The 57,671-nt window shown below is 66.0% G+C and carries 42 protein-coding genes (1 of these 42 running past the window's edge); 12 read left to right on the forward strand and 30 right to left on the reverse strand.

What is annotated here, in order from left to right; all coding sequences use genetic code 11:
* Positions 1 to 621 (forward strand): LGFP repeat-containing protein (locus AC1DZV_RS13435; RefSeq protein ID WP_476953891.1); only part of this gene is annotated, 621 nt, incomplete at its 5' end.
* Positions 622 to 1,092: 471 nt separating this feature from the next.
* A complete protein-coding gene (locus tag AC1DZV_RS13440) occupies positions 1,093 to 4,227 on the forward strand; it encodes a GH25 family lysozyme (RefSeq protein WP_476953892.1) in 3,135 nt (1,044 codons plus the stop codon).
* A gap of 37 nt (positions 4,228 to 4,264) precedes the next feature.
* Here AC1DZV_RS13440 and AC1DZV_RS13445 read toward each other — a convergent pair whose 3' ends face one another.
* From AC1DZV_RS13445 to AC1DZV_RS13465, 5 genes are all read right to left on the reverse strand, one after another.
* Positions 4,265 to 5,713, reverse strand: coding sequence for a hypothetical protein (locus tag AC1DZV_RS13445; protein WP_476951058.1), 1,449 nt, complete (start codon positions 5,711 to 5,713; stop codon positions 4,265 to 4,267).
* Between the two features lie 173 nt (positions 5,714 to 5,886).
* Positions 5,887 to 7,032, reverse strand: a complete 1,146-nt coding sequence (locus tag AC1DZV_RS13450; RefSeq protein ID WP_476951059.1) for a glycosyltransferase family protein — start codon at positions 7,030 to 7,032, stop codon at positions 5,887 to 5,889.
* Between the two features lie 80 nt (positions 7,033 to 7,112).
* Positions 7,113 to 8,204, reverse strand: coding sequence for an acyltransferase (locus AC1DZV_RS13455; RefSeq protein WP_476951060.1), 1,092 nt, complete (start codon positions 8,202 to 8,204; stop codon positions 7,113 to 7,115).
* Entirely contained in the window at positions 8,201 to 8,599 is a 399-nt protein-coding gene (locus AC1DZV_RS13460) for a DUF2304 family protein (protein WP_476951061.1), read from the reverse strand. The genes AC1DZV_RS13455 and AC1DZV_RS13460 overlap by 4 nt, the downstream gene beginning before the upstream one ends.
* A 4-nt stretch (positions 8,600 to 8,603) precedes the next feature.
* Positions 8,604 to 9,242, reverse strand: coding sequence for a glycosyltransferase family 2 protein (locus AC1DZV_RS13465; RefSeq protein ID WP_476951062.1), 639 nt, complete (start codon positions 9,240 to 9,242; stop codon positions 8,604 to 8,606).
* A gap of 161 nt (positions 9,243 to 9,403) precedes the next feature.
* Here AC1DZV_RS13465 and AC1DZV_RS13470 point away from each other — a divergent pair, with 161 nt between their 5' ends.
* Complete coding sequence (locus AC1DZV_RS13470) at positions 9,404 to 11,242, forward strand: ABC transporter ATP-binding protein (RefSeq protein WP_476951063.1); 1,839 nt, start codon at positions 9,404 to 9,406, stop codon at positions 11,240 to 11,242.
* 37 nt (positions 11,243 to 11,279) lie between these two features.
* On the opposite strand, the gene AC1DZV_RS13475 is transcribed toward AC1DZV_RS13470, so the two are convergent.
* The gene (locus AC1DZV_RS13475) at positions 11,280 to 12,278 is read right to left on the reverse strand and encodes a glycosyltransferase (RefSeq protein WP_476953893.1); all 999 of its coding nucleotides are present in this window, start codon (positions 12,276 to 12,278) and stop codon (positions 11,280 to 11,282) included.
* Between the two features lie 142 nt (positions 12,279 to 12,420).
* On the opposite strand from AC1DZV_RS13475, the gene AC1DZV_RS13480 reads away from it, so the two are divergent.
* The 3 genes from AC1DZV_RS13480 (at position 12,421) to wecB (ending at position 16,835) form a co-directional block, all read left to right on the forward strand.
* Positions 12,421 to 13,566 (forward strand): glycosyltransferase, encoded by a 1,146-nt coding sequence (locus AC1DZV_RS13480; RefSeq protein WP_476953894.1) that lies wholly within the window; start codon positions 12,421 to 12,423, stop codon positions 13,564 to 13,566.
* Between the two features lie 106 nt (positions 13,567 to 13,672).
* On the forward strand, positions 13,673 to 15,679 hold the full coding sequence (locus AC1DZV_RS13485) for a DUF6541 family protein (protein ID WP_476953895.1): 2,007 nt from the start codon (positions 13,673 to 13,675) through the stop codon (positions 15,677 to 15,679).
* Between the two features lie 79 nt (positions 15,680 to 15,758).
* Complete coding sequence (gene wecB / locus AC1DZV_RS13490; protein ID WP_476951067.1) at positions 15,759 to 16,835, forward strand: non-hydrolyzing UDP-N-acetylglucosamine 2-epimerase; 1,077 nt, start codon at positions 15,759 to 15,761, stop codon at positions 16,833 to 16,835.
* Between the two features lie 64 nt (positions 16,836 to 16,899).
* Here wecB and AC1DZV_RS13495 read toward each other — a convergent pair whose 3' ends face one another.
* The 11 genes from AC1DZV_RS13495 to glf all read right to left on the reverse strand — a co-directional run bounded on the left by AC1DZV_RS13495 (position 16,900) and on the right by glf (position 29,172).
* Complete coding sequence (locus AC1DZV_RS13495) at positions 16,900 to 18,000, reverse strand: glycosyltransferase family protein (protein WP_476951068.1); 1,101 nt, start codon at positions 17,998 to 18,000, stop codon at positions 16,900 to 16,902.
* A complete protein-coding gene (locus AC1DZV_RS13500) occupies positions 17,993 to 19,114 on the reverse strand; it encodes a glycosyltransferase family 4 protein (RefSeq protein WP_476953896.1) in 1,122 nt (373 codons plus the stop codon). Before AC1DZV_RS13500 ends, AC1DZV_RS13495 begins: the two co-directional genes overlap by 8 nt.
* The gene (locus AC1DZV_RS13505; RefSeq protein WP_476953897.1) at positions 19,111 to 20,274 is read right to left on the reverse strand and encodes a glycosyltransferase family 4 protein; all 1,164 of its coding nucleotides are present in this window, start codon (positions 20,272 to 20,274) and stop codon (positions 19,111 to 19,113) included. The genes AC1DZV_RS13500 and AC1DZV_RS13505 overlap by 4 nt, the downstream gene beginning before the upstream one ends.
* Positions 20,271 to 21,266, reverse strand: a complete 996-nt coding sequence (locus AC1DZV_RS13510) for a Gfo/Idh/MocA family oxidoreductase (protein ID WP_476953898.1) — start codon at positions 21,264 to 21,266, stop codon at positions 20,271 to 20,273. Before AC1DZV_RS13510 ends, AC1DZV_RS13505 begins: the two co-directional genes overlap by 4 nt.
* Before the next feature lies 1 nt (position 21,267).
* Entirely contained in the window at positions 21,268 to 22,359 is a 1,092-nt protein-coding gene (locus tag AC1DZV_RS13515; protein WP_476951072.1) for a DegT/DnrJ/EryC1/StrS family aminotransferase, read from the reverse strand.
* A complete protein-coding gene (locus AC1DZV_RS13520; RefSeq protein ID WP_476951073.1) occupies positions 22,356 to 22,952 on the reverse strand; it encodes an acyltransferase in 597 nt (198 codons plus the stop codon). Before AC1DZV_RS13520 ends, AC1DZV_RS13515 begins: the two co-directional genes overlap by 4 nt.
* 48 nt (positions 22,953 to 23,000) lie before the next feature.
* Entirely contained in the window at positions 23,001 to 24,290 is a 1,290-nt protein-coding gene (locus tag AC1DZV_RS13525; protein ID WP_476951074.1) for a nucleotide sugar dehydrogenase, read from the reverse strand.
* Between the two features lie 91 nt (positions 24,291 to 24,381).
* On the reverse strand, positions 24,382 to 25,107 hold the full coding sequence (locus tag AC1DZV_RS13530) for an ABC transporter ATP-binding protein (RefSeq protein WP_476951075.1): 726 nt from the start codon (positions 25,105 to 25,107) through the stop codon (positions 24,382 to 24,384).
* The gene (locus tag AC1DZV_RS13535; RefSeq protein ID WP_476951076.1) at positions 25,108 to 25,989 is read right to left on the reverse strand and encodes an ABC transporter permease; all 882 of its coding nucleotides are present in this window, start codon (positions 25,987 to 25,989) and stop codon (positions 25,108 to 25,110) included.
* 1 nt (position 25,990) lies between these two features.
* A complete protein-coding gene (locus AC1DZV_RS13540) occupies positions 25,991 to 27,988 on the reverse strand; it encodes a glycosyltransferase (RefSeq protein WP_476951077.1) in 1,998 nt (665 codons plus the stop codon).
* Complete coding sequence (gene glf, locus AC1DZV_RS13545; RefSeq protein WP_476951078.1) at positions 27,985 to 29,172, reverse strand: UDP-galactopyranose mutase; 1,188 nt, start codon at positions 29,170 to 29,172, stop codon at positions 27,985 to 27,987. The genes AC1DZV_RS13540 and glf overlap by 4 nt, the downstream gene beginning before the upstream one ends.
* 289 nt (positions 29,173 to 29,461) lie before the next feature.
* On the opposite strand from glf, the gene AC1DZV_RS13550 reads away from it, so the two are divergent.
* Positions 29,462 to 33,856 (forward strand): FtsK/SpoIIIE domain-containing protein, encoded by a 4,395-nt coding sequence (locus AC1DZV_RS13550; protein ID WP_476953899.1) that lies wholly within the window; start codon positions 29,462 to 29,464, stop codon positions 33,854 to 33,856.
* Here AC1DZV_RS13550 and AC1DZV_RS13555 read toward each other — a convergent pair.
* Positions 33,824 to 34,219 (reverse strand): hypothetical protein, encoded by a 396-nt coding sequence (locus AC1DZV_RS13555; protein WP_028276013.1) that lies wholly within the window; start codon positions 34,217 to 34,219, stop codon positions 33,824 to 33,826. The two genes, AC1DZV_RS13550 and AC1DZV_RS13555, sit on opposite strands and share 33 nt — an antisense overlap.
* Positions 34,220 to 34,623: 404 nt before the next feature.
* On the opposite strand from AC1DZV_RS13555, the gene AC1DZV_RS13560 reads away from it, so the two are divergent.
* Positions 34,624 to 34,872 (forward strand): WhiB family transcriptional regulator, encoded by a 249-nt coding sequence (locus AC1DZV_RS13560; protein ID WP_003804966.1) that lies wholly within the window; start codon positions 34,624 to 34,626, stop codon positions 34,870 to 34,872.
* Between the two features lie 153 nt (positions 34,873 to 35,025).
* On the opposite strand, the gene AC1DZV_RS13565 is transcribed toward AC1DZV_RS13560, so the two are convergent.
* From AC1DZV_RS13565 to AC1DZV_RS13580, 4 genes are read right to left on the reverse strand one after another with little or no spacing between them, the layout of a single operon-like run.
* The gene (locus AC1DZV_RS13565) at positions 35,026 to 36,495 is read right to left on the reverse strand and encodes a sensor histidine kinase (protein ID WP_079552959.1); all 1,470 of its coding nucleotides are present in this window, start codon (positions 36,493 to 36,495) and stop codon (positions 35,026 to 35,028) included.
* 36 nt (positions 36,496 to 36,531) lie between these two features.
* Positions 36,532 to 41,397, reverse strand: a complete 4,866-nt coding sequence (locus AC1DZV_RS13570; RefSeq protein WP_476951080.1) for an NAD-glutamate dehydrogenase — start codon at positions 41,395 to 41,397, stop codon at positions 36,532 to 36,534.
* Positions 41,398 to 41,454: 57 nt separating this feature from the next.
* Positions 41,455 to 42,774, reverse strand: coding sequence for a CpaE/TadZ family protein (locus AC1DZV_RS13575; protein ID WP_476953900.1), 1,320 nt, complete (start codon positions 42,772 to 42,774; stop codon positions 41,455 to 41,457).
* Positions 42,771 to 43,415, reverse strand: coding sequence for a CpaB family protein (locus tag AC1DZV_RS13580; protein WP_476953901.1), 645 nt, complete (start codon positions 43,413 to 43,415; stop codon positions 42,771 to 42,773). Before AC1DZV_RS13580 ends, AC1DZV_RS13575 begins: the two co-directional genes overlap by 4 nt.
* Before the next feature lie 151 nt (positions 43,416 to 43,566).
* On the opposite strand from AC1DZV_RS13580, the gene AC1DZV_RS13585 reads away from it, so the two are divergent.
* Positions 43,567 to 43,788 carry a helix-turn-helix domain-containing protein gene (locus AC1DZV_RS13585; protein WP_018775212.1) on the forward strand — a complete coding sequence of 74 codons (222 nt, stop codon included), beginning with the start codon at positions 43,567 to 43,569 and terminating at the stop codon, positions 43,786 to 43,788.
* A 14-nt stretch (positions 43,789 to 43,802) separates the two neighbouring features.
* Here the strand turns inward: AC1DZV_RS13585 and AC1DZV_RS13590 are convergent, their stop codons facing one another.
* Positions 43,803 to 44,372 (reverse strand): hypothetical protein, encoded by a 570-nt coding sequence (locus AC1DZV_RS13590; protein ID WP_476951083.1) that lies wholly within the window; start codon positions 44,370 to 44,372, stop codon positions 43,803 to 43,805.
* A gap of 178 nt (positions 44,373 to 44,550) precedes the next feature.
* On the opposite strand from AC1DZV_RS13590, the gene AC1DZV_RS13595 reads away from it, so the two are divergent.
* Together AC1DZV_RS13595 and AC1DZV_RS13600 are read left to right on the forward strand one after the other, a co-directional pair.
* Complete coding sequence (locus AC1DZV_RS13595; protein WP_476953902.1) at positions 44,551 to 45,360, forward strand: LysM peptidoglycan-binding domain-containing protein; 810 nt, start codon at positions 44,551 to 44,553, stop codon at positions 45,358 to 45,360.
* 168 nt (positions 45,361 to 45,528) lie between these two features.
* Entirely contained in the window at positions 45,529 to 46,014 is a 486-nt protein-coding gene (locus AC1DZV_RS13600) for an Rv3235 family protein (protein ID WP_476951085.1), read from the forward strand.
* A 246-nt stretch (positions 46,015 to 46,260) separates the two neighbouring features.
* On the opposite strand, the gene secA is transcribed toward AC1DZV_RS13600, so the two are convergent.
* The 7 genes from secA to mtrA form a co-directional block, all read right to left on the reverse strand.
* Complete coding sequence (secA, locus tag AC1DZV_RS13605; protein WP_476951086.1) at positions 46,261 to 48,999, reverse strand: preprotein translocase subunit SecA; 2,739 nt, start codon at positions 48,997 to 48,999, stop codon at positions 46,261 to 46,263.
* 103 nt (positions 49,000 to 49,102) lie between these two features.
* Complete coding sequence (locus tag AC1DZV_RS13610) at positions 49,103 to 50,320, reverse strand: winged helix-turn-helix domain-containing protein (RefSeq protein WP_476953903.1); 1,218 nt, start codon at positions 50,318 to 50,320, stop codon at positions 49,103 to 49,105.
* Between the two features lie 33 nt (positions 50,321 to 50,353).
* Positions 50,354 to 51,079, reverse strand: a complete 726-nt coding sequence (gene hpf / locus AC1DZV_RS13615) for a ribosome hibernation-promoting factor, HPF/YfiA family (RefSeq protein WP_476951088.1) — start codon at positions 51,077 to 51,079, stop codon at positions 50,354 to 50,356.
* 171 nt (positions 51,080 to 51,250) lie between these two features.
* Positions 51,251 to 52,201, reverse strand: coding sequence for a ComF family protein (locus tag AC1DZV_RS13620; RefSeq protein WP_476953904.1), 951 nt, complete (start codon positions 52,199 to 52,201; stop codon positions 51,251 to 51,253).
* 245 nt (positions 52,202 to 52,446) lie between these two features.
* Entirely contained in the window at positions 52,447 to 54,165 is a 1,719-nt protein-coding gene (locus AC1DZV_RS13625; protein WP_476953905.1) for an LpqB family beta-propeller domain-containing protein, read from the reverse strand.
* Positions 54,162 to 56,084, reverse strand: coding sequence for an MtrAB system histidine kinase MtrB (gene mtrB / locus AC1DZV_RS13630; RefSeq protein ID WP_476951091.1), 1,923 nt, complete (start codon positions 56,082 to 56,084; stop codon positions 54,162 to 54,164). The genes AC1DZV_RS13625 and mtrB overlap by 4 nt, the downstream gene beginning before the upstream one ends.
* Positions 56,085 to 56,172: 88 nt before the next feature.
* A complete protein-coding gene (gene mtrA, locus AC1DZV_RS13635) occupies positions 56,173 to 56,847 on the reverse strand; it encodes an MtrAB system response regulator MtrA (protein ID WP_026538469.1) in 675 nt (224 codons plus the stop codon).
* 191 nt (positions 56,848 to 57,038) lie between these two features.
* Here mtrA and AC1DZV_RS13640 point away from each other — a divergent pair, with 191 nt between their 5' ends.
* A protein-coding gene (locus AC1DZV_RS13640; protein WP_476951092.1) for a DUF4166 domain-containing protein crosses the window boundary here: on the forward strand, positions 57,039 to 57,671 show its 5' portion. Its footprint extends 90 nt past the window's final position; the window shows 633 of its 723 coding nt (coding positions 1–633); it begins with the start codon at positions 57,039 to 57,041; its stop codon lies beyond the right edge, outside the window.

The following is a 57,671-nucleotide window of genomic DNA, read 5'->3' on the forward strand; positions in this document are numbered from 1 at the left end:
TACGAAAACGGCAAACTCGGCTACCCAACCAGCAACGAGATCTGCGGCCTGGCCGGCGGCGGCTGCTACCAGCGCTTCAAGGGCGGAACCATCCACTGGTCGCCCGGCACCGGCGCCCACGCCACCTGGGGCGCTATCCGCACAACCTGGGGCACCCTGGGCTACGAAAAAGGCAAACTCGGCTACCCCGTCACGAACGAGATCTGCGGCGTGGCCGGCGGCGGCTGCTACCAGAGCTTCCAGGGCGGCACCATCCACTACACCTCCGGCACCGGCGCCCACGCCACCTGGGGCGCCATCCGCACAACCTGGGGCACCCTGGGCTACGAAAACGGCAAACTCGGCTACCCAACCAGCAACGAGATCTGCGGCCTGGCCGGCGGCGGCTGCTACCAGCGCTTCAAGGGCGGAACCATCCACTGGTCGCCCGGCACCGGCGCCCACGCCACCTGGGGCGCGATCCGCACAACCTGGGGCACCCTGGGCTACGAAAAAGGCAAACTCGGCTACCCCGTCACGAACGAGATCTGCGGCGTGGCCGCCGGCGGCTGCTACCAGCGCTTCCAGGGCGGGACCATTAGCTGGACAGCTGCGCTGGGCACAAAAGTTTCCTTCAAGTGAATCTGCTCCAGTACCAGGCGATCCGCACCGGGCAATGCCGAGCCGCCCACAGAAATCTACATCCCACATGTCACTCTCACAGCAGAGACACCATCGGTCACTCTGGTATCACAGCCGATCCGGTGCTATCGTTTCGGCGTCAAGACCAACGAATTGACGTATCGGCTTCCGATTCGCGGATGACCGGTCATGATGAACTAGGTAGCGTGTTTTGCGGAGCACGTTAGGGCTCCGGAGAGACACATGAAGCCGAACACGACCTTGTCAATACGACCCACTTCGCGGCTCAAGACGGTGGCAGTCGTGGTCGTCACCGCGATATCGGCGCTCGGCCTTCCAGCGCAGGCTTGGCCTCTCGCACCGGAGCCGTCAGCTTCACCAACTGCCCCGGCCCCCGCAACTGCAAGCCCAAAACCCGCAGCCCGCAGTGTGTCGACGACTGAATCCACGCCGCCACCCAGCCCCGTCCCGATGGCAACGACGACGCAGGCAGTAACGGATACCGCTCCGGGAGCCATCGATATGAAGGCGCTCAACGCTGCCATCGGAGCAAACGGCGCGTACATGGGCCAAGGCCTGAAAACGCGGCTGGCCGGCTCCCCCCGGTCCGGCGGTTCTTCAGCCGTTGCGGAGTCCCTGCAGATCGAAAGCACCTGGCAGGCCCCCGGCGTTCAAGGCCTGGACGTGAGCGGCTACCAGCCTACGGTGAATTGGCCGGCGCAGTACTCCATGGGCGCCCGCTTCGCATACGTGAAAGCCTCCGAGGGCCTCAGCTACCGCAGCCCCACTTTTGCAGCCCAGTACTCCGGTTCCCTAAACGCGGGCCTCATGCGCGGCGCCTATCACTTCGCGCTTCCGTCCGTCTCCACCGGCGCCGCGCAGGCGGACTACTTCATCACCAGCGGCGGCGGCTGGAGTCCCGACGGAAAAACCATGCCGCCGCTGCTGGACATCGAATACAACCCGTACAGCACTCTCGGCAACACCTGCTACAACATGAGTGCCGCCGCCATGGTCAGCTGGATTAGGGACTTCTCCAACCGCATACTGGCCCGAACCGGCCGCTTGCCCATGATCTACACCACTGCGGGCTGGTGGTCCCAGTGCACCGGCAACTCGGGGGCCTTCGGGAGCCAACCGCTTCACCTGGCGTCCTACTCGACGTACGTCGGCAACGTGCCGAACGGCTGGGGAACCTACAGCGTCTGGCAGTACAGCAGCACGGGCCCCTTCGCCGGTGACTCGAACGCTTGGAACGGCACTTACGCCAACTTGCAAAAATTCGCCTCCACTGCTGACGGGGTCGTCCTGAAGCCTTCGATCATGTCTACCGGCGACGTCGTGGCCGCTGATGCTGGCGGCGCCCTGTGGGACTACCCGGCCACCGGCACCGGCAGTCTTGGTGCGCGGAAGCAGATCGGCCAAGGGTGGACGGGACTCCGGTCGATCAACGTGATCGACTGGAACGCCGACGGGGTCCTAGACGTGGTAGCTCAATGGACCTCCGGCCGGGTCAATGTCTACCTCGGCGTCGCTAGCGGCGGCTTCTCGGCGGGGCCCGTGCTGGCGGCCTCCGGGTGGGGCGGCTACCAGCTCACCATCGGGTACTGGCTGAGCAGCAGTTACTTCCCTCAGGTCCTGACCCGGGACGACGCCGGCAACCTCGCCATCTGGCGCAACAGTTCCGGAGGAGTCGTGAGCGCCGGCAGCAAGATCGGCGGCGGCTGGAGCAACCTGAATCTGACCATGGTCGACTTTGACGGCGACGGCAACCAGGACATCCTCGCCCAAGACTCTGCCGGGACCATGCGCGAGTATCGTTCCAACGGCTCGGGCTCCTTTGTCGCTGAAACGCGCCCGACTGTCGGAACCTCATGGAACCAGATGACCAGTGTGACAGTGACTTTCTCGTTCAAGGGCTACGCGGCTACCGGCATCATGGCCCGCACCCGTGACGGTTATCTTCGGTACTACCCCGTTCCGGGGAACTCCAGCTGGGGCGCCTCCACGGTCATTGGATCGTCGTGGGGCGGTTTCCTGATCGCCGGCGGCGAAAACATCAACGCTCAGGCCCCCACTCCTCCAAGCTCGCCACCAGCGGGGACCCCTTCCATTAAGGCCGCGTCCGACGTCGTAAGTGCTTACGCCGACGGCAGTCTCTACCGACGCCCGACCGGCGCCGGAGTCCTTGGCAGTCCCATCAAGATTGGAGCAGGCTTCACGGGAATAGCCTCCGTGCATGTTGTCGACTGGAATGCGGACGGCATCCAGGACCTGGCGGTCCAAACCAGCGCGGGTGCGCTCACCCTCCGCACCGGCCTGTCCAGCGGCGGCTTCTCCGGCCCCGCTGTTCTGCTCTCGGGACTGGTCGGTTCTGACGTCACCTTTGGACCATGGCTGAAGAGCTCCAGGTATCCCGGATTGATTGTCCGCCGACCGGACGGCGCCGTGGCGTTTTACAGCCATGCCAGCGGCAGCGCCCTGGGAGCCCCGGTAACCCTCGGTACGACTTTTGCCCGCACGGACGTCACCATGCTGGACGCCGACGGGGACGGCAGCCAGGACCTCCTCGCCGTGGACAACGTCGGTGCGATGACGCTATTGCGCTCCAACGGCTCCGGAACATTCATTAACGAGTCCCGACCTCAGCTCGGCGTCGGGTGGTCCGCTATGAACAGCATCAGTCCGGCCCGTGGCTTCACGGGCACTGGGTCCACGGGCCTGCTGGTCCGTGACGTAACTGGTGCCCTCAGCTATTACCCGCTGGCCAAGGGCGTCCTGGGACCCAAGAAGGGCCTGGCGACGGGATGGAACACGATTTTCATAGCAGGCAGCCCCACCATCATCCGCCAGCAGCCCCTTTCCTCACCGTCCGACATCGTGCGGGTCGACTCCGCGGGCAAGTTGTGGGCACACCCGGCCAGCGGAACCGGCGGCTTCAACACGCCGTACCCAATCGGCACCGGCTGGTCCACCGCTAAGACCCTCAACGTTCTCGACTGGAACAAGGACGGTGTTCCCGATGTGCTGGCCCAGTGGTCCTCGGGTGCCCTGAGCGTATACTTCGGTGCCAAGACCGGCGGATTCACCGGCCCGGTCGTCCTCGCCAGCAGTGGCTTCGCCCAGACGGCTTTCGTCACCGGACGGTGGGTGAAGTCGAGCAGCTATCCGGGGCTCGTCGGCTACGGAACGGACGGCGCCCTGTATTACTGGGCCAATATTTCCGGTCGGGCCCTCAGCGCCCCGGTGAAAATCGGCGTGAGCTGGGGTGGCCTGAAGATCGCCATGACCGACTTCGACGGCGACGGCAACCAGGATCTGCTTGCCGTCAATTCTCTCGGCGCCATGCGGCTCTACCGCTCCAATGGCCAGAGCGGCTTTATCTCCGAGACGCGAACAACCATTGGCTCATCGTGGCAGTACTTCAGGCAGTTCTCCAGCACCTCAGGCTTTGCCGGTGCCGGTTCCAGGGGGATCATGGCACTCCTTGAGAACGGACAGCTCAGCTACTACCCCATAGTCGCGGGGAGCAAGTGGGCCACGCGCACCACAGCAGGAACCGTGCCGTCGTCGACCGTGGTCTCCACTGCGACCTCGGCCTACTGACAGTCGTCCCTGTCGGTCCGGGGCCGCCGGACCACGATCAGCGGCGTACCCATACCTCCATGTTGCTGCTCCGTGTGGTTAGCCTGAATTTTGAACGCAGGACATCATCCATGCGCTTAGTTATCAGGTATCGGGAGTGAGGGGCGCCAATGACGGCAGCGTCCGCCGCCGCCAGCTTCGTCACTTCCCCATTATCAGTCGCGCGAAGAACATCGAGCGCATTGCCCTCCTTTAGCCCGCCCATGATCATTTTTACTCCCGAATAGTCAACTAAAGGAGCGCATCCCCTGGCGACTGAGCGGCTCAGGGAATCAGAAACAATGGACATGTACGCGAAGGGAGCCCAGACGCACTGGTGTTTGGCCACCGCCGCAGCAATCGCAGTCTCGCTGACATCCTGCAGCGGAGCAGGATTTAGCGAAAATCCCGCGATGCCTGCCGGCACCAGAGCGGCCATTCCGAGAACTGCGACTATCCCCGGCCCGGACTGCCCCACCCAGCGGCCGGCACGACGAGCCAGCAAGCCAACGAAGGCTCCCAACGTCAGCGCGACCGCTGGTGCCACAAAATTCGAATAATGGTCAAAGAAGCTGCCGGACGTCAGGAGCGCGGTTGATTGCGCCACGACGAGAAGGGACCAGCACCAGGCATCGTCGCTGGCGAAATACGGCCTGCGATCAACGGCACCCGCCACCCAGGGCGCCAGGACGGCGATGAGTAGCAGCGCTGCCAAAATCCACAGCACAAACGGCGGCACAGGCGAACCCACAAGATATTCAAGCCGTAGCTCAATCCCCTTGCGCACATCCGTGCGTCCTATCTGTGCCAAGACGACGTCCTGGAACATCGCCTGCGGCGCCGCAAGGAGGAACGGGCCGACCACCACCACGGCTACGGAAGCCGTCCCGCCCAAGAACGTCAGCAATTCACGACGGCCGAAGCGCACCGCAACGAAGACTGCCACGACAAGTATCGAAATGACGGCCCAGAGCTTGAAGGTCAGCGCCAGCCCCAGCATGGCCCCGGCCAGAAGGGGCCAGCGCGCCCTGCGGTCACCGTTGTATTTGCGCAGGAACAGTAGGCCAAGGAGGAGACACACGTTCAACAGCGCCGAAAGCATTATCGATCGCTCGGCAATGTTGGCCGCCACCCACACCGCGTAAAGGCCGCCACCGATAAGGCTTGCGGAGGCTCCGCGGGATCTCAGCAGTGATGCGACAATCATCGCGCTGGACGTCCCGATGACTACAAAAAGAATCCGCGCGAGCCCAATCCCCCAGCGATCAGAGGTCATGTCGCCAATCCAGGCAAAAGGCGCCATGAGCACGCTTATGCCCGGGGGATGTACCAGCACAAAATCGCGATACGGGAGCGCCCCGGAAATCAGATACGCGCCGGACGCGTAGTGGACTCCGTCGTCATACCCGCGAAATCCCCCCAAAGTGTTGGAGTTCGTCAGCGGCAGGAGCCGAAACAGAAAAGCCACGAGGCCTACGACGGCCACCGTCCACCAACGTGCGACGACGGACCGCACTGCGTTGCCAGAGTCCAATGAAGGGCACTTCCTCTTGTTCCTGCTGCCGATCAGCAAAGCGCCTCAAGCCTACCGGAGCGCCGCGATCGAGAGCCCCGCCGCGGTCAGTTCTCCTGGAGCAACACTCAGGACACCGCAGAATCGGAGGCAGGCAGCAGGGCGCGGATCGCTGCTTCCCAGATCCCTAGCTGGGTTTCCGCTGCCAGCGGCTTGGCGGCGCGGTCCGCCGCCCGCTTCCACTCCATGATCTGCTCGGGGGTCAACGACCGGATCGTGGTTGCCAGTGCCGTCGGAGAGAAGTCCGGGGTGACGGTGCCAAAACCGTACTGGTTGACGATTTCCACCATCGACGGTGAGGGTCCCACCACCACTCCCAGGCGCGCCTGGACCGCCTCGAAGAACTTATTGGGCAACGCGTTCTCCATATTGAAATTCGTCGGGGGAAGGAACACCAGCGAGACGTCATATTCGCTCAAGGTCTGAACCAGCTCCGCATAAGGCACTGGAGCGCGGAACTTCACCGCGGGCACGTCAGCCGCTACCTGCTTCAGTTCGGCGACGTAATCCGGTTCGTTGGGCATCACGATCATGTCCAACTCAACCCCGGACGGCGCGCTGCGCATTGCCTCAATGAGGTTCTCCAGCTTCCGGTAGCGCTGCCCCGCCGCACTGTGGATCAGCCTAATTGTCCCGCCGACAGGCCGCGGCGTTCCTTCCGCAAAGGGCGCCGCGTTGGTGACCACATCCGCCGCGACCCCGAAGTCCCGGGTGTACTGCGCCGCGATGCCAGGGGCGACCGTAGTGAGGGAGCGGGCCCGGGACAGGTACGTGCGGCAGAGCCACCGCATGTACGGTGCGACGAACAGACGCCACTTGAGGTCGTCGTCCTTTTCCTTGGGCGCAAACTCATGGAGATCGGAATGGACACCGTATTTCGGTTCCAGTTCCAAGGCCAACGGCAGCGTGTTCAGGTCATTGGCAAGGATGACATCAACGCGAACGCCGGCCAGCAGCTTCCGCGCCTGCTGGACCGCCGACATTTGGTCGTAGGCGCGCCGGTAGCGGCGGCCCAGCAGCCCGATCCTGTCCGAAGGCCAGCCAATAGCGTCGGCCGACAAGGCGAGGTGTTCATCCACGCCATCCGGCGCGGCCCCGTAGCCGCACGTGATGAGGTGATACTTGCCGCTGAAGAGACCCACCTGTTTGAGCACGCGCGGGTCAGACCGGATCGGCGAGAAGGAAATGATGAGAAGTCGGGGCAAGGCAGTCATGCCTCCATCATTCCAGACCGCGAGGCCAACCTTCACGCCAGGATGGGTCCCGCCGGCGCCGCGGGCGTGAATGTCTGCCGCTAAAAAATGTTCCGCAGGAACGGAGTCCGCCCTGCAAGGACAGAGACGGAAAAGCTTACGGTGAGGGTAGCCGCGAAGCTTGCGATGGCCGCCGCGATGGACTTGCCGTCGAAGACCGCCGGGACGTTGAGCCTGATGACCTCGAAGACCAGCAGGTGGATGAGGAATACGCCGAAGGAAGCTCCGGAGAGGGTGACCAGCATCCGGCCGGTCGCGGGTGCAGGGGTGACGCGGCTGAAAATGGACTTGGCCGAGAGGAATACCGCAATGGCCAACATCATGACGGTCAGCGAGAGGTAGCTGACCGGCGAGACCACGCTCAGCAACCCTGCCTGCCCCGGGTGTCCGTACTGCCACAGAACCAGTCCCGCCAAACCAAGTGCGGCCGCGACGGCGGCGACAAGGGACAGTCCGCTGAGCTTGACGTCCCTCAGCGCGCGGCCAGCCACGAAATAGCCGACGTATGGCAGCCAGTGAGTGAAGATGTTCAGGCTGATCGGTCTGGCGAAGCCCAGCGCCGCTGCGATTCCAGGAGCCATATAGGCCAGCGCGGTGGCGGCCAACAGCACGACCGCAAGGGTCTGGGCCCGCCGAGGGCCGCCGTCCTGCAGGAACACCGTGATGAGCGGAGCAACCATGTAAAGGCCCAGAATCAGCCAAAGGAAATACAGCTGGGTGAAGACGGAGCCGTCAAAGAGCAGCTGGACCACCCTGGCCGGCGCCAGCTCTTCCCCGCGCATCAGCCAGCGGACTCCAACCAGATAGATCAAGTGCCACACGATAAGTGCCGGCAGCAGCCGCACCGCCCGCTTGCGGTAAAAGGATCGTGGCGCCAGGACCCTGTTTTGGGGCGCCAGCAGGAGTGCGCCCGAGATCATCACGAAAACCGGAACCACCCAGATGAAGGGGATATCCAAGGTTGCCCCCAGCCACCAGTTGCGTGACCCGCGCTCGGAGTGCCCAACAACGTACCCGAAGAGGTGGATCGCGACGACGCCGCAAATACTGAGAATTCGCAGGATGTCCAGTGAATAGTCGCGAAGCGAAGCGACGTCGGTGCTACCTTCCGGGCGTGACCTGAGAACCGTCACTCGGTCTCCCGCATCCGTTCCGAGAACAAGGTCGAAGTGGTCTGCGGCGCATCCTTAAGCCAGGGGCGGGGGGTTTCGTCAATGGCGATCCGCCGGGAAAGTTGGGTGAGCGTTGTCTCCATGTGCCGGAAGCGCTGGTAGGTTGTGGCCATGAAAACCATGAAGCTGACGATCAGCCCGTAGAGGACAAGATCTGTGCCGCGGCCAATGCCCAGGGAACGGGCGAGCATGGTCAGCAGTTCCGGGAAGAAAATCGACAACGCCGCCACCACTGCGAAAATCACCAGCATGATCCGGCGGATGGCGAGGTGCCGGGCATTTGAACCGCCCCGCATGAGCGCCAGGGAGACGACGATGACGGCCAGGACGAGGACTATTTGGACTATGATCTGCAATTTCTCACCTAAACAGAAGGTCAGCGATGATGTTGACGGAGTTCAGCAAGGACTGGCCTTTTGCCTTTGAGTAATCGGTGTAGATGATCTCCACGGGGTGTTCCACCCAGCGCGGCTTGATCTCGGACACCTGGTGGATCAACTCCGAGGCGTGCGCCATCCTGTTCTGTGTGAGGTGGATCTTGCGGGCGACGTTCGGCCCAATGGCGCGCAACCCATTGTGGGCGTCGGTCAGCGCCATTCCGGTCGCCAGCCGGGACTGGACCGCAGCGGTCCGCAGCACCAGACGCTTTGCCGGGGAAAGTTTCGTCCGGCCGTCCAAGAACCGTGAGCCCAGAACCAGGTCGGCTTCGCCTGTCCGCACACGGTCAGCCATTGCTTTGGCGTCCTCAACCCGGTGTTGACCATCGGCGTCGAACGTTACGATGCAGTCAAGTTCAGGATCCTGGAGCGCATACTCGAAGCCTGTCTGAAGTGCCGCCCCCTGGCCCAAGTTGACCGGGTGTTGGACGACCACAGCGCCAGCTTTCCTGGCCACATCCTGCGAGCCGTCGCTGCTTCCGTCGTCGACGCACACGACATTCGGAAATTCTTGGCGGATTCCGTCGATCACCCCGCCAACGACGGAGGCCTCGTTGTACATAGGTATGACTATCCAAGTGCGACTCACCCATCAAGTATTCCACAGTCATCACCGTCGATTTGGGCCGCTGGGCGTTCATCCGTCCGGCGCCGGCAAAAGGGGCCCAGACAGCACCCCGCGTAGTATGGAAAGGATTCTTCCCCGCCGCTTTGGAGTACTCCTTGAAACAACTGCGCCGCACGATGCGCGAGCTGCTGCCTCTTCTCCCCGACAATGCGAGGCGCTTCCTCACCCTCTTTGGCGTGCTCTCGGCCGTTCTTTCGCTCCTCGACTCGGCGGCGCTGGGCGTCTTTGCTTTGGTATTGAACCAGATTCTCAAGGGCGGGACGATGACACTGCCTGTTATTGGAACGGTCACTCAGGAGACGAGTCTCTTGATCCTCGTCTCCTCGGCCATGGTCATGATCCTGAAGTCCGTGCTCAGCATCTGGCTTCAATGGGTGTCCACCCGCCGGTTTGCCGACTACGAACTTGAGATTGGCTCCATTCTGTTCCAGAGCTACATCCGTGCTCCGTGGACGGAACGGATGAAGCGGTCCACCACTGAGCTCGTCCGGATGATCGACGTCGGAATCGCCAACACCGTATCGGGTGTGCTGTTCCCGGCTGTCACGCTGCCGGCCCAGGCGCTGACTTTCGCATCGGTGCTCGTGGTGCTGGTCGCTGCATCCTGGCAGACCGCTTTGTCCACTGTCCTTTATCTCGGGATCATCGCGGCGTTCCTTTACTTGTGGCTCTCAAAGAAGTCTTATGAGGCAGGAAAGGTCAACCGCGACGCCGCGCAGCGCATGTCCACTCTGGTGTCTGAAATGCTCGGGGCACTCAAGGAAATCACCCTCCGCGACAAGGCGGAAGAAGTAGGCGGCATCGTCCTGCACAGCCGGGAACGTGCGGCCCGTTCACGGTCGAACATCAGGTTCATCAGTTCGGTCCCCAAGTTCGTGATCGACATGGCCCTGATCGGCGGCTTCCTGCTGATTGGTGCGGTGGGCTACATGATTGGCGGCATAGAAACTGCGATGTCATCTGTCGCGATCTTCGGTCTGGCGGGCTTCAAGCTGGTGCCGGCACTGACCACGGTCCAAGGTCAGATAACCCTGATCCAGTCGACTCTTCCCTACACCGAGATCGTGATGCGAGATATCAAGGAAGCGGCCGTCTTCCGGGAGAACGCCGAGAAGTTGGGCAAGACCCCCATCACCAACGAGCCGAAAATGCTCGAACTGAAGGACGTTGAATTCACCTATCCGGGGGCAGAGGGGCCGGCGGTCACCAATATCAGCCTCAGGCTGCCCATCGGCTCGTCAGTGGGAATCGTGGGGCAATCGGGTGCTGGCAAGTCCACCCTCATCGACATCTTCCTGGGCTTGTTGACCCCATCGAAAGGCACCATGACCCTCGACGGCGTGCCGCTCGAGGACGTGCTTTCCGATTGGCGCAAGCGTGTGGGCTATGTGCCCCAGGATGTAGCGATCTTCGACGGCACCGTCGCCCAGAATGTGGCCCTGAGCTGGGGCGGCGACATTGACGAGGCCAAAGTCCGAAGCGCGCTGGAACGCGCCCAGCTCCTCGACACCGTCAATACCCGCGCGGGTGGAATCAATGGCCGGGTCGGCGAGCGGGGGCTGGCCCTGTCAGGCGGACAACGCCAGCGCCTGGGCATTGCCCGTGCCCTGTACATGGATCCCCTGGTCCTGGTGCTCGACGAGGCTACCAGTGCGCTGGACACGTCCACTGAGGCTGCAGTCGCTAATGCAATTAGCGAACTGCACGGGGAGATCACCGTAATCTCCGTGGCTCACCGTCTCTCCACGATCCGGCACAACGACCAGATCTGCTTCATGAAGGACGGCACTATCGTTTCGCAGGGGATTTTCGACGAGGTCATCCGCATCAATCCGGACTTCGCCCAGCAGGCTGCTCTCGCGGGCCTTCACACTCTTGACGGCGGCGCCCCCGCCGCAGGTGAGGCGGCGCGCCCGGAGGCACGCGCGCTGTAGGCGGCCCGGTCGCCTCCGGGAATCGCCGGCCAGTCCCCTACCGGCCGGCGATTCTCCGGTAGAGATCCTCCAGGCGGTCCACGTACGCCGCCGCGTCATATCTGGGCAGGGCCCAGGTGGACCCGCCCAGCGTACGCGCGGCAGCCGGTGGGTCCTTGAGCGCCTCGAGGACCTGTGCCACCACATCGTCCTCCGTTCCCTCCAGAACCGGGGGCGTCGAGCCGTCGTCCGGCCGCGCCAGGCGCGCCCCGACGGCGGCGAGCGGCACGCCCATGCACAGGGCCTCGAACTCGCTGGTGGCGAAATTGTTGGTCGCCTGACCGACGCAGACATGGGCCCCGGACATAACGCGGTGGTATTCCTCTTGCGACATGCGCTCCAGCAACGTCACGCCCGCCTCAGCCGCCCGCCCCGCCCCCGGCCCCCAGTTCAGTCCGAGAATTCGCACTTCCGGAGCGACCGCGCGCCGAAGCCGGCGAGCCAGGCTCAACTGCCGCTCCACCCCCTTGTCCTCGTCCCAGCGCGAGACAAAGAGAATGGTCGGCCGGGCGTCCGGCCGCCAGGCCGGGAGACTGGCTGCGTCAACCAATGCAGGCAGAAATTCGGCATCGGGGCGTGCCGCCAACGCGTTTTCGGCGGTGTCATTGTTCGCGTAAAAGACGTGCACGGCGCCGTCGATAGCCCGCTGGATCTCATCGTGGAAGGCAGGATCGGTCCACTGTTTGCGAATGTCGGTTCCATGCAACGTCAGGGCGTATGGACGCCTCGGCATACCCCGTTCCCGGAGCAACCGCGCACTGGTGGCGTAGTGGACATGGACGACGTCCGCCTGCCAGAGCTTTGCGGCCCTACGGGCGAGAAACGGGACAAAGCCCGCCCGGGCCAGGACCGGGTTTGCCGGCGCAGGCGTCAGGGGACGCACAAGTTCGGGCGGCAAATAGTCCCACTTCTTACCTGCCCGGCCGGCCGCCCGGACCATAGTCCGGGCCACGAAAGCGCAATCGTTGAATTGAAGTACATGAGGATCGGCCCTCATCCCTGCCGCCTTGTCCCGACGGCTCCCGGGGGACGGCGCATGCAAGATCTGAGCCGGCGCCGATGAATCCCGAGTTTCGTTTTGCACCCAGTAAGGTTATCGCGGGACTCCCCAAATAACCTCGTTCAGGAGTGCTTAGTCCATGCGCCAAAGCATCGAAGTCGTCATCCCGATCCATGATCCAGCGCGGCCGATAACGCGTGCAATAGCGTCCGTCACTGGGCAGCGCTCCGCGCTGGCCACCCGCGGCGTCGACTTGAACGTGACGGTCGTGCTCCACAACCTTCCGGCGGACGGCCTGACTCAGCCCGGATTTCCTTCCGGTGTCGCCGGTGTCACCTATCTCGCCCACACCGACGGCGTGGCGTCACCGGCCGGCCCCCGCAACTACGCCCTGGCCCGCAGCAGTGCGACCTACATGAGCTTCCTCGACTCGGACGACTATCTGGAACCCGGGTCGCTGCTGTCGTGGTGGCAAGTGGCCGAGAAGCGTGCCGCCGCTGCAGTGATCGCACCGTTACGGACCCCGTCGGGCAACATTCTTCAGTCCCCACGAATTCGACCGTCAAAGCCCAGGATCCTTCACCCCCTCCGGGACGGGCTGGCGTACCGCAGCGTGCCCTACGGCCTGCTACGCCGAGAGAGCCTGCTCGCACTGGGGTTCGGCTACACCGAGGGTATCCTTACCGGCGAAGACATTGAGCCGACGCTGCGGCTGTGGTTCCGTTCCGGTGCCATTTGCTATCCGTACGGCGCGCCCGCGTACCGCCAGACGGATGATTCGGGTCCGGCCCGCGTGACCAGCTCAATCCGGCCGCTAAGACAGGAGTTCGCGTGGCTGGAACACCTGCTTGATACGGACTGGCTGCAGGGGGCATCGACGCCGGAAAGGCGCGCCATCGCGCACAAGATCCTGAGGGTGCACGGCATCGGGGCCCTGCTCAGGCGCGCTGACGCCCCAGACTCCCCCGGCCGGCCCCCGCTGTGGGATCCCGACGAAAGACTCTACTGGCGCGCCGTGGCCGACAGGGTCCTGGCGTTTGCCGGCGGTTCCATTCCAAGTATCAGCCGTCGTGACGTCGCCCTCATCAAGGCCGCGGGCGCGGCCGGTGAGCTTCGGCAGTTGCGCGCGCTGGCGGCAGATTACCGGAGCTCCGGACGCAGGGGGGCATTGCTTACACCACGGCTGCAGGACTCCCTGTCCCGCGATTCAACGCTCCGCCACTACTTCAGCGAGAGACTGCGTGCCGCGACTGGCGTTTTCACAGCACCGGTCTCCGCACTCTGATAACGGAACCCGCGCCATCGGGGCCGTTGCTGGAGGATCACCGGCGCAAGGTCACCAGTCTCGCTTGCTAGACTCGAGTCGATAATTCGGACGAGCAGGAGCATTAATGAACTGGTGGCAGGCGTTTCCCGCTATCGCCGTGGCCGCACTCTTGATGTTTCTCCCCGGGTTGATGCTCGCGAGGGCGCTGGGCGCCAAGGGCTTTGCCTCCGCGGCAATGTCCCCCTTGGCCTCCTGCGGACTCATAGGGCTCGCGGGTGTGGTGGGAGGACTGCTCCGGCTGGACTGGGGGCTCCTAAGCTATCTGCTCGTGACAGCAATCTGCACGGGCCTGGCATTCCTGTTACGGAGATCCTTAAAAGGACGGGTTGCCGCAGTCGCTCCAGCCTCGGTGGCGCCCTCCGTCCAATGGGCGGCAATCCTGGGCGGCATGGTGGCGGGCTCCACCCTTATTCTCAACCGTCTGCTCCCTGCCATCGGCAAGCCCGGGAACTTCGCGCAGGTGTACGACAATATCTTTCACCTCAATGCGATCCGGTACATCCTCGAAACCGGCAATGCCTCGTCCCTGACGTTGGGACGGATGCTCAGCCCGGATTCCGGGATTGCCATCTACCCGTCCGTATGGCACTCGCTGGCTGCCCTCGTGGCCCAGGTGACCAACAACGACGTCTTCGTCAGCGAGAACGCCGTGGTCGTAGCGGTGAGCGCGCTCCTGTGGCCCTTCGCCTGCATCATGCTGGTCCGCGGCATCGTCGGTCCCCGCGTCCTGCCGCTTGTGGTTGCCGGTGCCCTCAGTGGCGGCTTCTGGATGTTCCCTTTCCAATTGCTCCAGTGGGGCCCGCTCTATCCCAATACCCTTGCCTACAGCTTGCTGCCTCTGGCGCTGCTCATCCTTGTGGGGCTGTTCCGAGCCGGGCGCGAAAGATTCCTGGACGACGTCAGCCTCTGGTCCTTCCTGGCAATCGCGGTTGCGGCGTTGTTCCTTTCGCAGCCCAACGGTGTCACGGCACTCCTGGCGTTCTCCGTCCCGCTCATTGCCGCCGCGTGGTTCTCCCAGATGCGTGCCCGCATCCGCTCCACAGCCGGCAATAGGGCAATCGGGCTGACAGTCCTTTGGGGTCTGGCGGCGGCTACCGCTTTCCTTATCGTCTGGCAGGCATTGCTCCTGAACTTCGACAGCTGGCAACCCAGCCGGACCCTGGAGCAGGCCATGGGCGACGTCGCTACGGGCACACTCCTCGGCGGCGGCGACACAATGGTCGCATCGGTGGCGGCCCTGGTCGGCATCATCACCATCATCTGGCGGCGGAGAGGCGGCTGGATTATTGCCTGCGCACTCATTGCCGCTGCCCTCTACGTCGTCGCCGTCGTCATGTATCAGGGCCGCTTCCGGCATTTCACGATCGGCAGCTGGTACCAGGATCCGTACCGGCTCGCGGCCTTGGTGCCGTTGTTCATGATTGTCCTTGCCAGCGTGGGTGCTGACGGCCTGGTGTCCGCGGTCAGGGGATGGCTCCGGCGCATCGGCGCGAAACGTGGCGCCGGCCGACGGCTTGGCCTCCCTGAGTTCAGGGGATCCGGGAGCCTGTACGCCGTCGCAGCAGCTGCGATTCTTGCGCTCGTACTCTCCACCCTGGTGGATCGCGTCCATAGCCCCGGGCTGACCGCAGTGTCGACCAAGATCAGCAACTCATATTCCTTTGCCCCGGGCTGGGCTGTATCCAGTGATGAATTCGCCCTGATGTCCCGACTCGATTCGACTGTCCCGAAGGATGCAGTTATCGGCGTCAACCCGTTCAACGGCGGGCCGCTGGCCTTCGCCATATCTGGTCGCCGCGTCACCCAGTACCACCTTTCGCCGGGGCCCGACGCCGATCTTCGCAAGATTGCGATGGACCTAACGACGTCGCAAAGGGGAGCTGAAACCTGCCAGCTCGCGGAGAAAGAGCACGTGCGCTACATCCTCGACTTCGGCCGCTTCTACATCCTCAACTTCGTGGAGGCTCAGGCATATCCCGCGTTCGACAACGTGCTGGCGACCCCGGGGGCAAAGGTTGAACTCGTGGACCATCAGGGCGCGGCCAAATTGTTCAAGGTCAACGCCTGCTAACCATGCTGCGCCCGGTACCGACGGGTGCGCGGGGTCACAGCCGCCGTGGCGGGGGGCGGCTATCGCATAAGCTGGGAGTATGCGTATTCTCAGCGTCGTCGGCGCAAGACCACAGTTTGTAAAGCTCGCGCCGATCGCGTCAGCTATCACCGGCCGGGCGGAGCACCTGATTGCCCATACCGGCCAGCACTATGACGAACTCATGAGCGATGTTTTCTTCCGTGACCTGGGTATTCCAGCGCCCGATTTCAACCTCGGCGTGGGGTCCGGCAAGCACGGCGCACAGACGGGGGCCATGCTCGGAGGCCTCGAGGAGATCCTGGAAGAGGCCAAACCAGACTGCGTCCTGGTATACGGCGACACGAATTCTACCTTGGCCGCTGCCATAGCCGCGGTCAAGATGCATATTCCCCTGGCTCACCTCGAGGCGGGGCTGCGTTCATTTAACCGTCGCATGCCCGAAGAACACAACCGCGTCCTGACCGACCACGCCGCGGACCTGCTGTTGGCCCCCACGCACGTGGCCGTTGACCACTTGGCCAACGAGGGCCTCGCCGCCAAGACCGTCCTCGTCGGCGACGTCATGACCGACGTCCTTTACCAGGTCCGTGCCCTGCTGGAGAGCCGGAAGGAGCCACTCCCCCTCGACGTGGCCCCGCAGGGATACTACGTCAGCACGATCCACCGGCCTGACAACACGGACTCACCGTCCCGTCTCCGGTCAATCCTGGCGTCCCTGGCCTCCCTGGACCGTCCTGTCCTCCTGCTCGCCCATCCTCGCCTGGTCAGTCTGGCAGAACGTCACGGACTGACGCTGGAGCAGGGAAGCATCCGGGTATGCCCGCCGCTGGCCTACCCGCAACTGGTCAACGCCGTCCTCAACAGTGCAGGCGTTGTCACCGACTCGGGAGGCCTCCAGAAGGAAGCCTTCCTGCTGCGGGTGCCGTGCACGACGATCCGTCCCGAGACAGAGTGGGTTGAGACCCTCGAATCACAGTGGAACGTTCTCGTGAGCGAGGACCTCTCCATCCTGGCCGACACGGTGAAGCGGCCCGCCCCCGAGCCCACGGACGCGGCCCCGTACGGCGACGGGCACGCCGCCGAGAAGATCGTGGACGCGCTGCTGAACTTCAACGCGGTGTCCGGCAGAAAGTAGCAAGCGCCGGCACCTTGCCGGGGCGGGAACGGGCGAAACAAAGTCCGTTGCCGCCCCTGCTGCTTTAAAGCAACGCGGACGCCGCCATGAACCGCAGCGGCGCTTCTGGATGCAGCTGCGCCGCCGGGGTCGACGCGATCAGGGTATGCGGCCGCCCGAACCTGCGGCGCGATGCTGCCGCTGCCAACATCTCGGCCAACGGGCCAGGGCTAAGAATGTTGCGGAGCAGCCGGGCGTCCGCCAGGGACAAAGGCCGATCCGCCCCCGGCGCCGCGGCCAGCAGCGTACCGGCCACGCGCGCGAGTTCCTCGCGCTCCGCATCCGTCCAGCCGCCTTGGTCCGCGCGGGGGAGAATTACGCCAAATACGTGCACCCGGAGCACCTTGGTGACCAGGGCCTGGCGCTGGGCCAGGGGAAGCGCCACGAACCAGGGGTCGGCAACCAATTCCAGGGCAAAGGCGAACAACTCGCCTATCTCCCGTCGCTGACCGGTGACCCGGTCCTCCGCGTCGGCGCCAACTACGTATTTGCCGGCCCCCCGGGCGTAGTCGATCCGGCCGCCGCCGAACCATAGTTTGGCAGAGAATATCTGGTCCTCCCCCGTCCGCAGATCCGCGCTGAATTCAAGGCCGAGCCGTTGAATTTCACTGCGTCGCAGGAGGCCCAGTGGGGCGGTGCGGTAGCTCAGGCGGTCCTTGACCGGATCCAGATCGAACCGCCTGCCGACCCGGACCGGTGGAGTCCGCACCAGCGCCCCGCCGGCATGTCGCTGCGGGGCGATGACCATCGCGGAGGAGTGGCTGCGAGCGAGCTCCAGCCACTGGCGAAGAGCGCCAGGCTCAAGATAGTCATCGCTGCCAAGAATGCAAACGAATTCGGCCGTGGCCTGCTGCAGCGCATAGTTGAACGGCCCGGCCGGGCTGGGAATCCCGTCCCGGAGTTCCAGGAACCTGGTGGCAGCAGCCAGCTCGGGTGGAACGTTCCTGGAAATCTCGTCCCTGGCGATGTTGTGGCACACGACCGTGGCCCGGACTCCTTCCGGGGCGTTCAACTCCAGGCCGGCCGCCGCAATCGAGGCGAGCGCCCTTGCCACGGGCCGGGTGCTGCTGTGCACTGCGATGACGACGTCCACCGCCGGGGCTGCACCGGTTGCACCGTTATTCACCCCGGCTCCGTCCTGTGTGTCCTGCGGTGGCGAACGCCCGGCCGTAGACGTCCTCGAAGAGCCGGCCGACAGTGGTTCGGCTGAATCTGGCCCGGATGGGCTCAGCGATGGTGGAGGGCTCCACCTCCGCAAAGGTCCGGCGGGCCTCCACGATCGCGGCCGCCAGGGACTCCGGCGAAGCGTTGTTCACCAGGACGCCGTTCGCTGGTGTCACGTAGTCGGTGAATCCCCCTACTCGTGGAACGACGACGGGCCGGCCGGCGGAGAGGGCCTCGGCCGCCGACGTGAAGAAGTTCTCATGCGCAGTCGGGAGGAAGAATAGATGGGCCTGTTCGAAGAAGGCGAAGACTTCGGCCGGTGCTACCGCGCCGACCAGTGTGACGTTCCCGCAGAGCTTCAATTGATCTATCAGTTCTTCGGCCTCCCTCCGGAGGGGTCCTTCCCCCACCCAGCTGAGGTGCACGTCGTGGCCCGATTCCTTCAGCGCTGCCACGGTCCGGATGGCCAGCAGCGGGCGCTTTCCCGGAACCAACCCGCCAACAGCGGCCAGGCGCAGCCCTTCCCCGGCGGGCAGCGGCTGCAGCGGGCGCTCGTTGGCAACGACGCAGGGAACCAGCACGGCAGCCTGTGGCCGTGCGAACGCCTGCAGTTTCTCCACGAGTTCCGCAGTCACTCCGGTCACGGCGTGGGGAAGACGCAGGACCCATCGCAACCAGGCAAAACGTGGCCACATCCCGGCGACATTCCGCGGGTTCGTGACACCGCTCCAGTGCTCCGAGTGAACCCAGGGGATCCGTCGCAGGACCGCTGGCAGGGCCGCTACGAGTGCCGAGGAAAAGGCCATCGTGTGCAGCACATCCGCCGTCGAGCTTTCCCGCAGCAGCATGCGGAGCACAGACAGTGCCGTCCACGGCCGGCGGGGGTCGAGGGAGACCCGCCGCACAGGCAGGCCGGCATATGATTCTGCGCCCGCGGGCAGCCTGCTGCCCAGCCGCACATGCAGCACCCGGACGTCGTGCCGGAGTTGGATCGCCTTCGAGTGCTCCAGGTTGAAGGGGGCCTGGGCCGGCGAGCCCGCGCTGGGGAACCAGGTGGTAACCACAAGAATCTTCATCGGCGGGTCCTCGCCACCGTGGCAATGACGGCCGCCGCGGCCTGGCCTGCCGCCGCGAGGGAAGCGTGGTCCGCCACCCACTGCGAGCGGTGTCCACGGCCGGAGTCGTCCGTTTCGAGCGCGGCGATCATTGCCGCCGCCACTGCATGGGGGTCGTGGTCGACGGCTTCGCCGAGTCCGTTTCCAGCCACCACTGCTGCCCCCTCGCCGGCCCCGGCAAAAATCACCGGAGTCCCGCAGCCTGCGGCCGCATAGATTTTGGTCGGCTTGGCGAAGTCATAGCCCTGGCCTGGTTTGATGCTGACGAGTGCTGCTGCGGCTCCCCGAAGCCAGTCCGCTGCCTGCCGGGGCGGAACGACTCCGCCGAACACCACGCTTCCAGGAGCGACCTCGGCCGCCAGCGCCCGGAGGGCCTGCTCATCCGTGCCCTGCCCGAAAAAGCGGATCTCGGCGTCGGGGTATGTCCCCTGCACGATCGGCAGGGCGCGGACAAAAACGTCGGCTCCCTGCCATTCTGAAATGGTTCCGGTGTAGGCGAAATAAGGCCGGTCACTGGCCGCGGCCTCGCCCTTGGGGTTGAAGACCGAGGTGTCGACCCCGTTGGCCACCACACGGAGCCGCTCCGCCGGCACGCCGAACTTCTCGACTTGCTCGGCGACGGCGTCAGAAATGGCGATGACGCAGGCGGCACGTCGCAGCACGAAACCTTCGACACGCCGCATTATGCCGATGACGACGCCGGGCACGTCGGTTGCGGACAGCGCTTCACTCCACACGTCCGCAGCGTAGTACACGAACGGACGGCGGCGGAGCCAGCTGCTGAGGGCCACCACCAGTCCGGTGGTGGGTGGCGGTTCGGAGACAACTACATCCGCACCCTGAACCAGCAGGCGGAAGAAGGCCGGTATGTCGAAGCTCAGGTACTGGAGATAGCCGCGGACATTGCCGCCGCGGTCCCGTAATACGGGCCAACGGCTGATTCCGAACGGGACGCTGCCGGCCGAGGCCCCGCCGGGGGCGCGGGTGGTCACGACGTGGACTTCCGCCCCCGCCGCCACCAGCCCGTCTACCAGGGCCTGGAGACGAAAGGCAGCGGCCCCCACTTCGGGCGTGAAAAGCCGGGTGGCGACCGCGACCCTCAAACGGGGACGGCCCGTCATGAGACGTCGACTTTGACCATCTGCCCGCTGCGCGCGGACTCCAGCACGGCCTCGGCAACGCACAGCGTGTCCAGGCCTTCGCGCATGGTCACGACGTCATTGCGCAGCCCCAGGACGGCGTCGCGGAAGGCCTCGTGTTCCGTGCGCAGCGGTTCGGGTTTGGCGATTGCAAGCCGGGTCATGTTGCCCTCGGAAACACCCCGGAAGGCGGCCATTGAGTCCCACTCCGTGGCTACGGTGCCGTTTTCGAAGAACGTCAGGTCCGCCGTGACCGTGTCGGCCACGAAAGCGCCCTTTTCGCCGGTGACGATTACCAGGCGCTCTTTCATGGGGGAGAGCCAGTTCACCAGGTGATTGGTGATGACGCCGCTTTCCAACTGCCCTGTCGCCGCCACCATGTCTTCATGCGGGCGGCCGCTGCGTGTGGTGACATGGGCGAAGATCGACTCGAAGCGGCTCTGGGCGAGCCAGGCGGTCAGGTCGATATCGTGCGTGCCCAGGTCCTTCACAACCCCGACGTCGGCGATGCGCGACGGGAAGGGACCCTGCCGGCGTGTGGCAATCTGGTAAACCTCACCGAGCTCGCCAGCTTCAATCCTCTTCCGCAGCGACTGCAGCGCAGGATTAAACCGCTCGATGTGGCCCACAGCCCCAACGAGATTTTTGGCATCGAAAGCATCCACGAGACGTTGGCCCGCCGCGGCACTTTCGGCAATCGGCTTCTCCACGAGAGTGTGGACGCCGGCCTCGGCCAGAGCCAGACCAACTTCCTCATGCATCCCCGTGGGGACGGCGGCGACCGCCATGTCCAGGCCCTGGGCAATAAGCTCCTCCACCGAGGACAGCACCGTCAGGCCCCCGGCCACGCCGTGCGGATCGCCATAGGCGTCCGCCACAGCCACCAGATCGACGCCGGGCAACTCGCGAAGAACCCGGGCATGGTGCCGGCCCATCATTCCCAGCCCGATCAGGCCGACGCGCAGATTCGCCATCTCAGGCACCGGCCTTTGCCACGGCGTTGACAGCAGCGACGATCCGCTCGAGGTCGTCCTGGCTCAGGGACGGGTGAACCGGCAGGGAGAGCACTTCCTTGGCGGCCGTCTCCGTGTTGGGCAGGTCTTCCGTCCGGTTGAAGGACGGAAGCCGGTGGTTCGGGACCGGGTAGTACACGCCGGTTCCGATGTTGTACTCATCCCGCAGCGCCTTGGCCAGCCCGTCGCGGTCCTCGGGAACCCGGATGGTGTACTGGTGGTAGACGTGGCCCGCCCCGGCCTTGACTGCCGGGGTTCCGACGTTTTCCAGGTTGGCGTCGAGGAATGCCGCGTTCTGCTGCCGCTGCGCGGTCCAGCCGAGCACCTTGGTGAGCTGGACGCGGCCGATGGCGGCGTGGAGGTCAGTCATGCGGGCGTTGAAGCCGACGAGCTCGTTCTCGTATTGCTTCTCCATACCCTGGTTGCGCAACAGCCGAAGTTTGTGCTCGACGGCGGCGTCCGACGTCGTGACCATGCCGCCCTCACCGGAGGTCATGTTCTTGGTCGGGTACAGGCTGAACATGGCGAAGGTGCCGAAGCTGCCCACCTTCTTGCCGTTAAAACTGGCTCCGTGGGCCTGGGCTGCGTCCTCATAGAGATCGATGCCCCGCCCCGCGGCAAGCCGGCCGAGGCCCTCGACGTCGAAGGGGTGGCCGTACAGGTGGACCGGCATGATGCCCTTGGTCTTCTCCGTAATCAGCGAAGCGACGTGGTCTGTATCCAGGGTGTAGTGGTCCAGCTCGATGTCAGCGAAGACCGGAGTCGCGCCGGTCAGTGCCACCGCGTTGCCGGTGGCGGCAAAGGTGAAGGACGGCACGATCACTTCGTCGCCAGGCCCAACGCCGGCGGCGAGGAGACCGAGGTGGAGGCCGGAGGTGCCGGAGTTCACGGCAACGGCCGCGCGCCCGTCCACGAGCACCGAAGAGAATTCGGTTTCAAACTCCGCTACCTGCTTGCCTTGGGCCAACATTCCGGAGGCGAGTACGGCATCTACGGCCGCCCGCTCTTCATCGCCGATGATCGGCTTTGCTGCGGGGATAAAGTCCAGGCTCATGCGTTGTCCTCTGCCTCTTTCAGGAAATTTTCTTCTTCAACATATTTGGCGCCCGTCTCGGGGCAGACCCAGAACCCGTCCACCTCACGCAGCGGGAAGCCGGCCTTCCCGACCCAACCGAGCCGTTTGGCCGGTACTCCGGCCATCAAGGCGAAGGCGGGCACATCCTTCGTGACGACAGCGCCTGCGGCGATGGTCGCCCAGCGTCCGATCGTCACCGGCGCCACGCAGACGGCTCGAGCGCCGATGGACGCACCATCTTCGATGGTGACGCCCACCGGGGTCCAGTCGTGCGCGCTCTTCAACGATCCATCTGGGCTGACGGAGCGGGGGTAGGTGTCGTTCGTGAGGACCACTGCGGGTCCGATGAAGACGCCCTTCCCCAGCTTGGCGGGCTCGTAGACCAGCGCGTAGTTCTGGATCTTGGTGTTGTCGCCGATGTGGACACCGGTGCCCACGTAGGCGCCGCGGCCGACAATGCAGTTTTCACCCAAGGTGGCGTCCTCGCGCACCTGGGCCAGGTGCCATATCTTGGTGCCGGCGCCCAGCACGGCGCGGTCCGAAACATCAGCGCTCGGGGCAATGTTATTCATCGTGGATCTCCTGTGAAAGGGAAGAAGTGATCGGCGAATCTACCGGGGTCATGCCTTGCCGATGACGCGGTACTGGACGCCGTCCCACGCCTCGGGGCTGCTCACCCGGCGGCCGTCGATGAACACCCGGACACCCGGGAGGTCCTGCGGCCCCAGCGTGCGGTACCCGGCGTGGTCCGCCTGGACTACGGCCGCGTCTGCGGACTCCCCCAGGTGGTAGGGCTGGAAGCCCAGCTTCTGAAGTTCCTCGTCGGTGTACAGCGGGTCATGGACGAGGGCAGCGGCGCCGCGCAGTTCGAGTGCCTTGACGGCGTCGAAGACACCGGAAAATGCCGTCTCCTTGACGCCGCCGCGGTACGCAGCGCCGAGTACCACCACGCGGGCACCTGCCAGGTCGCCATAAGCTCCCTCGAGCAGCCCGATGGTGTAGGACGGCATGTCGGCGTTGGCCGCGCGGGCTGCGCGCACCACCGTGGCTTCCGGATCGTTCCAGAGGTACAACCGCGGATACACCGGGATGCAATGTCCTCCGACAGCGATTCCCGGCGTGTGGATGTGGCTGTAGGGCTGGGAGTTGGCGGCCTCGATGACCTGGTAGATGTCGATGCCTGCCGTGGCGGCATAGCGGGCAAACTGATTCGCGAGTCCAATGTTCACATCGCGGTAGGTGGTTTCCGCCAGTTTCGCCATCTCCGACGCCTCGGCGGAGCCCAGGTCCCAGACGCCATTCGGACGGGCCAGATCAGTCCGCTCGTCGAAGTCGAGCACGGCCTGATAAAACTCGACCGCTTTGGCTGCCCCTTCTTCGGAAAGTCCGCCTACCAGCTTGGGGTACTTGCGCAGGTCCTCGAACACCCGGCCGGTGAGCACGCGCTCCGGCGAGAACACGAGGTGGAAGTCCTGCCCCTCGACCAGGCCCGAGGCCGATTCCAGTGCCGGTTTCCACCGGGTCCGGGTGGTGCCGACCGGGAGGGTGGTTTCGTAGGAGACCAGGGTGCCAGGGGTCAGGTGCTTTGCCAGTTCGGCGGTGGCCGCGTCCATCCACCCGAAATCAGGATTCGCGTCCGCGTCGACAAACAGCGGCACAACGAGAACTACAGCGTCCGCTTCGGGGACCGCATCCGCGTAATCGGTCGTCGCCCGGAGCTTTCCTGCCGGCACCAGCTCGGAAAGTTGTTCCTGCAACCGGGCTTCGCCAGGAAATGGTTCCATTCCGGCGTTGACGAGGTCGACAACCTGCCGGTTCACGTCGACGCCGACGACCTCATGACCCTTGGATGCAAACTGGACGGCCAAGGGCAGGCCGATCTTACCCAACGCAATTACAGCAATCTTCACGATTCTCGTGCCTTTTCTCTCATGCCTGATGGCAGGGCCGAAGGACCTGCCTCCACACTAGCGGCTGCCGCGCGGCAGCGGAGTCTGCCGACTAGCTGCGGAGCCTGCTTACCGCTTCGCTGATCGGCCCATCGAACAATACATTTCCGTGCTCAAGCAGGACACCGCGGGCACAGATCCGGGAAACCAGGTCCAAGTCGTGGCTGACGACGACGAGCGTCTTGCCCTTTTCTGCCAGTTCCTGAATCTTGGCAATGCACTTGCGCTGGAAAGGTTCATCTCCGACGGCGAGAATCTCATCGATCAGGAAGACCTCGGGGTCGGTGTGAACTGCCACGGAGAAAGCCAGGCGCAGGTACATGCCAGATGAATAGAACTTGACCTCCGTGTCGATGAATTCCCCAATTTCGGAGAATTCCACGATCGCGTCGAACCGCTCGTTAATCTGCTTTTCAGTCATCCCCAAGATCGCACCATTGAGGTAGACGTTGTCGCGCCCTGACAGGTCAGGATGGAATCCCGCTCCGACCTCAATCAGGCCAGCCACGCGGCCGCGTGTGTATACACTGCCGGAATCCGGAAGCATGACACCAGAGATGTGCTTCAACAGGGTCGATTTTCCGGATCCATTGAGGCCGAGCAGCGCCACGGTCTCCCCCGTTTCCACCATCAGGGAGACGTCCTTCAGGGCGTGGAACTTCTTGGAAAGGTCACCTTTGCGGCCTTTCACCAGCCAGACGACCGCTTCCTTGATGGAACGGGTGTGGCGGAGCACGAACTCCTTGCTGATACTGGAAACTTCGATCGCGTTTGCCATTTACAGCTCCTGAGCGAAGCGGCCCTCGAGCCGCCGGAAAGTTAACTGTCCCAGTGCCAGGACCACGAGTGAAATGACGAGGCCGACCGGCAGCCACAGGCTGAAGAGATCCGGCGGCATCGCGGCAGAACCGTCAGTGGTGGGGTACCAGAACGCATAGTGGAACAACTCGACGCCCACCGTGATGGGGTTTGCCTGGTAGATGGCAAAGAGACCCGGCCCCAGCTTTGACTGCACCATCGTCCAGGAGTACATGACGGGCGATGCCCAGGTGGCCACCATCAGGAGCATGTCAACGAGGTTCTCCGAATCGCGGAAATACACGTTGGCGGCCCCAAATAATAGCCCGAGCCCGGTGGCCAGGAAGCCCACTATGGCGAATCCGCCCAACGCCGCCAAGAGCTGGAAAGCGTCCGGATGCCACCCGGCAAAGACGCACCCGATCACGAGGACAACGAGTTGGGGGAAGAAATGCACGGCCGACACCCAGACCGACGCCACCGGAAACAGCTCCCGGGGAAGATAGATCTTCTTGATCAGGTTGCCGTTGTTCACGATCGATCGTGCGGCGTTCCCGAGAGCTTCGGAGAAGAAGTTGATCAGCACGATTCCGGAAAAGAGATACACGGCATAGTTCGCGAGGCCGTCCGGATTGCGTGCGCTGCGTTCCAGGCCAAGAAAGACGCCCAAGGCCACGTAGAACACGAGAAACTGCACACCGGGCTTCACATAGGACCAGAGGATACCCAGAACGGAGCCGCGGTAGCGGACCTTCAGTTCCTTGCGGACCAGCAGTTTCAGCAGAAAACTGGACTGGCGAAGATCCCGAAATCCACCACCGAGACCCGGGCGGGTCAATTCCCCGGAAATCGTGGTTGTCACTCTATTTCACTTCGCTCTGGGTGTGTTCGGTGAAGATTTTCTTCCAGGAATCCAGGGACGTAAGCTCCGGCATCGCCGCCTTGTACTGCTTGCTCAGCGACCGCCAGTCCTTCAGTAGTGCGGCATGCAGACGACTGCTGTCGGTGAGCATTTCCCGCACGCGCTTGGGGTCCCGCTTGTACCAAGAGGCGCCTGTTCCTTCCGCGTTGGAGACAACGGCGCTGTCGAACTGCGCGATCCGCCACCAACGGTTATCCTGATGTGCAATGCTGGTTTGCGGACGTTCCGCGCTCGTCTTACCCACTGGACGGAAGAGCTGCCGTGCGACAGTCTTGGCTGCCCAAGGCAGAAGAGTGATCTTGGACGGCTGGGACACACCGTGCCCGTGGCGCGGCGGCTTGTCCATCTTGGGTGTCGGAAACTCGTCGGGATTCGCGCGGAAGATCGAGTCGGAGTAGCTGGCCATCATCGTCCTGATTTCGGGCAACTTCGAAGGTAGCCGTTCCGGCAGCCCGGACGGCCCCTTGAGCACATCTTCGATCGCCCAGCCACGGCCGTGCGCGGTCGCGTACTGCATTGACACGAGGTGCTTGATGTCCGCGTACTGCGATTCGCGCACAACGCGGCCGCCATGTTCGTAGGGGCTGTGGAGCAGGGCCGTCACGATCCGGTTTCGTGCGTGGAAGTAAGCCTGCCAGCCTACGAGGTCATCCTTATCGATCCAGGACACATGCCACACGGCCGAACCCGGAAGGGAAACTGTCGGGAAGCCGTGTGCCTTGGCGCGCAGTCCGTATTCCGAGTCGTCCCACTTGATAAACAGGGGCAGTGAAAGGCCGATTTCGCGGATGACCGAGGTCGGGATCAGGCACATCCACCAGCCGTTGTAGTCCACGTCGCAGCGGCGGTGCAGCCAAGAGGTCTGGCGCAGGTTCGAGGACAGGAAGTCGTGCCCGAGGACCATGTCCTCGCTCGGCAATGTCGGCTGGAAGCGGTAGGGGTTGACCACTTCGCCGAACGTGTGGAGAACCGTCCGGTTGTACAGGTCGAACATGTGGCCGCCGACGATCGTGGGCGTCTTGCAGCGGTCCGCGAAGGTGAGCAGGCGGATGATGCTTTCAGGCTCGACCACGATGTCGTCGTCCATGAGCAGGACGTAGTCACTGCCGTTTTCGACGGCCTCGAACATGCCACGGGCAAAGCCGCCGGAGCCGCCGAGGTTCGACTGGTTGATGATCCGCAGCTTGCCGTCGAGCGAATCCCGGACCTCGGCGTAACCGTCTGCGTCCTGGACCTTCTGGGTGCCCTGGTCTACCAGCAGGATCTCCTGGACATATTTGAGCGCATCGGGGTTCTCGGCCAGCAGCCGGAGATTGTTGAGGCAGAAGTCGGTCTTGTTCAGCGTCGTGATCTGGAGGGTCACCGAGCCGGGCGTGCTGTCAACGGCGGGGCCCTGCCATTCGGCGTCGACCATGACGAGCGGTTCGGAGCCCGCTACGAGGTCGAACCAGTACCAGCCGCCGTCGCCGAAGGGCGCCAGGGACAGCTCGAAGGTGTTCTCCGCCGCACCTGCGACGCGCCTCGTGTCGACGCGCTGCAGGGATCCGCGGGCGTTGGACTTGTAGACGATGACCGATCCAACGCCCTGAGTGCGAACCTGAAGCCGGACATTGTCCACGGTCGTCCAGCGGCGCCAGTAGCTCGCCGGAAAGGCGTTGAAGTAGGTGCCGAACGACACCCGTTCCCCCGACCTGACCTTGGTGGAGCTTCGGGACAGGAAGTCTTCGACGTGGGCTTCCTTGGTGGAGCTGCTGTAGGTCTGGGGCTTAGCCTTTTTTCCGCCGCGGTCACCGACCGTGGGCAGCTGGATGCCGGTCGCGGTGCCCATGTCCATGTACAGGGGAACCGTGTCCATCTGGCTGGCATTGGGCAGGATGACCCGCTGCAGGGTGTCCCACTGCTGGGCGGACTCTACCTGGGTGTCGGTTGCGGCGCTCATGCGTCCACTCCCCCGCTTTCAATCTTGGCGCCGCCTTCGAAGTGCGGGCGGATCTTGTTGTCGAACATGGTCAGGGCCGAGCCGATCGCCATGTGCATGTCCAGGTATTTGTAGGTACCGAGGCGGCCGCCGAAGAGGACATCCTGCTCGGCCGCGGCCAGGTCGCGGTACTTGAGGAGCCGATCGCGGTCTGTCGGCGTGTTGATCGGGTAGTAGGGCTCGTCGCCCTTCTCAGCGGCACGGGAGAACTCGCGCATAATGACGGTCTTCTCCGTCTGGTAGTCGCGCTCCGGGTGGAAGTGGCGCGGCTCGATAATGCGGGTGTACGCGACGTCTTCGTCGTTGTAGTTCACTACCGACGTGCCCTGGAAGTCCCCGACGTCGAGCACCTCTTCTTCGAAGTCGATGGTGCGCCAGGACAGATCGCCTTCGGCGTAGTCGAAGTAGCGGTCAACGGGTCCGGTGTAGACGACCGGGATGTTGCCGACCACCTTGCCCTTGCTGTACTCGTGGGACTCATCGAAGAAGTCCGTGTTGAGCCTGACCTCGATGTTGGGGTGTTCGGCCATCTTCTCGATCCACGCCGTGTAGCCGTTGGTCGGAAGGCCCTCGTACTTGTCGTTGAAGTACCGGTTGTCGTAGTTGTAGCGCACCGGAAGGCGGGAGATGATGCCCGCGGGCAGGTCCTTCGGATCCGTCTGCCACTGCTTGCCGGTGTAGTGCTTGATGAACGCCTCGTAGAGCGGGCGGCCGATCAGCTGGATGCCTTTGTCGTTCAGGTTCTGCGGATCGGTGCCGGCCAGTTCGCCGGACTGCTCCTTGATCAGTTCCTGGGCCTGCCCGGGGGTCAGGTTGGACCGGAAGAACTGGTTGATCGTAGCCAGGTTGATGGGCAGGGAGTAGACCTCGCCCTTGTGCACGCCGTAGACCTTGTGGACGTAGTTCGTGAACGTCGTGAAGCGGTTCACGTACTCCCACACGCGGTCGTTGGACGTGTGGAAGAGGTGGGCACCGTAGCGGTGCACCTCGATGCCGGTCTGCTCTTCCTTTTCGCTGTAGGCGTTGCCGCCAATGTGGTGCCGGCGGTCGATGACGACTACCTTCAAGCCCAGCTCAGTGGCGGCCTGTTCTGCGATTGTCAGGCCGAAAAAGCCCGACCCTACGATGACGAGGTCAGCGGTCACAAACTCTCCTGGTTCGAATGCGGGCAGCGCAATGTTGTGCATTGTCTGCTGGTCCAGCCTACCTGAGACCCTGTGGGTACCGGCGAATCGCGGCTGGCCCCGCGATCAGATGCCACCCCCATCCCGGGTCCGGGATCCCCGCATGGCGGGGGCAGCGGCGCCGCTCCGAAGCGTTTTCCACATGGATCATTTTCCCTGGCGCTGCCGGGCCGGAGCCTCCCTATTGTGGAATCGGACCCGTGGAACAGGACCCGTGGAACCGGACGCCCGCTCGGAAAGGATGCCGCGGATGATTTACCACTGCACTCTCGCGCCCAGCAGCCTGATGCAGTGCGCCCCCGCAGCCGGTACGACGCCGGACGGGCAGCTCATTGAGCTGTCCGTCGAGGTCCCCGACACGTGCCCGGGCGCGGACCTGGAGGCTGCCGTCGCCCGGCGCTACGGGACCGGTGAGCTGTCGGTCCGGGGAGCGCCGGTCGCCGCCATGACCGTTGGCGTGCCTCCCCTGGTCCAGGGTGCTGTGCTGGTTGAAGGTGCTGTGCTGGTTGAAGGTGCCGGGCTGGTTGAGGGTGCTGGGCTCGTGACGGGATCGGGCGCGGCATTCCGCTCCGGGCCGGGCCAACGGCACACTGCCACGTTGCTGCTCGCCGTGGACAGCGGTCCCGGCGCGGGCACGCTGGTCGCCCTGCGGCGGGGAAGGTTCCGGATCGGACGCGCCGGCACCGAGGTCGTGATCCCTGACGCCGAGCTCTCCCGGGAGCACGCGCGCCTGGACGTGGCGGACTCGGACGTCACGATCATGGACCTCGGCAGTGCAAACGGCACCAGCGTCGATGGCCGGAGCGTGCGAACGGCCCCGGTGACCACGGCGTCCTCGATCCGCTGCGGCGACTCCACTATCTCGCTTCGGCTCGGGCCATCGGGCGTGCCCCGTGCTGCCCCCGACGCCGTGACGTTGCTGGCAGGCTCCAGCGTTGCCGCGCCGCTGGTTGTCCGCGGCACCGCCGCCCCAGGCCACCGGGCCGCCATGGCGCTGGCCGCGGTGCTGCCGCTTCTGGTCGGCGTCGGCCTGGCATTTCTCACCGGCATGTGGATGTTCCTGGCCTTCACCGCAGTCTCTGGGGTGTCCGTCCTGGTCACGTTCCTTTCGGGCCGCCGCCAGCGCCGCGAGTTCCAGGCCGCTGTGGCGGAGGCCGCCCTGCAGGACAGGGAACGACGCCGGCACGCCGCACCTTCCGCGGCTGACCTGACCATTGGTTGCGCGGCTGCGGTGCCCCCGGCAGCCAGTGCGCCTGGCGGGGAGCCGCCGGACATCTGCCTGCGGCTCGGGCTGGCGGAACAGAGCGCGAATATCCGGCCCGAACCACCCGACGCCGGCTTTCGGCTACCGCCGCTGGGCCAGGTGCCCCTGACCTTGGACCCGGTCCCGGCGGTGGTGACCGTCCACGGCCCCGCGCCCGCGACGGCCGGACTGATGCGCTCGTTCATCCTGCAACTGGCCGCCTATCCCCTGGCGGCCAGCACCCGACTGCTGCTGCATGGCCCGGCGGACACGGTGCCGTTGCCGGCGCGCTTCCTGCCCGGCGTCACACTGTCCGCCAATGACGCCACCACTGCGGCCGTGCTGGCCGCCGGTCACACCGCTCCCGGCAGTCCCGGCGATCCAGGCGGTCCCGGCCGTCCTCCGGGTCCCGGCGGTCCCGGCGGTCCCGGCGGTCCTCCGGGTCCGGGCGGGGGATTCGACCGCGGTGTCCTCATTCTTTGGAACACTCCGGCGCAGTCAGGTGCCGCGCCCGGTCCGGGCGCTGCTGGAGCCGGCCCGCCATTCAGGGCAATGGCGGCGGCGCACGGATGGAGGGTGATCGAGTGCTCGCCGGAGCCCGGTTCCGGCGTACACCCTGGCATTGTCCTCGGCCGGCGCGGCGCCCTGATCAGGCCTGGGTCCCCGCCCGTGGACTTCGTGCCGGATCTGGTCCCGGCCGAGGTCTTTGACCGCTTTTGCCGTGGGTTCAGTGCCGCACGGCGTACGCCGGCGACTCCCCCGCCAGCCATCCCGCATCATTGCAGCCTGTCCGACGTCCTTCCCCTCGCTGCACAGGACATCTCCCGGCGCTGGTCCCGGAGCGGCGCGGAGGCCGGGCTGGGTACGCCCGTCGGCGCAGCGGTCCGGGGTGCCGTGCGGATCGACCTGAAGGCTGACGGTCCACACTTCCTGGTCGCGGGGACCACGGGTTCCGGAAAGTCGGAGTTCTTGCGGACTCTTGCCGCCGGCCTCGCGGCCAGCCATCCGCCGGACCGGGTCAACCTGCTCTTCATAGATTTCAAGGGCGGCTCCGGCTTGGGCCCGCTCACCGGCCTCCCGCACTGCGTCGGCATGCTGACCGATCTGGGCGCTGCGCAGGTGGAGCGCACATTGGTTTCCCTGCGGGCCGAGGTCCGCAGGAGGGAGGAACTGCTCGCCCGGGCCAATGCCCCGGATCTCGCGGCCTACGAGGCGTCACCGGCCGCCGGACCGCCAGTCCCCTCTCTGGTCATCATCGTTGACGAGTTCAGGATCCTGGTGGACGAAGCGCCCGGCGCCCTCGCCGAGCTTATGAGAATTGCCGCCATCGGCCGGTCACTGGGGATACACCTCATCATGGCCACCCAGCGCCCGCAAGGAGCCCTGAACGCCGACATCAGGGCCAACGTCACCACATGCATCGCGCTCCGGGTCCAGTCCGGCCCCGAATCCTATGACGTGATGGGCTCCGGGCTCGCGGCCGCGATTCCCATCGCACGCCCCGGGCGGGCATTCCTGATCCGCGGTGCGCAAGCTCCGGAGGAATTCCAGACGGCCACCCTGACGCCCCGGGCCGACCCGCGGTCACCCGGGACGGTCACGGTTCGCACGGCCACGGACGAGCTGACCCGGCCACCGGCAGCCGCCGGTTTCCGGTCCGACGGCTCCGCCGGACGCGAAGCAGACGACGGCGCGGCCCTGGCACCGCTTCCGGCTCCGGCCCTGACTCCGGCCTTGGCTCCGGCACATGGGGCGGCGGCGCTGATCGACGCCGCTGCGGCCGTGTGGCAGGGTCTCGGCACACGAACGCCCCGCCGGCCGGTGGCAGATCCGCTGCCCGCCCTGCTGCCGCACCCAGGTTCCGGGCACGCCGGGCGGGACATGGTCAGGCTGGGCCGGGTGGACCTGCCGGAACTCCAACGCGTCACGGAGCTGGGCTGGAGTCCCGCCGGGCATGGGCATCTGGGCCTTATCGGCGCTGAAACCGGCGCCGGGGACCCAGTTTTGGCCCTCGCAGTTGATCAGCTTCTGGCCGGCGCTGTGGAGTCGCACCTGTACATACTTGACGCCGCCAGCGCTTTCAGCGGCGCCGCAGCGGAATCCCGGGTCGGCGCCGTAGCCGGCCTGCACGAAGTGCGCCGGGCTGCCAAGGTGCTGCGGCGGGTCGCCGAAGAAGCCACGTCACGGCTGGGTGCGCCTGCGGGCCGGGCGCGGCCCGGGCTGGTTCTGGTGGTCAGCGGCTGGGGCGCCTGGGTTTCGGCATTCCGGTCCGGGCCGCTGGCCTGGGCAGAAGACCTCGTTAATGACATCGTGCGGGACGGTTCCCGGGCAGGGATCACTGTCCTCCTCTCGGGCGGGCGTGAGCTGGTGACCGCGAGGTTCTTCGCTGGCCTGCCCAACCGGATTTTCTTCCCTTTAGGGTCTACCGACGAAGGCCGCCTTGCATGGCCGCGGCTTCCGGCGCTGGAGCCGGTCCCCGGCCGCGTGGCCGTGTTCGGCGCCTTTGTTCCCACGCCTCTGGCGACCGGGCATGCGGCCCAGCTGTTCGAACCAGCGGCCGCGGGCGGCCCGCGTCCCACGAGTGGGGCCGTGTCGACGAGGCCCTTCCGGGTGGACGCGCTGCCCGGGTCGGTGACCGTGGACGAGGTGCTGGCCCGGTGCGGCTCCGGTCCAGGGCGGAGGATTCCGGCACCTGCTGCCGCGCCCGGCGCCATGCCCGGCCCGGCGGATGTCCCGGTCCCGGCGGTTGCTTTGGTCCTCGGGGTCGGAGGCGACGAACTGCGGCCGCAGGGGATTCAGTTGCCCTCCGGCGGCGTTCTCGCGGTCCTCGGCGGCCCAGGCTCGGGAAAAAGCACGCTGCTGGCTGCGCTGCCGGGGATGAACCCTGCTTGCGCCTGGCTCGCGCCGCCGCGGGGAACCGCTTCCGGTCAGTACTGGTCCGGGCTCCACGCCAGCGCGCTCGCGGGCACCTTGGACCGGACAGCGATTGCGCTCGCGGACGACGCCGATCTGCTCTCACCCGAGGCCAACCGGGCCTTGGCGTCCCTGAACAGCCTGGGTTGGAGGGTGATTCTCACCGCGGGATTTGGTCCGGGCTTTGGGCAACGGGTGGATCTCGCTGCCATCGCGCGCGGCCAGGGGCGGGCGGTCCTGATACGTCCGCGAGGGCTCATGGACAGTGAGCCATTCGGGGTCCGGTTCGAACCGGAGCCCAGTCCTCCGCCGGGACGCGCCGTCGTCATTTCCGACGGTTGCGCGACGCCGGTCCAGCTGGCTGCGCTCCGCCCGGCCGTCCGGCCGGAACTCCTCCGCGCAGACGGCGGCCCGGACCACATCTCCCCCGGGCGGCACGCCGCACGGGACAGACCTCTACAGGGCGGGAGGGGCTCCGGCTGCCCGTGAGGCGAACGCTATGACCCGCTTGTCGAAAAGAAGCACGATCGCCGTCACAGCGGGGACCAGCATGGCCAGTCCGGCCAACGGATAGCCGCCGGTCAGGGTGGGGAAGCCAATGGTCAGCACGAAGATTTGGGCCACCAAGGCACCGGCCCGCGGCCAGCGGAACCCCCGCAACAGGAAGCGGGCGACGGCAAAGAGCCACACCGAGAAGGCCAGCAGCAGGCAGAGCGTAAAGACGGCACCCCAAAAAGAGAGTACCGGCGCCCCGGTCAGAAGCTGGGTCCCGTACCAGACGGCCGCCACGAGCAACGCCGTGGCTTCCAGTGCCACGACCACGGCGATGACAACAATTCCCCGAGGCCGCACAGGGCCACCGGCAGGGGCTTCGCCCGGATTCGGCAGCGAATTTGCTTCAGGAGGCCCGCCGGCATTTTCAGGGAGACTCTCACCGGGGTTTTCGCGGGGATTCTCACCGGGGTTTCCGCCGGCATTTTCACGGGGATCTTCAGGGTTCACAGGGGGCCTTGACACACTGGCACACTACCGGACATAGTCGACTAGATGTGAGGACGCCGCCATTGAATGTGATGCATCGCTCACGGTCTCGAGGCATCTTGGCCTCTATTACCCCTTGTTTACACAGCGTTAACATGACACGCTTAATCCAGATGACCGAGGGGGCCCCAATGGGCCCTTTTCTTATGAAGCCTCTAGTGAATAATTTCACAAAGGCATTTAACGAGTTCCCAGGAATGGAGTGACTGATCAGCATGGATTGGCGTAACCGCGCAGCCTGCCTTGACAAGGACCCGGAGCTGTTCTTCCCCGTAGGAAACACCGGCCCTGCCCTCCTGCAGATCGAGGAAGCGAAAAGTGTTTGCCGGCGCTGCCCGGTCGTGGACACCTGCCTGCAATGGGCATTGGAGTCCGGCCAGGATGCCGGAGTGTGGGGCGGCATGAGCGAGGACGAGCGCCGCGCCCTCAAGCGCCGCGCAGCACGGGCAAGGCGCGCCTCCTGATTCTGCTGCCCAAGCACCGATAGCTACGGTGCCGGCAACGATCGCACGACCCTGCAGCAATGGCCGCGGACCCACAGGTCCGCGGCCATTGCCCGTTTATGCCGGTGCGCCCGGAGCCTGCGGTGCGCCCGGCATCAGTGCGGCGTCAGGCTGTCAGCGCGGCGTCAGGCTCAGGACAATCTGGACCGCGGTTCCCCCGCCGTCCCTTCCCTGCCAATGGATGGTGCCACCGAGTTCACTCATGACCAGCGTGCGGACAATCTGCAGGCCCAGACCCTCGACATACGGCGTGTCCGGCAGTCCGACGCCGTCGTCCTCCACCGTCACGGTGAGAAGTTCATCCCCGTCCTCGCTCTCCGACCGGTCGGCGACGAGCCAGACCGTACCGGTGCGCCCCTCCAGCCCGTGTTCGACGGCGTTCGTGACCAGCTCGTTGATGACCAGGGCCAAGGGCGTGGCGAAGTCACTCGGCAGTTCGCCGAAGAGGCCGGAACGCTGGGTCTTGACCTGCTGCGAGGGCGAGGCGACCTCGGCAGAGAGCCGGAACTGGCGGCCGATGAGCTCGTCAAAATCAACGCTCTGGGTCAGGCCCTGCGAGAGCGTCTCATGCACGAGGGCAATGGTCGCCACCCGCCGCATGGCCTGCTCGAGCCCCTGTTTGGCCTCGTCGCTGACCATGCGCCGCGACTGCATCCGCAAGAGGGCGGCGACAGTCTGCAGGTTGTTCTTCACCCGGTGGTGGATTTCGCGGATCGTGGCGTCCTTGGTGACCAGCTCCATCTCCCGGCGGCGCAGCTCCGAGACGTCGCGGCACAGGACCAGGGCGCCGAACCGCTGCTGCTCGTCGCGCAGCGGGATGGCGCGCAACGAAAGACTCACGCCGCGTGACTCGATTTCACTGCGCCACGGCATCCGGCCCGTGACAACGAGCGGCAGGGTTTCATCGACCATGCGCCGGTCCCGCAGAAGCCCGGCAGTGACCTCGGCGAGGGACCGGCCCTCGAGGGACTCGCCGTCGCCGAGGCGGCGGAACGCGGAGACCCCGTTGGGGCTGGCATACTGCACGATCCCCTCGGCGTCGAGCCTGATCAAACCGTCACCCACACGGGGCGCTCCGCGGCGCGAGCCTGTGGGCGACGCGAAGTCCGGCCACAGGCCCAGGGTTCCCATGCGCAGCAAATCGTAGGCGCATTGCCGGTAGGTGAGCTCGAGCCGGGAGGGCATCCGCGAACTCGACAGGTCCATATGGGAGGTCACGATCGCCAGGGTACGGCCGTTGCGGACCATCGGGACCGCCTCGACCCGCAGGGCCATGTCGCTGCTCCAGTTGGTCTCGTTGGAGCGTTCAATCGCTCGGCTCTCCCACGCCTTGTCGACCAGCGGCTGCAGGTCCGACCGGATCCCCTCCCCCACGAAGTCGGCGTGGAACACCGTGTGCGTGGTGGAGGGGCGGACGTGGGCCAGTGCCACGTAGCCGAACTCCGGGTGTGGAAACCACAGGGCCAGGTCGGCGAACGCGAGGTCGGCGACCATCTGCCAGTCGCCGACCAGGAGATGCAGCCATTCGGCATCCCCCGGGCCAAAATCAGCATGTTCCCTGATTGGGTCCGTAAAGATTGCCACAGCACCTCCATTTGCGACGCCAGGGACGGCAGCCCCTTAGCGTCGGACGATTGACCTCAAGAGCCTCAATGCTACCGACAGTGAGGCCATGTCATCGGCTTCGAGCGCATTGACCTCGTCAAACATTGACTTCGCCCGGCCCAGCTGCTCCGCGTTCTGGCCCTCCCAGACCGCAAGACGCTCCTCGGCGGGAGTCCCGGCCGGGGTGCACTCCAGCACGGCCGTCGTCATGTCCGAGACGGTGGAGTAGAGATCATCGCGCAGGGCTGCGCGGGCCAGAGCCTGCCAGCGGTCCTCCCTCGGCAGCTTGGTGATGCGTTCGAGCAGGGAATCTGCATGGAAGCGGTTGAAGACCGTGTAGTACACGTGGGCAATATCGGCCACGGATTCCTTGCTGCCGTGGACGATCTTGGCGATGTCCAGGAGCACGAAGCTCTCGAACAGTTCCGCCCAGCGGTGTGCCAGGTCTTCCGGAAGGTCCCAGCTGCGCGCCTTCTCCAGCCATTCGGCCACGCGGGCGCGGTCGTCGCCCCGGAGGTAGTCGAGCAGCCGGGACCGCATGGGGTCCATCAGCGGCTTGAATTCGGCCACGATCTCGGCGATCGGACGGGACGCCGAGCCTTGGCCGAGGAGCCACCGGACGGCGCGGTCCAGCAGCCGCCGGATGTCCAGGTGGACGGTGCTCCAGTGTTCGGTCGGGAACGACGCCGGCAGTTCGTTGAGTTCCTTGACCATGATGTCGAGCTCGTAGACCTCGCGGAGGGCCACGAACGCCTTGGCGACGGCGGCCTCCGTGGCCGAGGTCTCCTCGATGGCACGGAACGCGAAGGTGATGCCGCCGAGGTTGATCATGTCGTTGGCAACCACGGTCGCGATGATCTCCCGGCGCAGCGGGTGGGTGTCCAGTTCGGCGTCGAACCTCTCCCGCAGCTGCTCCGGGAAGTAGGCCCGCAGCGTCGTGCGGAACCACGGGTCATCGGCGAGGTCGCTGTCGCGCAAAGCGGTGGCAAGTTCGATCTTGGCGTAGGCGGCCAGGACCGACAGTTCCGGGGAGGTCAGCCCCTGGCCCTGTTGCAGGCGCTCGCGCAGCGTGTCCGTGGTGGGCAGGGCCTCGAGGTCCCGCTTGAGGTCCGCCGACTTTTCCAGCCAGTCCATGAGCCGTTCGTAGCTCGGGCTCCATTCGGAGACCCGCATCCGGTCGTTGAGGAGCAGGATGTTCTGGTCGATGTTGTCCTCGAGCACCAGCCGGCCGACCTCGTCGGTCATAGAGGCCAGGAAGTCCGCACGCTCGGCGGGCTCAAGCTTGCCTGCCGCCACCATCCGGTCCACGAAGATCTTGATGTTGACCTCGTGGTCCGAGCAGTCGACGCCGGCCGAGTTGTCGATCGCATCCGTGTTGAGGATGACGCCCTGCAGTGCGGCCTCGATGCGTCCGCGCTGGGTCATCCCCAGGTTTCCGCCTTCCCCAACCACCTTGACCCGCAGTTCGCGGCCGTCAACGCGGATGGCGTCATTGGCCTTGTCGCCGACCTCGGCATTCGTTTCGGTGCTGGCCTTGACGTAGGTGCCGATGCCGCCGTTGTAGAGCAGGTCGGCCGGGGCGAGGAGGATGGCGCGCAGGAGCTCCGGCGGGCTCAGTTCCGTGGTGCCCTCCGGGAGGCCGAGGGCGGTCCGGACCTGCGCGGACACGGGGATCGACTTGGCCTGCCGGGCAAAGACGCCGCCGCCTTCGCTGATGAGCGACTTGTCGTAGTCATCCCAGGAGGACCGGGGCAGTTCGAAGAGCCGCTGGCGTTCCGCGTAGGACGTTGCCTCGTTAGGGGTGGGGTCGAGGAAGATGTGCCGGTGGTCGAAGGCAGCCAGCAGGCGGATGTGCTTGGAAAGCAGCATGCCGTTGCCGAACACGTCGCCGGACATGTCGCCGACGCCCACCACGGTGAAGGGCTCGGCCTGGGTGTCGAGGTCCAGTTCGCTGAAGTGGCGCTTGACCGACTCCCACGCGCCGCGGGCGGTGATGCCCATGGCCTTGTGGTCGTAGCCGACGGAGCCGCCGGAGGCGAAGGCGTCGCCGAGCCAGAAGCCGTATTCGCCGGCCAGTCCGTTGGCGATGTCGGAGAAGGACGCCGTACCCTTGTCGGCCGCGACCACAAGGTAGGAATCGTCGTCATCATGGCGCACGACGTCGGCCGGGGGCCGGACGGTTTCGCCCTCGGGCGTCACGATCAGGTTGTCCGTGATGTCCAGGAGTCCGCGAATGAACGTTTTGTAGCTCTCAACACCTTCGGCCATCCAGGCGCTGCGGTCTGCCGCGGGGTCCGGGAGCTGCTTGGCGTAGAAGCCGCCCTTGGCGCCCGTCGGAACAATGACGGCGTTCTTGACGGTCTGCGCCTTCACCAGGCCCAGGATTTCAGTGCGGAAGTCCTCGCGCCGGTCCGACCAGCGCAGGCCGCCGCGGGCCACCTTGCCAAAGCGCAGGTGCACCCCCTCGACCCGGGGCGAGTAGACCCAGATCTCGAACATCGGCCGCGGGAAGGGCAGGCCCTCGATCAGGGACGGATCCAGTTTGAAGCTCAGGTGGGGCTTGTTCTGGAAGTAGTTCGTGCGGAGCGTGGCCTGGATCAGGTTCTTGAACGTGCGCAGCAGGCGGTCGGCGTCGAGGGTCGCGACCTGCTCGATCGCTGCATCCAGTCCGGCGAGGACCTCGACCTCCCTGAGCACGCGGTCGGAGTCGCTGAGCGCCGGGTCGAACCGCGCTGTGAACAGGGCGCTGAGTCCCCGGGTGACGTCCGGGTTCGCCAGCAGGGTGTCAGCCAGGAATCCGAAGGAGTTGGTGTTGCCCATTTGCCGCATGTACTTGGCGTAAGCGCGCAGTACGACAACCTGGCGCCAGTGCATGCCCTCCCGCAGTACCAGCCGGTCGAAGCTGTCGGATTCCACGGCACCGGTCACGGCGGCGCCGAAGAACTCGCCCAGCAGCTGGCCGGTGGCCTGGGGATCCACACCGGCGGGGTACTTGAGGCCGAGGTCGTAGAGGAAGAAGTCCCGGTGATCCGCGGTCTCGATCTCGAACGGGCGTTCGTCCAGAACCTCGAGGCCGAGGTTGTGGAAGTACGGCAGGATCTGGCTCAGGCTCTTCGGCTCCAGCATGTACAGCTTGACCCGGGCGTCCTCTTCCAGTGTGGCTCCGGCGCCGTCGGGGAGGTACACGTGGACGCCGGGGTGCTCCTTGACGGCTTCGCCGGCCCGTTCGGCCGCGGCACCGTACTTTTCGAAGCGGTCGATGTCCTGCAGCGCGTCTTCGATCTCGTAGTCCACCCGGTATCCGGCCGGGAACGCCTCGGCCCAGACCGCTGCCAGTTCCTTGGCGCCGTCCTCCTTGGTGCCGCCGTCGCCGCGGGCGCGCAGAACTTCGGAAATGCCTTCGCCCCAGGAACGGGCGGCCCGGACCAGGCGCTTCTCCAGTTCGTCGCTGTTGACGTTGCTGACGTCGGCGTCCTTGGGCAGCCGGATCCGGAAGAAGAGGCGGGCCAGAGCGGACTCTGTCATGCGCGCCTCGTAGTCGATGGAGACGGCGTTGAAGGTCTCCCGCAGTTCCTGCTCAATGCGGAGACGGACGTTGGTGGTGTAGCGGTCGCGGGGCAGGTAGACGACGGCGGACATGAAGCGGCCGTAGATGTCGGGGCGGAGGAAGAGCCTCGTCCGGCGGCGTTCCTGCAGCCGCTGGATGCCGGTGGCGATGGCGGCGAGGTCCGGGATTTCGATCTGGAAGAGCTCATCGCGCGGATAGGTTTCAAGGATGCCCAGCAGGTCCTTGCCCGAGTGCGAGTCCGGCGGGAAGCCGGCGTCGCTGAGAACAGCGGCGACTTTCTCCCGGACTACAGGGATATCGCGGACGGAACCGGCGTAGGCGGTCGTGGCGAACAGGCCGATGAAGCGGCGTTCGCCGTTGACGTTGCCGGCGGCGTCGAAGCTTTTAACGCCGATGTAGTCCAGGTACGCCGGGCGGTGCACGGTGGAGCGGGAGTTCGCCTTCGTGATCACGAGTGCGCGCTTCTCGCGGGCCTTCTTCCGGCCGGCCTCGGTGAGGTGCTGGACCTGGCGGGTGTCCGCACCGGCGCGGAGCAGGCCGAGGCCGCTTTCCTCGCGCAGTTCAAGGACATCCTCGCCGGATTCGTTTACGAGGTCGTATTCGCGGTAGCCGAGGAAGGTGAAGTTCCCGTCATCGAGCCAGCGGAGCAGGTCCTGGGCCTGGCGCAGCTCGGCAATCTGCGCCCGGTTGGCCACCCGGTCCAGATCCGCGGAAATTTCAAGTGCTTTCGTGCGCATCTTCGGCCAGTCTTCGACGGCGGCGCGGACGTCGCCAAGCACGCGGGAGATTCCCTTGACCAGCTCCGCGCGCTTCTCCTCGTCGACGAGGTCGATCTCGACGGCGATCCAGGATTCCATGTGCGAGGCGTTGTCGCCCTCGGCGATCAGGTGGGAGAGGTTCGGCATGGCCGCCGTGTCACCGCTGGAGATGCCCAGGTGGGAGGGGACGCGGGCCACCTTGACGAGGTTGCCGGTCTCCCGGTTGCGGGTCACTACGAAAAGCGGGTGCAGCACGAGGTGGATGGGCGCGTTCTGGCGGACCAGTTCGGCGTTGACGGAGTCCACGAGGAAGGGCATATCGTCGGTGACGATGTACAGGACGCTGCAGTCTGCCTCGTCACGAAGGGCTATGTTTGCGATGCCCGGCTTCCGCGTCGCCGCGATCTGGCGGTGGGTTTCGGTCCTTGCCGTCAGGACTTCCTGGGGATAGGCCCGGAAATCCTCCTCCGCGAGGTGCTCGTAGTAATCCCCGAGGTAGCTTTCGCTGCTACCGATCGAGACGGGCTGATCCTCCACGCTGGACCCAGACGACATCGAAACGCCTCCATAAAAGAAGTTCACAGCCGCCTCTTTGCGGCCCTTACGTTGACCCTAACCCTTTGCCCGGCGTCGTGCTGTGGAATAAAAGACAAAGGATTTCTTATTTCGCTGGGCAGGTGCACAAACCAAATTGGCGATCGCGTGCCTCAACTCTGATTCAGGGGCGGATTCGAGCAAAAGTGCCCCGGACAGGAGGGCGGCGTCGCTCGCCGCTGGGTCGGAGGGCAGGAACGCCGACAACGGCGCCGAGGGGCCGTACCGCTCCCAGGCGGCCCGCAGCTGGCGTTCGGGCGAGCGCCCAGCGGCGGAGGTCCTGACCTTGTTCAGGACCACTTGCGGCGCCGCCTGCGGGACGGCCGCCCGAAGCTCGGCGAGGCCGCGGACGAGCCTCGGCACCCCGATGGAGTCCGCCGCCCCGACGGCAAAGACCGTGTCGGCCAGCTCCAGGCTTCGCAGGGTCGCGGCGTTTCGGCGCGGCGCGCCACTGTCAAAGCCGAGCTCGTCATCGGCTTCGAGGCAGAAGCCGGTGTCCACCACAGTGACATCCGCAATCTCCCGGGCCCGCTCCAGCACCAGCGTGAGGGCCGCGGCGCGCAGTTCCGTCCAGCGGTCCGCCCGCGTAATCCCGGTGAGCACCCGCAGCGCGCCGGCCTTGGTCGGCACGGTCGTGGCGATCCTGAGCAGGGCATCGGCGTCAAGCAGGCCCTGGTCAGCCAGCCGGCAGGCCTGGGCCAGCCCGGCGGCCTCGTCAAGCAGACCCAGGAGGGCGGCCACGCTGGCACCGTAGCTGTCGGCGTCGACCAGCAGCACGGATTGGCCTTCCGCGGCCAGCTCACCCGAGATGTTGGCGGCCACCAGGGTCCGGCCCGGAGCCCCGGCCGGACCCCAGACCGCAATGATCCGGCCCTTCGCGCCTGGGCTTGCGGTGACGGTGTGCGCCCCGGAAGACCGCGGCACCTGCCCTGCGGCGGCGACGGACGCGGTGCCGTCCCCCGCGGCCGGCCCCGGCCCCGCTCCGGTGCCACTGGGCTGCGCCACCGCTGCGGAAATCCGCGCCGCCAGGGCCGCGGCGTCAACGGCCCGGGCTTCCGCTGCCACGCCAATGGTCCGCAGGCGGACAGTTTCCTCCGGATTGTCGGTCAAGGCGATGACGACGACGCCGACGGCGGACAGCCGGTCCACAAGCGAGGCCGTCAGCTCTTCGCTGCCGGCCGCTACGACGGCGGCGCGGGCCAACCCGCTCTGGCAGGCGGCCAGCAGTTCCGCCAGCTCGCTGCACCGCCGGACAACGGACACGGGCCCGTGCAGCCGCTCCAGTCCGCCGACCAGGTCATCGCGGGAGTCCCCCACAGTCACCACAGGAATGCTCATCGCGAGGTACCGCCCGGGTTCCACACGACCGCGATCTTTGCTTTGTTGGCCTGGGCCCCCAGCAACTTGGGCATCTGGGCGTCGGGAACGAGCACCATGACCACCGTGGAACGTGAGGAGCCCAGGGCTGTGCTGCCCGGGGTGATCTGGGCAATTTCGGCGCCGGAGAGGAGCCGGGAGGGCTCGCTGAAGCCGTTGCGGGTATCCGGCAACGCCACCCAGACATCCACGCGCGAGCCCGCCACGGCCTGGGCGGGAAGGGTCTCCTCGACGGTGACGGCAACGGGCTTGCGGTCCAGCCCGTCGAGCTGCCCGACACTCTCACGCGGCAGCAGCTGGTCCTTGCCGATCCGCTGCACGGCCACAAGTCCGGCATCCAGCCCGGTCTCCGGGGTCAGGTAGTGCTGTTCCACCTCGCCGAGCCGCACCTTGACCCGGTGCAGCTTGTCGGTTGTCAGCGTCTCGCCGACGGCGATCGGCTCCTGCGCTGCGTACGCTTCCGTGGTCTGGTCCGCGGCCCCGACCAGCGAGATCACGCCAACGACGGATGCCAGGACCAGCAGGATTCCGACGAGGAGCCGGGGGTCTTTCCAGGACGGCCTTTTCAAACGGGTCCCTTCGGCTGCCGCGCTTCCACTCATGCGTCCGCTCCCCCTGTCGTCGCCGTCCATTCCCGGATGCCGGGCACCCCTATTGTTGCGCCCGGGCCGCCCGGGTGGAAGATCCGGGGCCAAACAGGCGCAAACTGTGGATAACGGCACCAGTAGGCCTCAAGGGTGGCAAAATGGATTCATGCCCCGATTCCTGACTCTCGCTGACGTTGCCGAGCAGCTCCAGATCAACTCTCCGGCCGCCTACGCGCTCGTTCGCAGCGGCGAGCTGAAGGCAATCCAGGTGGGCGGACGCGGCCAGTGGCGCGTCGAGGAGAAGATGCTCGAGCAGTACATCCAGGAGCGCTATGCCGAGGCCAGTCGCATGATCGAAGAGGCCAAGGCGAAGTCCGCCGGAAGCTGAACCGGGCGGGCTGACTAGCCGCCCGCGACACCTACGGACCTGATGCCCGCGAGGGCGCTGAAGGGGATGGCAAGCACCTGCCGGGCGTTCGCCGGAGGCCGTTCCCCGCCGTCCCGTATCACGGCCAAGTCCAGGAAGTCCCTGCCGACCATGTCGATGATGCCGTGGAGCCCCGCATCTGCCCTCCCGTGACCAGCAAAGATCGTCACCCGTGCACGGTTCCTGGCGAGTCCGCGGAGGGCGCTGCCCAAACCGAGCCGCCGGCGGACGATTGACGGTTCGGAGACCGCCACCCGCGAAAGACCCCCATAGTGCGCGGCCGCGGCGTAGGGAATGAGTACCTGGTGTTGGGGCTCATCAAGGACCAGGGCCTCGCTGCCCGCGTGGGTCAGCACTCCCTCGAACGCCCGCCCCGAGGACAAATGCACGCGGATACTGAGCCCGAGGGACCCGCGGAGCCGGTCCGCGAGCTGCACTCCCGCAGAGTCCACGAGTGCACGCTCGGCTATTTCAGCCTCTAATTCCAGCCGCTGGCGCGCGGCCAGCTGTGCCTCCATGTCCGCAAACAAGGCGTCCCACCGCATGGCGCCAGCGTAGGCGGCCCTCCCGCACTGGTCAATCCGAGGCCTCCTATCCACAGGCTCGGGCTGCGTCTAGACAAACGGAGCACAACAGGATCAGACTTCATTAAAAGGCCTTAGAAATTATCAACTGACATTAAAAACCATCAAATGGTATCAATTTCGACTGGAGGAACAGCCCATGGACCGGACAGCGATGCCGCAACCCGGGGACCGGCCACTGCCCGTCCCCCTGCCCGGACAAACAGTCCGGGCCGACGCCGCCATGGCCGCCGCCATCCTGCTGCTCGGGATCTTCCTCGCAGCTACGGGAAGTTTCCTGATTCAGCGCTGGCAGTCCGGCTCGGCACGCCGGCAGTCGCTGTCCTTCGAGGACCAGCTCGGGATCGTGGCAAATACGGCCGGGCTGATTGTCATGACGTGGTGGGTGATGTCGCTCGCTTTCGCCGTCGCGGCGGCACTGCTGGACCGCCTCGGCCGGACCCGCGCGGCGGCCGCCACGGGCCGGTTCAGCCCGGCGTTCATGCGGCGGCTGGTGCTCGCCGCCATCGGACTGCAGCTGCTGACGGCACCGCTGGCCAGCGCGGCCACTGCGCCTGGCGGGCCCGGACCGGAAAGACCCGGTCCGGCAGCGGTATCGGCATCCTGGACTCCGTCACCCGGGGAGGCCCTGGCACCGGAGCCACAAGGGCCGGGAGCCGGTTCCGCGCTGGATCCGCGGTGGAAGCCGCTGAGCCCGATCGTGGATGCCGGGCCGCTGGCTGCACGCCACGTACGCACACAGGACTTCCCCGGCGCCCGCAGGGAGGTCACGGTCCGGTCCGGCGATTCGCTGTGGAGCATCGCCGCGGCGGCGCTGGGGCCGTTGGCTTCCGACGCCGACATCGCCAGAGAGTGGCCCCGGCTCTATGCGGGCAACCGCGACGCTATCGGAGCCGACCCGCACTTCCTGCGGCCCGGACAGGTCCTGGTCCTCCCGCCGCCGCGCTAGGGGGCCGCACCACAGGCCGGGCCGCACCTCCGGCCCCGGCCCCGGCCCACCGAAGGCCACAGGACAAGCCGGTCGGAAGATTCGCCCGGTTCCAGCCACCCGCATCAGCCACCAGCCACCCGCATCAGCCGCCAGCCACCCGCACCAGCCATCAGCAAAGGAACCGTCATGAACGCAGTCACCGGGATCCGCTCAGCCGCGGCGACCCCCGTCCCGCACGCCCCCGCCCTCCGGGTTGTGTCCGGCACGGCAACACCACCGGCCAACCACGCCACTGCGGCCCCGCCGCCGTTGCGCGTAGTTGACGAGGCCCGCGAGATTTGTGCGATTTCCCGGAGCACCGTGCAGGCGGCGATCGAAGTGCTGGCCGGGACGCGGCCCGCACAGCAGCTCTCCCGGCGCCTGGACCCGCGCTGCCTGGCGGCCCTGCAGCACCGAGCCGCATTGACCCGCCGGGTTGCCTCCGGCAGCTCGCCAACGGCGGGCAGGCTGCACCGCAACCCGTCCGTCAGGTCCGTCCGGGCCTGCCGCGTGTCGGATGACGTCTACGAGGCCAGCGCGGTGGTGGTCGAGGAATCACGGGTTCGCGCGGTCGCGCTGCGGCTGGAGCGCGGCACGGCGTCCTGGCGCGTCACCGTGCTGGAGATCGGCTGAACGGCATCGCCGCAGGCACAAGAGTCCGCGGAAAACAGGCAAAGAGTCCGCAGAAAACGAACAGAGGGCCAGCGACAGACAGGCAGAGAACCGGCAGAAGCCAGTAGCCGGCCGAAGGCAGCAACGGGCAGGGACCTGCGGAACCAGCCCCGGTCTGCAAGGGAATGCCCGGCATGTAAGGGAAGGGAGGCGCAAACACGGGGGGACCGGAGCAAATGCTCCGGTCCCCCCGTGTTGGCCTCGTGCCTAGCGCCGCTTCTTCTTCGCAGCGCGGCGGCCGATGTCCTGTGCCGCGGCCTTGGCCGGGTTTCCCGAACGTCCGGAGACCTTCGCCTCGATCCGGGTCTGGGCGGCACCGTCCTCGCCAGGGGCGGTGTACTGCAGCTGCGCGGGTTTCTCCGGGGCTTCGAGCCCGGCAGCATGGATCTGCGGCTCGTGGTGTTCGGTGTGCTGGCCCTCGGCGTCCGCCACCACAACGTCTTCGGCCGGCGTCACTTCGACGTCGAGGTTGAACAGGAAGCCGACGCTCTCCTCGCGGATGGCCTCCATCATGGCCTGGAACATGATGAAGCCCTCGCGCTGGTACTCCACCAGGGGGTCACGCTGGGCCATGGCGCGCAGTCCGATGCCCTCCTTGAGGTAGTCCATCTCGTAGAGGTGTTCCTGCCACTTGCGCCCGATGACGGAAAGGACCACCCGGCGCTCGAGTTCGCGCATGCTCTCGGAGCCAATCGCCTGCTCCCTGGCCTGGTAGACCAGACGGGCATCGGAAAGGATCTCTTCCCGGAGGAACTCGGTCGTGATCCGGGACTTGCCGCCGGCCTCGTCAATGACGTCGCGCGGGGTGAAGCTCACGGGGTACAGGGTCTTGAGGTTGGACCACAGGAGGTTGAAGTCCCAGTCATCGCCGGTGCCCTCGGCGGTGGCTTCGTCGATGAAGGCGTTGATGGTGTCTTCCAGGAAGTACTGGACCTTCTCGTGGAGGTCATCGCCTTCGAGGATGCGGCGCCGGTCGCCGTAGATCGCTTCGCGCTGGCGGTTCAGGACGTCGTCGTACTTCAGCACGTTCTTGCGCTGTTCGGCGTTGCGGCCTTCCACCTGGCCCTGGGCCGAGGCGATGGCGCGCGAGACGAGCTTGGATTCGAGTGCGACGTCGTCGGGCACCGAGCTGTTCATGAGCCGCTCGGCCGCGCCGGAGTTGAACAGGCGCATCAGGTCATCGGTCAGGGAGAGGTAGAACCGGGACTCGCCGGGGTCGCCCTGGCGTCCGGAACGGCCGCGGAGCTGGTTGTCGATGCGGCGGGACTCGTGCCGTTCGGTGCCGAGCACGTAGAGCCCGCCCAGGTTGAGGACTTCCTCGTGTTCGTCCTTGACGGACTGCTTGGCGGATTCGAATACCTCGGGCCACGCGGCCTCGTATTCCTCGGAGTTCTCCTCCGGGTCCAGGCCGCGCTTGGTCATTTCGGCGACGGCGGTGAATTCCGCGTTGCCGCCGAGCATGATGTCGGTACCGCGGCCGGCCATGTTGGTGGCGACCGTGACGGCGGCCTTGCGGCCGGCCTGGGCCACGATGGACGCTTCACGGGCGTGGTTCTTGGCGTTCAGGACCTCGTGCCGGACGCCTTCCTTGGCCAGCAGCCGGGAGAGGTATTCGCTCTTCTCGACGCTGGTGGTGCCGACGAGGACAGGCTGGCCGTTTTCGTGGCGTTCGGCGATGTCCTTGACGACTGCGTCGAATTTGACGGTCTCGTTCTTGTAGACGAGGTCGGCCTGGTCGATCCGTGTCATGTCGCGGTTGGTCGGGATGGCAACGACGCCGAGCTTGTAGGTGCTCATGAACTCGGCGGCCTCGGTCTCGGCCGTGCCGGTCATGCCCGCGAGCTTGTCGTACATGCGGAAGTAGTTCTGCAGCGTCACGGTGGCGAGCGTCTGGTTCTCGGCCTTGATCTCGACGCCTTCCTTGGCTTCGATGGCCTGGTGCATGCCTTCGTTGTAGCGGCGGCCGGCGAGAATGCGGCCGGTGTGCTCATCGACGATCAGCACCTCGCCGTCGAGGATGACGTAGTCCTTGTCGCGCTTGAACAGCTCCTTGGCCTTGATGGCGTTGTTCAGGAAGCCGATCAGGGGCGTGTTGGCGGACTCGTAGAGGTTGTGGATGCCGAGGTAGTCCTCGACCTTTTCAATGCCGGCCTCGAGGACACCGACGGTGCGCTTCTTCTCATCGACCTCGTAGTCGGTCTCGGCCTGCAGGCGTGTGACGACCTTGGCGAATTCGCTGTACCAGCGGTTGGTGTCCCCCTGGGCCGGACCGGAGATGATGAGCGGGGTGCGGGCCTCGTCGATGAGGATCGAGTCCACTTCGTCGACGATGGCGAAATGGTGGCCGCGCTGGACGAGTTCCGAGCTGTCCCACGCCATGTTGTCGCGCAGGTAGTCGAAGCCGAATTCGTTGTTCGTTCCGTAAGTGATGTCCGCGGCGTACTGTTCGCGGCGCAGCGCAGGGTCCTGGTTGGAGAGGATGCAGCCGCTGGTGAGGCCGAGGAAGCGGTAGACGCGGCCCATGAGGTCTGACTGGTATTCGGCGAGGTAGTCGTTCACGGTGACGACGTGGACGCCCTTGCCGGTGAGGGCGTTGAGGTAGGCCGGAGCGGTGGCCACCAGGGTTTTGCCTTCACCGGTCTTCATTTCCGCGATGTTGCCCAGGTGCAGGGCGGCGCCGCCCATGAGCTGGACATCGAAGTGGCGCATGCCGAGGGTACGGGACGAGGCCTCGCGCACGGCCGCGAACGCTTCGGGCAACAGATCGTCGAGCTTCTCGCCGGCCTGGTGGCGTTCGCGCAGCCGGTCAGTTTCTTCACGGAGCTCGGCGTCCGTGAAGGTCTGGAAGGAGCTCTCCAGGGCATTGATGGAATCGGCATAGTTCCGCAGTTGCCGCAGGGTTTTTTTGTCACCCGTGCGGAGAAGTTTTTCGATAAGTGATGCCACGTGAAGTTGCTCCCAGTCTCAAGCTGCCGAATTCTGGCGTGTTTAGTCTACGGGAGAGACGCAAGGCCGGTGGCGCCTGTTCCCTCACAGCGGATAGTGCGGTTTACCGGGCAGCCACGGCTTCGGCGAGCGCCGGCGCAAGGTTCCCCATTGGCGAGACAACTACGTCGTCCAGTCCCAGCCACTCTGCCATGAGCTGCAGTTCCGCGGCGAGTTCGACGGCGGTGTCCTCCGGCGCGCCGGGTTCGGCGTGAGCGGCCCTGGCCAGGAGCCGCCCGCCGGCCCGGTCCGCTTTGAGGTCGACCCGTGCGACGATCGCGTCGCGGAGCAGGAACGGCAGGACGTAGTAGCCGTACTTCCGCTTCGGCTCGGGCGTGTAGATCTCGATCCGGTAGTGGAACCCGAAGAGCTCCTCGAGCCGCCGGCGTTCGAACACGAGGGAGTCGAAGGGGCTCAGGAGCGCCCGGCCGGTGGCCGAGCGCGGCAGTTTCGCCTCCGCGTGGCGGTACAGGGGCCGGTCCCAGCCGGATACTGTGACTGGCTGCAGCCGGCCGCTGTCCACGAGGTTCCGGACGGCGACGGCGGCGTCCTTCTGCGGTGTCCGGAAGTAGTCGGCGAAGCATCGCACCGACCCGATACCGTGGGCCTGGGCCGCGGCGTCGATCAGCCGGTCCATGGCCGCGGCCGCATCCGGTTCGGGTGCCGCCGCTTCCTTGCCCGGTCCGGGGAGCACCCGGGCGGTGAGGGTGTAGCGCCGTTCGAAGGAGTCGGTCCGCGAGGATGCGGAGACAAGGCCCTCTTCGAAGAGATGTTCCAGCACCCTTTTGACGGCGTTCCAGTTCCAGCCCCAGTTGTCCCGCTGCTGGTCTTCCACGTGGCCGAGCCGGGCTGTCAGTTCGGCGGCGGTCAGCGGCTTCCCGACGGCCAGGGTTTCCAGGATCTTGGCCGCCACCCCGTTGCGCAGTTCGGGGTCCATCGCGTGCGCGCCCACCCATTTGCGGCTCTGCCACTGCACGAGATCGTGGAAGTGGTCCGGGCGGATGAAGCAGGCTTCGTGGGCCCAGTACTCCATCATCCGGCGGGGGTGGGTCCCCGCCATGCGCGCCAGGATGGTGCGGTCGTAGTTGCCGAGCCGCGAGAAGAAGGGCAGGAAGTGGCTGCGGGACACCACATTGACGGAGTCGATCTGAACCAGGTGCAGCCGGGCAAAGGTACGGCCCACCGCCCGTGCACTCACGGGTCCGGTGGGCCGTTCCTTCTCCAGTCCCTGGGCTGCCAACGCGATCCGCCGTGCCTGTGCCAGGCTCAGCGATGCTTGCACGTTAGTCCCTTCGTCGGAAAAGTCTGCACCAGCTTATGCGCTGGCGGGCTCATCCTCTGAACGGTAGGCCAGGATTTTGTCTTCCAGACTCGAATGTCCGGGCTCGCACGTCTGGTCGAGGGAGATGACTCCGTAGGTCCAGCCGTCACGGCGGTAGACGACCGACGGCGCCTTGGTCTCCTTGTCCACGAAAAGATAGAAGTCGTGACCCACAAGTTCCATGTTGTCGACGGCGTCATCGAGGGTGAGCTGGGACGCGGCGAACACCTTCCGGCGGATCAGTACAGGCGAGTCGCCGGCCGGAATATCGTTCTCGACCTCATACGGCGACTTCTCTGCCGCCGTCGCCTGGGTCCCCTGCTGCTGCGCCGCCTCCACATAGAGGGGTTCGCTGGGGCTGGCCGGCTCCAGGGCTGCCGTCGCCTCGGTGACGGACTTCGGGGTATGCCGGCCGTGGTGGACCTTTCTGCGGTCCCTGGCCCTGCGCAGGCGTTCAAGAAGCTTGTTGTAAGCGAGATCGAACGCGGCGAACTTGTCGGCGGCACTCGCTTCAGCGCGGATTACTGGGCCGCGTCCCAGGACTGTCAACTCAACCGTGAGCGATTCGGCGGTCTGGCGGGCTTTGGTCTCTTTGGTGACCTTCGCGTCTACCCTCTGGACCTTGTCTCCCAACGACGCGATCTTTGAGATCTTGTCGTCGGCATATTCGCGGAACCGGTCTGAGACCGTCAAGTTGCGTCCGCTGATCATGAACTCCATGGTGCCCTCCAAATGACTTCGGTGACACGACGGCGGTACTTCCCGGGGGCCGATCTGACTGACAGTCGAGCCCCTTTCCGAGCCGCTATCGACAGGTACATCTGTTCTTGGTACCCATCTTCGACGTTAGTTCATAGACACCTGTTATTCATCCTTTTACGGTTTATTTTTTTAGCCCCCACCGATCGTCCGCGCCGCCGCGGGGATGGCGGCGCGGACATCGGTGGCGGCCGGCGGGCGTGTCGCGGCCAGCACAACGGCGCCGCTGACAATGGCCCCCGTGGCCCGGAGCGCACGGGCCGCCTCCGCCAGGGTGGCGCCGGTGGTCAGCACGTCATCGACGATGATGCAGGCACGTCCTTCGACCCGCGCAGGCCACGGACCGGACCTGGCCCGGATGGATCCGCGAACGCGCCGGGCGCGCTCACCCCGGCCCAGTCCCTTCTGTCCGCCGGACAGGGAGCCGGCCCCTGTGGGGCCATCCCGCAACCGGCCCCACAGGGGCAAAGCCGGGGGTTTCGTGTTCCGCGCGCGCGGCACGGATTTCCGCAGCGCGTCCGCGACGGTGAACCCTGGGATTTCATCGCCGCGGCCGAGCCGACGGAGCAGGACATGGACGGGGCTGAAGCCCCGCCTGCGGTATGCGGCGGCGCTCGTGGGCACGGGGACGAGGACGAGTCCTTGGCCGGGCCCGGACGCGGCGTGGAGGGCGCGCGCCAGGCCCCGGGCCAGCTCGGCGCCCAGCCGGGCCTGCCCGTGGCTTTTGAAGGACAGCAGGCACTGCGCCAGCTCGGCCCGGTATGCCCCGGCCGCCACCACGGGCAGCAGCACGGAGCCGTCCATGTCCATCAGGGCCGGAGCCTGGGCCTCTGCCCGGAACGGCCTGAGCGTCAGCAGGCGCAGCTTACGGGAGCACGCGCCGCAGAGTGCCGAGTCCTCCGCCCCGCAGCAGACGCAGTCCACTGGAATGGCCAGGGCGAGTACCTCAGCCGCCGCTTCGGCTGTCCGGTCGCCCAGCCTCGCCAGCGGCCGCGCGTAGCTCCCGCGGTGGCGCGCCGCCCTGGCCGTGGCCGGGGCAAGGTCAGGGTCCGCTGCCGGGACCCGGGTGGTGTGGCTGCCCATCCTCCGATCCTGGACCGGGTGCGCCCCAGGTAGCAGCCCGGCGGCCCGCTATGTGGACAACACCCTGGCCGGAACCTTTCGCGGAACCTTCACCGGATCCGGGTGACGGCGGCACCGCCGTCGTCACCCGAGGGGCGTCAGTCAGCCGTCGTCCGAGGGGGCGTCAGTCAGCCGTCGTCCGAGGGGGCGTCAGTCAGCCGTCGTCCGAGGGGGCGTCAGTCAGCCGGGGAACGAGGGGTCGTCAGTCAGCCGGGGAACGAGGGGTCGATGGGGCCCTTGAGCTGCGGTGACCAGCCGTTGCCCAGCCGCTGGAAGATCCCTTCCGCGGACTGGCCGTAAATCTCGGCCGGTCCGTTGCCTGCGCTGAGGGCCGTCAGCCCGGGCCACGGCGCCAGCTGCTGCGGCTGCGCAGTGGTCAGCGACAACAGCTCGGGGGTGACGGCATCGCTGGCGGAGGCCTTCATGACCGCGACGGTGGTGTCATCCACCCAGACCCCTTGGTCCGGATCCCGGGGGGTCAGGAGGGTCAGGGGCACGGTCAGGTCCCTCGGGGTGCCGTCCGCGTTCCGGATGATCCCGGTGATCTGGACCTTGCTCTTGCCGTTCTGCTGCGAAATGACGAGGGCCCGTGTGCCGTCCCGGGAAATCCGGAACTCCTTCACCGTCCGGCCCGAGAGCCATCCCGGCGACAGGGTCACGGTGGGTACGCTGGCGTTCGCCGCCACACCGACCGGCCCGTAAGCCACCACCTCGGTGGCGCCGCCGGCACCCGGCCCGGCGGTCCAGACCCAGTCATAGCGGCCGAACGAAGGCCGGGACAGCGTTGCCCGCGTTGTCAGTGCCCTGGCGGGCTGGCCCGGAACGATCGAGTACAGCGTGGTGCGGGCGGCGTTGAGGAACGCGGCCGCCTGCGACTCGGTGGACTCCGCGGGCGCCCGGGGCGAGAGGGCTGCGACAGACCGGACGTCCGGGAGCGGTGAAATCCTGTTGTTTTCGTACCGGACCAGGTCATTGTTGCTGACGGCGATCTGGTAAGCGGGGACGCTTTCGTCCTGGACCGGAGGCAGCACCGTGCCGTTGTCCTCGACGCGCACCAGGTCCTGGTTGGCCCGGAGCTCAACGTTGATCACATCCGGCTGGCTGCGGAACGTCAGGGCAAGCTGCGTCTGCATCCGCAGCCGGTCCTCATTGGAGGCCTCGACCAGGTCCTTGGCGGTGAGATCCACCTGAGCGGCGCCGGATACCACGGGCACTGATTCGCGGGCCAGCTTGATGCCTGAAGGGAACGCGCTGACGACGGCGCCCTTGAGATAGGGGGCTGGTCCGCCCAGGAGCGCGCTCGTCATGGCTTTGACGGTCTTCTTGCGGATGAACCACCGGACGTCGGGCACCGCGTAGGTGAACGTGGGGTCGTAGAAGTAGATCGGGTACGCGCCGTAAATGACCTTGAAGGTCTCTTCCGGAATGGCCGTGCCGTCCGGAAGATCGGAGATTCGCCACTCGCCGTCCACCTGGGTCACGGTGACGGGTATGTTTTCGGTGGTGCCGTCGGGAAGCTGCGTGGCCACGCCGTCGGCGTCCACCGAATAGGCGAGGTCGAGCTGGTAGTTGAAGACATTTTCGACGCCGGTGGCCACCACCGTGGCCTTGCGGAACACGAGCGCCCGCTGGTCCGGCTTCCACGTCACCGACGAACCCTGGGTGAGGTACTGCCGGGCCACGGCGTAGTCGTCCTCGTAGCCGCTGCCGGCGAGGTAGAAGTCTTCGATCACCGCTTCGGGTCCGGCGCCGGGACGCGGCGCGGCCGGAAAGAAGACCGGGGCGTTCGGGTTTCCCGCACTCTCGTCCGTGCTCTTGCCCACCGGCCCCGAGCGCGGAATCTGGGCGCACGAGGTCAACAGAAGCAGGATGAGCGCCAGCAGCGCAGCCCCCACGCGGGTAAACCTGCCCGAAACCCCACTCATGCCCTGCCCTCCGTCCCGGTCCCCCGGGGGCCGGCCGAGCCGCCGTCCGGGATAGCCCCGCCGGCGGCACCGCTGCCGCCGTCGTCAGAAAAGTCGTCATCGAGGCCTTCTGCGAATCCGTCCGCGGAACCCTCAACACCGGTCCCGCGGCCCGCGGTCCGGAGCGGGTCCAGCAACACCACGGTGCGCTGGCGGCCTGCCTCGGGGAGCCCGACATTGACCGGTTCGAGCTGGAGCGGGGACCTGGTGATCGGCTCGTCCCGGCGCAGGGGAAGGGTCAGGCGGAAGTTCGACCCTTGTCCCTTGCTCCCCCAGGCCTGCAGCCAGCCGTCGTGGAGCTTGGTGTCCTCGGCGGCAATGGACAGTCCCAGCCCGCTGCCGCCCGTGGTGCGGGCCCGGGCAGGATCGGCGCGCCAGAAGCGGTCGAAGACGCGCGCCGCCTCAGCCGGGGTCATGCCGATTCCGTGATCCCGTACGGCCACGGCCACGGCGGTGCCGCTGGCGGCCACGGAAACGTTGACCGGCCGGCCCTCGCCGTGTTCGAGGGCGTTCAGGATCAGGTTGCGCAGGATCCGGTCGATCCTGCGGTCGTCCATGTCGACAATGACGCTGCCGGCCGGGGCGTTGAGGGTGACGGCGGACCCGTATTCGGCCGCGACGGGCGCCACCCCCTCGATGACATGCGCGACAAGCTGGACGATGTCGGTAGGCTCGGCGTCCAGGGTGGCGGCGCCGGCGTCAAAGCGGGAGATTTCCAGCAGGTCTGCCAGGAGCGACTGGAAGCGTTCCACCTGGTTGTAGAGCAGCTCCGCGGAGCGCTTGTTGATGGGGTCGAAGTCCTCGCGGGCGTCATAAAGGACTTCGGCGGCCATGCGCACCGTGGTGAGCGGGGTGCGGAGTTCGTGGGAGACATCGGAGACGAACCGCTGCTGCATCTGGGACAGCGTGGCCAGCTGGGTGATTTGCTCCTGGAGGCTTGCGGCCATGTGGTTGAACGAGGCGCCCAGGCGGGCAACCTCGTCCTCGCCTTTGACCACCATGCGCTCCTGCAGCTGGCCGGCCGCGAGCTTCTCGGAGACGACGGCGGCATGGCTGACCGGGCTGACCACGTTGCGGGTCACATACCAGGCGACGCCGCCGATCATGAGCACCAGCAGCGCGCCGCCGGCCAGCAGGACATTCTGGATCTCGTCGAGGGTCTTCTGCGCCGTGTTGAGGTCGTAGATGAGGTAGAGCTCGTAGACGGTGCCGTTGAAGGTCACCTTGTTGCCGACGGCGATGCCGGGCCGGTCTTCGGTCCCTACCGGGAACTGGGTGGACGCCCAGTACTGGTCCTTGCCCGAGTCCTGCACAGCCTTGCGCAGGTCCGGGGGGATGACGCCGATGGTGAGTTGGTCCGAGGCCCGGGATTCAACCCAACGGTTGCGGGGCTTGGTCTGCTCCGGCATGGCCTCGAAGACGTAGCGCCGCTGGATCACGGATCCGCGGCCTTCGACCGCGTTCAGGGTGTCATAGACCAGGGTGATGACGCTGGACTGGTCGGTGACCTGGGCGCCGTCGAACGTGTCCTGGACCTGCTTGACGTTGTAGCGCGTCTCCGATTCAGCCTGGGCGAGCCGTTCCTGGAACAGGTTGTTTGCGATCTGGTTGGACAGGTAGGCGCCCACCACCGCGAACGAGCCCATGGCCAGCATCAGCGTGGTCAGGACCGTCCGGAACTGCAGCGAACGCCGCCACTTCCGCTGTACCGCCCGGAGCAGATACAGGATGCCGGGCCACAGGCGCTGCATCCCGGTGCGGACCAGCCGGGCGACCCGGACGCCAACGATCCTCGCGCGTTTGGCCCACAAGCGGGTCCGGAAGGCCAGACGCCGCCAATGGCCCGGCCCGCCGCGGGGCGTTTCGGGCGCACGAGGCATGGACGTCTCTGGCGATGACGCCGCGGATGACTCGGCCGGCGGCGCCGTATCCGTTGCTATGGACTGCCGGACACTGCGGTCCGCAGGCTCAGGAACCTGCTTTATAGCCGACACCACGGACCGTCAATACAACTTCGGGGGCTTCCGGGTCACGTTCGATCTTGGACCTCAACCGCTGGACATGGACATTGACCAGGCGGGTGTCGGCGGCGTGCCGGTAGCCCCAGACCTGCTCCAGGAGCAGTTCGCGCGTGAACACCTGCCACGGCTTGCGGGCCAGGGCGACGAGGAGGTCGAATTCCAGCGGCGTCAGGGAGATCCGGTCGTTGCCGCGGCTGACCAGGTGGCCGGCCACGTCGATCGTGACATCGGCGATCCGCAAGGTTTCCGGTGCCTTCTGGTCACCCGGGCGGAGCCTGGCCCGGACCCGGGCGACGAGCTCGGCGGGTTTGAACGGCTTGGGCACATAGTCATCGGCACCGGACTCGAGGCCGCGGACCACATCCGAGGTATCCGCCTTGGCCGTGAGCATCACGATCGGGACGTCGGACTCGGCACGGACCTGGCGGCAGACCTCAATGCCGTCCATCCCCGGAAGCATGAGGTCGAGCAGGACGAGGTCCGGCTTGGAGGAGCGGAACACGTCCAGCGCCTGTGCGCCGTCCGCGCAGAAGACGGGTTCGAAGCCATCATTGCGCAGCACAATACCGATCATCTCGGCCAGAGCCTCGTCATCATCCACTACCAGAATGCGTGCCTTCATAGTTATATATTCCCCCATTGAATTGGCTTTGTCGTATCGGGCGGCCCACCGGCATAGTGCAACCGGGCCCGCCACCGCCGCCGGAACCCCGCCGGAACCGCGCCGATGCATGGGACGCTGTGACAATTGCCGCGTTGTCCTGCATGCTGTGGACAGGCCCAGTGAACCGGCCCGGACCGCAGGAGGAACCCGTGAACACCCCGATCTACCAGCGAGCCCTGGGCAGCGACTTTGCCCGACTGCAGCCGGAGCTTCAAGAATACTTTGCTTTGGCACCGGGTTCCGGCCACTACGGCGTCGGCGAGGGGGTGTTCGACGTCGTCGGCTGCCGGCAGGCCTGGCTGCGTCCCCTGCTGCGGCTCACCACCGGCGAGCAGGCCTTCTTCCCCGAGTACGGCGAGGGCGTCCGCTTCCGGATCGAGAACCACGCCCACCTGGACCCGTTCGGCAGGTCCAGCCTGACGGCCCGCCGGGAAATCTTCTTCCCGGGCACCACCCGGCTGTTCCAGGACACGACCAGCTTTGATGACGGCGGGAGTGATAACGGCGGGCGTGGGCCCGGGCTCGTGGATTACGTGGGCCGGTACCGGCGGCTCGTCACCGACCTCAATCTCAGCGTCACACCGGAGGGCCGGCTGCGCGGCGTGTCGGAGGTGTCGCGGCTGTTCGTGGGACCGCTCCGGATTCCGCTGCCGGCGGCCCTCGACGCCAAGGCCTACGCCGAGCAGTGGTGGGAGCCGCAGGACGGCGGCAGGCACCGGATCCAGGTCAAGGTGATCCAGCCCCAGCTCGGGCTGGTGCTGGTCTACGCCGGCCATTTCGAC

The sequence above is a fragment of the Arthrobacter sp. P1_D12 genome (genome assembly GCF_056406175.1).

Excerpts from the sequence above, each read along its gene's own strand:
- AC1DZV_RS13580 (WP_476953901.1), bottom strand. The coding sequence starts at position 43,415 with ATGAGTGGAAGCGCGGCAGCCGAAGGGACCCGTTTGAAAAGGCCGTCC.
- mtrA (WP_026538469.1), bottom strand. The coding sequence starts at position 56,847 with ATGAAGGCACGCATTCTGGTAGTGGATGATGACGAGGCTCTGGCCGAG.
- AC1DZV_RS13560 (WP_003804966.1), top strand. The coding sequence starts at position 34,624 with ATGGATTGGCGTAACCGCGCAGCCTGCCTTGACAAGGACCCGGAGCTG.
- AC1DZV_RS13530 (WP_476951075.1), bottom strand. The coding sequence starts at position 25,107 with ATGGCAAACGCGATCGAAGTTTCCAGTATCAGCAAGGAGTTCGTGCTC.
- AC1DZV_RS13510 (WP_476953898.1), bottom strand. The coding sequence starts at position 21,266 with ATGGCGAATCTGCGCGTCGGCCTGATCGGGCTGGGAATGATGGGCCGG.
- AC1DZV_RS13505 (WP_476953897.1), bottom strand. The coding sequence starts at position 20,274 with ATGACGGGCCGTCCCCGTTTGAGGGTCGCGGTCGCCACCCGGCTTTTC.
- AC1DZV_RS13520 (WP_476951073.1), bottom strand. The coding sequence starts at position 22,952 with ATGAATAACATTGCCCCGAGCGCTGATGTTTCGGACCGCGCCGTGCTG.
- AC1DZV_RS13570 (WP_476951080.1), bottom strand. The coding sequence starts at position 41,397 with ATGTCGTCTGGGTCCAGCGTGGAGGATCAGCCCGTCTCGATCGGTAGC.
- AC1DZV_RS13595 (WP_476953902.1), top strand. The coding sequence starts at position 44,551 with ATGGACCGGACAGCGATGCCGCAACCCGGGGACCGGCCACTGCCCGTC.
- wecB (WP_476951067.1), top strand. The coding sequence starts at position 15,759 with ATGCGTATTCTCAGCGTCGTCGGCGCAAGACCACAGTTTGTAAAGCTC.
- AC1DZV_RS13590 (WP_476951083.1), bottom strand. The coding sequence starts at position 44,372 with ATGCGGTGGGACGCCTTGTTTGCGGACATGGAGGCACAGCTGGCCGCG.
- AC1DZV_RS13485 (WP_476953895.1), top strand. The coding sequence starts at position 13,673 with ATGAACTGGTGGCAGGCGTTTCCCGCTATCGCCGTGGCCGCACTCTTG.
- AC1DZV_RS13550 (WP_476953899.1), top strand. The coding sequence starts at position 29,462 with ATGATTTACCACTGCACTCTCGCGCCCAGCAGCCTGATGCAGTGCGCC.
- mtrB (WP_476951091.1), bottom strand. The coding sequence starts at position 56,084 with ATGCCTCGTGCGCCCGAAACGCCCCGCGGCGGGCCGGGCCATTGGCGG.
- AC1DZV_RS13585 (WP_018775212.1), top strand. The coding sequence starts at position 43,567 with ATGCCCCGATTCCTGACTCTCGCTGACGTTGCCGAGCAGCTCCAGATC.
- AC1DZV_RS13500 (WP_476953896.1), bottom strand. The coding sequence starts at position 19,114 with ATGAAGATTCTTGTGGTTACCACCTGGTTCCCCAGCGCGGGCTCGCCG.
- AC1DZV_RS13465 (WP_476951062.1), bottom strand. The coding sequence starts at position 9,242 with ATGTACAACGAGGCCTCCGTCGTTGGCGGGGTGATCGACGGAATCCGC.
- AC1DZV_RS13515 (WP_476951072.1), bottom strand. The coding sequence starts at position 22,359 with ATGAGCCTGGACTTTATCCCCGCAGCAAAGCCGATCATCGGCGATGAA.
- AC1DZV_RS13625 (WP_476953905.1), bottom strand. The coding sequence starts at position 54,165 with ATGAGTGGGGTTTCGGGCAGGTTTACCCGCGTGGGGGCTGCGCTGCTG.
- AC1DZV_RS13540 (WP_476951077.1), bottom strand. The coding sequence starts at position 27,988 with ATGAGCGCCGCAACCGACACCCAGGTAGAGTCCGCCCAGCAGTGGGAC.
- AC1DZV_RS13475 (WP_476953893.1), bottom strand. The coding sequence starts at position 12,278 with ATGAGGGCCGATCCTCATGTACTTCAATTCAACGATTGCGCTTTCGTG.
- hpf (WP_476951088.1), bottom strand. The coding sequence starts at position 51,079 with ATGGAGTTCATGATCAGCGGACGCAACTTGACGGTCTCAGACCGGTTC.
- AC1DZV_RS13575 (WP_476953900.1), bottom strand. The coding sequence starts at position 42,774 with ATGAGCATTCCTGTGGTGACTGTGGGGGACTCCCGCGATGACCTGGTC.
- AC1DZV_RS13480 (WP_476953894.1), top strand. The coding sequence starts at position 12,421 with ATGCGCCAAAGCATCGAAGTCGTCATCCCGATCCATGATCCAGCGCGG.
- AC1DZV_RS13600 (WP_476951085.1), top strand. The coding sequence starts at position 45,529 with ATGAACGCAGTCACCGGGATCCGCTCAGCCGCGGCGACCCCCGTCCCG.
- AC1DZV_RS13450 (WP_476951059.1), bottom strand. The coding sequence starts at position 7,032 with ATGACTGCCTTGCCCCGACTTCTCATCATTTCCTTCTCGCCGATCCGG.
- AC1DZV_RS13440 (WP_476953892.1), top strand. The coding sequence starts at position 1,093 with ATGGCAACGACGACGCAGGCAGTAACGGATACCGCTCCGGGAGCCATC.
- AC1DZV_RS13620 (WP_476953904.1), bottom strand. The coding sequence starts at position 52,201 with ATGGGCAGCCACACCACCCGGGTCCCGGCAGCGGACCCTGACCTTGCC.